We start from the raw sequence: 56148 nt of genomic DNA on the forward strand, positions 1-56148 counted from the left end.
GCCATGAACCAGTGGACAAACGCCAGGCTCTGTGACGTAGCCAACCTGATCCTTGGGGCAATTCTGTTCTTCTCCCCCTGGATCTTCACCTTTGCGGCAGGCCCGCAGACGCAGAACGCCCTCGGCAGCGGAATCTTGATTGTCGTGCTTTCGGTTGCCGCCCTCGCAGCATTTGCCGTGTGGGAAGAGTGGGTGAACCTGGTCGTCGGACTGTGGGTTCTCGCATCGCCCTGGGTGCTTGGATTCCAGGCGACCACGGCGATGACCGTGCATGTCGTGATCGGCATTCTGGTCGCCGTGCTGGCGGCGATCGAGCTCTGGATGATGTATCAGAACCCGCCGACCCAGTCCGCCGCCTAACAGGCGCAGCCAGCCAGCGCCCTTTTTTGGGCCTGACGGATCTATCGGTCGTCTGCCGGTCTCTCGGCAACAGCCGCCGGAGGCCGGGCAGGCGGCGTTTGTTTGGACGAGAATAGGAAGGATGGCGCATTATGGTCGGTCACAATCCGCGTTCGACGGCCAGGATTGCGGGACATCCTATTCATCCGATGCTCGTGCCATTTCCGATCGCCTGCTTCGCCGGCACCCTGCTGACGGATCTAGCCTATTGGCGAACAGCGGAGATGATGTGGGCTGACTTCTCCGCTTGGCTGGTTACCGTCGGCGTGATCATGGGCTGCCTAGCAGCGATCGCGGGGCTGATCGATTTCCTGGCCAATCCGCTGATAAGGGCACAGCCCCCCGCCTGGCCGCACGTGCTCGGCAATCTTCTGGCGCTGGCGTTATCCATCATCAACATGCTCGTGCACTCCCGCGATGCATGGACCTCCATCGTTCCTACCGGCTTGATCCTCTCGGCGGTTGTCGTGCTCATCCTCATCTTCACTGGTTGGCTGGGCTGGTCCATGGTGTACCGGCATCACGTCGGAGTGGCGGATTGATGCGCATAGCAAGCTCCATCGGTCAGACCAGGCGCATCGCGGTGTCCGTCCTCGTTTGCACTGCGGCGATCACTCTTGCAGCGTGCAGCGGCAACGACCCGGATCCCAGCAGTCAGATAGGGCCGAATCCAAACCTGCCGGAGCCGATCCAATATTTCTTCCCGCCCATGCACCTCGCTTCCGTGGTCGGATGGAAGAACGACGAAAAGCCGACCGTCGCGCAGGGGCTGCAGATCCAGGCTTATGCCCACGGCTTGCAGCATCCGCGGTCGCTTTACGTGCTGCCCAACGGCGACGTCCTGGTGGTCGAGTCCAAGGCGCCGGGTGGCGAACCGATCAAACGGCCCAAGGATTTGGTGATGGGCTGGATCGAATCCTGGGTTACCTCGGGCGGCGACAGCGGCCCAAGCAACCGCATTACGCTGCTGCGCGACACCGATGGCGATGGCAAGCCGGAGCTGACCAGCGTATTCCTCGACCACCTGAGCTCCCCCTTTGGCGTGGCGCTGGTGGGAAGCGATCTCTACGTCGCCAATACCGAATCCATCGTCCGCTATCCCTACAACACCGGTGACACAAAGATCACCGCGCCCGGGACGCCGCTAACCGCCCTGCCCGGCGGCCCGATCGACCACCATTGGACGAAGAGCCTGGTGGCAAGCCCCGACGGCTCGCTGCTCTATGTCGGCATCGGCTCGAACAGCAACGTCGCCGAAAACGGCATCGAGGCGGAGAAGAACCGCGCCGCCATCTGGCAGGTAGACAGGGCCACCGGCCGGTCGCGCATTTTCGCCAGCGGTTTGCGCAATCCAAACGGCCTGAGCTGGGAGCCGCAGACCGGGGCGCTCTGGGCAGTGATCAATGAGCGCGACGAGCTCGGCCCCAATCTCGTGCCGGATTATCTGACCTCGGTAAAGGATGGCGGCTTCTACGGATGGCCATACAGCTATTACGGCCAGCATCTCGATCCCCGCGTCATGCCCCAACGTCCGGACCTGGTCGCAAAAGCGATCGTTCCGGATTATGCACTGAGTTCCCACGTCGCCCCTCTGGGACTGGCCTTCTATACGGCAACCAGCCTTCCCGAGGCATATCGCGGCGGCGCCTTCGTTGGCGAGCATGGCAGCTGGAACCGCACGCGTTTTAATGGTTACAAGGTAGTGTTCGTACCATTCAGCGGCGGCCGTCCGAGCGGCGTCGCTACCGACGTGGTGACTGACTTCCTGGACAAGGACAACAAGGCGCGCGGCCGGCCTGTCGGCCTGGCTGTCGACAAAACCGGGGCCCTGCTCATCGCCGACGACGTCGGCAACACAGTTTGGCGGGTGACATCTGCCGGCCAATAAAGTGGCTCCACTCTCTTCGTCGAGCGTCGAGCAGGTGAACGGACACTGCTCGAAGCAATCGTGCTGACGTTCTTCGTCATGCTGCTGTTCCTGCAGAACCTGCGCGCGACGATCCCCGACGATCGCCGTTCCGGTGACTCTGCCGGGCACATTCGGCGTGCCCGCCCTTGCCGGTTACTCGACGCTGACGATGTTTGCCACGCGCTGCCGCTGATCATCGCCGAACCGAAGGACCGCCAGCGCCGAAATGGTATTTTTGCCCTTCCCACAGCCGGCTCTAGAATTTTCATCGCAAATCAAGTTATGATGCACTTGGTATTTCCCGGGGACGGCTTGCGCCGCTTGGAATACCGGGAGGAACCGGGACATGGCCGTTGCGCTTGTACTCGTTCTGATAGTCGTGGGCTCGGTGTTGTTCCACTTCCTGAGCCCATGGTGGTGGACGCCGATTGCCTCGAACTGGGACTATATCGACAACACCATCATCATAACTTTCTGGATCACCGGTGTCGTCTTCGCCGCCGTGGTTCTTTTCATGGCCTATTGCGTCTTCCGCTTCCGTCATCGGGAAGGCAATCAGGCGGCATATGAACCTGAGAACAGGCGGCTCGAATCCTGGCTGACGGTCGTCACCGCGGTTGGCGTCACCGCTTTGCTCGTTCCAGGCCTGTTCGTCTGGAGCCGGTTCGTTAACGTTCCAAGTGACGCAACCGAGGTCGAAGTCGTCGGCCAGCAGTGGCAATGGAGTTTCCGCCTCCCCGGCAAGGACGGCAAGCTCGGCACATCCGACACTCGCGACGTCAACGCTGAAAATCCACTCGGCGTCATCGCCACCGATGCCAACGGCCAGGACGATGTCGTAGTGGAAGCGGCCGACCTGCACCTCCCGGTAGGCAAACCGGTCAAGATGCTGCTCCGCTCGATCGATGTGCTGCACGATTTCTACGTGCCGGAATTCCGCGCCAAGATGGACATGATCCCGGGCTCGGTCACCTATTTCTGGTTCACTCCGACCAAGACCGGAACCTTCCAGGTCCTGTGTGCCGAACTCTGCGGCCAGGGACATCCGATGATGCATGGCGTGGTCATGGTCGATACTCAGGAAGACTATCTGGCGTGGCTTGGCCAGCAGCAGACTTTTGCGCAGCTGTCCGCCCCCCAGCAGATGGGCTCGGCAGAGTAGGAAACCGGAACGACGGCGCGCCGTCGGGATTGAAATTAGTGTGGCAAGCCCGAACTGTCGGGCTGGCCGAAAAGGGCACGGAGGTGTTCCTATGGTCGATATCACACCTGCAGATGCGGTACCGCCGGCCGAAGTCGCGGAAATGGAACTCTACCATCCGCACAGCTGGTGGACGAAATACGTTTTCTCGCAGGACGCCAAGGTCATCGCCATCCAGTATTCGGCGACGGCGACAGCGATCGGCATGGTCGCGCTGGTGCTATCCTGGCTGATGCGGCTGCAACTCGGCTTCCCCGGCACATTCGACTTCATCACCCCGGAAGCCTACTACCAGTTCATCACCATGCACGGCATGATCATGGTGATCTACCTGCTCACGGCACTCTTCCTGGGCGGCTTCGGCAACTATCTGATCCCGTTGATGGTTGGTGCTCGCGACATGGTCTTTCCCTATGTCAACATGCTGAGCTACTGGATCTATCTGCTTGCCGTGCTGGTCCTGGTGTCGAGCTTCTTTGCGCCCGGCGGACCGACGGGTGCCGGCTGGACGCTCTATCCGCCGCAGGCGATCATGACCGGTACGCCAGGCGGCCAGGACTGGGGCATCATCCTGATGCTTGTCTCGCTGATCCTATTCATCGTCGGCTTTACCATGGGCGGCTTGAACTATGTCGTGACGGTGCTGCAGGGGCGCACGCGCGGCATGACGCTGATGCGCCTTCCGCTTACTGTCTGGGGTATTTTCACCGCCACCATCATGGCGCTGCTCGCCTTCCCGGCGCTGTTCGTCGCCTGCGTGATGATGCTGCTCGACCGGGCGCTCGGCACCAGCTTCTTCATGCCGGCGATCGTCGAGATGGGCGAACAGTTGCAGCACGGCGGCGGCAGCCCGATCCTGTTCCAGCATCTGTTCTGGTTCTTCGGCCATCCGGAGGTCTACATCGTGGCGCTTCCGGCCTTCGGCATCGTATCCGACCTGATCAGCACCCATGCGCGCAAGAACATCTTCGGCTACCGCATGATGGTCTGGGCCATCGTCGGCATCGGCGCGCTGAGCTTCGTGGTCTGGGCGCACCACATGTATGTCAGTGGCATGCATCCCTATTTCGGCTTTTTCTTCGCCACAACGACATTGATCATCGCCGTCCCAACAGCCATCAAGGTCTACAATTGGGTGCTGACGCTGTGGCGCGGCGACATCCACCTCACGATTCCGATGCTTTTTGCCCTGGCCTTCATCGTCACCTTCGTCAATGGCGGGTTGACCGGCTTGTTCCTCGGCAATGTCGTCGTCGACGTTCCGCTGTCGGACACGATGTTCGTCGTCGCCCATTTCCACATGGTCATGGGGGTTGCCCCGATCATCGTAATCTTCGGCGCGATCTATCACTGGTATCCGAAGGTCACCGGCCGGATGCTGAACGAGACACTGGGCCGGTTCCATTTCTGGGTCACCTTCCTCGGCGCCTATCTGATCTTCTTTCCCATGCACTATCTCGGCTTGATGGGCGTGCCGCGGCGGTACAACGAATTGACCGACATGACGATCATGACGGAATCGGCTCACCACCTGAACTCGTTTATCAGCATCATGGCTTTTATAGTCGGTTTTGCTCAGATTGTGTTTCTGTTCAATCTCATCTGGAGCATCCGCCATGGCCGTGAGGCTGGCGGCAATCCGTGGCGGGCAACGACGCTCGAGTGGCAGACGCCCGAAACACCGCCCGCCCACGGCAATTTCGGCAAGGATCTGCCGATCGTCTATCGCTGGGCCTATGACTACAGCGTACCGGGAGCCAAGGAGGACTTCATACCGCAAAACGTTCCGGGCTCCTTCGCGCCCTCCAGGGAGCCGGCATGAGCGTAATCCTGGTCTTCCTGCTCGTGATCGCCGGTATTGCCGGGTGGTGGCTTTCCCATCAGCGGCTAATGACGAAACCGTGGCTCGAGCAAGGTATGATCGGGGATTTTGTCGCTCTGGACCGATCGGCGCTGCCGACCGCAAAGATCGGTCTCGGCGTCTTCCTTGCCGTCGTCGGCTGCCTGTTCGCGCTGTTCACCAGTGCTTACTTCATGCGCATGGCGCTGTCGGATTGGCGGCCGCTGCCCATCCCGCCCCTGCTCTGGCTTAACACCGGCGTACTGGTCTTGAGCAGCATTGCGATACAGTGCGCTTCGTTCGCGGCGCGCAAGGGTCAAGTGGACATGGTCAGGCTTGGCCTCGCCACCGCTGGACTCACGGCGCTCGTCTTCCTGATTGGACAGCTTGTGGCATGGCGGGAACTGAGTGCGGATGGCTATTTTCTGGCATCCAATCCGGCCAACAGCTTCTTCTACCTGCTAACGGGAATGCATGGCCTGCATATACTGGGAGGACTGGTCGGGCTGGGCAGAACGAGCGTCGGCGCCTGGAACGGAGCGCAGCCGCAGCGGCTTCGCCTCAGTGTCGAGCTGTGCGCCATGTACTGGCATTTCCTGCTTTTCGTCTGGCTCGCCATCTTTGCGCTTCTGGCCGGCTGGGCTTCGACTTTAATCGACATTTGCCGAGGGTTGCTGACCTAGGAGGAACGGGCGGATGGCAGAGACGACACTGGCCCACATCGGCCGAACAGAGCCGCGGCCCGCAGGCTGGCAAGGCATCGCCGCCGACTGGTCCTCGGATCAGCGGGCGTTCAAAAACGTGTCCTGGGGCAAGGCCATGATGTGGATCTTCCTGCTCAGCGACACGTTCATCTTCGGCTGCTTCCTGCTCTCCTACATGACCGCGCGTATCTCAACACGTGTGCCGTGGCCCAATCCGAGCGAGGTCTTCGCCCTGCGCATCGGTGGCTCCGACATTCCACTGATCCTTATCGCCATCATGACCTTCGTGCTGATCTCGAGCAGCGGAACGATGGCCATGGCGGTCAATTTCGGCTACCGCCGCGACCGCCGCAAGACGGCAGTGCTGATGCTCTTGACCGCAGCACTCGGCGCGACATTCGTCGGCATGCAGGCCTTCGAATGGACCAAGCTGATCACCGAGGGCGTGCGGCCTTGGGGCAATCCCTGGGGCGCTGCCCAGTTCGGCGCATCCTTTTTCATGATTACCGGCTTCCACGGCACGCACGTGACGATCGGGGTGATCTTCCTGATCATCGTGGCGCGAAAGGTCTGGCGCGGAGACTACGACGTCGGACGGCCCGGCTTCTTCACCAGCCGGAGGGGCCGCTACGAGAACGTCGAAATCATGGGGCTTTACTGGCATTTCGTCGACCTGGTCTGGGTGTTCATTTTCGCATTTTTCTATCTTTGGTGAGAGGCAGGACATGGCTGAAGCAACCGCAAACGGCCTGGGACAGCATGCGCTGGACAGCGCCCATACCCATGATGCGACGACGACCGGGTTTACCCCGGCGGAGGTTCATCAAGAGCACCCGATCAAGCTCTATCTGGTGGTCTGGGCGTGGTTGTTCATCCTCAGCACCTGCTCCTATCTGGTCGACTATTTCGGTCTCCACGGCTATCTCAGATGGTCGCTGATCCTGATCTTCATGATCCTCAAGGCAGGGCTGATCGTCGCCATCTTCATGCACATGGCCTGGGAACGGCTGGCGCTGGCATATGCAATTATCCTGCCGCCGGTGCTGGTGCTGGTGTTCGTGACGATGATGGTCTTCGAAGCGGACTACACGCTTCTCACCCGAATGGCGTTTTTCGGGGCCGGGCCCTGACATGCAATCCGGATCCAGGCCGTCCGGTCCTGGAGCCTTCGCCTTGAAACAATCCACGGCTGGTCCATTTCTGTTGGTATCGGAAACGACAGGCGATGCCGGCGTTTCCACATGCGTCGCGAACACCAGCAAGGGGCGCCCAAGATGACCATCGCAAACAGACTGAAGGACTTCATCGATAGGAAAGGAATTTCCTACGACACCGTCGAGCATCACCGCACGGCGACAAGCAGACAATCTGCCATTGCGGCACATGTGCCTGGCAGCATAATGGCCAAATCGGTGGTCGTTCACCACGACCGTGGCTACGCGCTCGCCGTGGTTCCAAGCACGCACAGGATAGAACTCGCGACATTGCAGGATGTCATGGACAAGCCTCTTGGACTTGCCTCCGAAGACGAGGTGGTCTCGTTGTTCGGCGATTGCGATGTCGGCGCTGTGCCGCCGATCGGCGCTGCCTATGATGTGCCAGTGGTCCTCGATGAAAGCCTCGGCGACGCTCCCGAAGTCTATTTCGAGGGCGGTGACCATAGGACGCTGGTGCATGTGAGCGGCAAGGATTTCCGCGACCTGACAAAGGACGCGCGCCAGGCCCGTTTCAGCCACCCGGCCTATTGAAAGCTCTGCCCCACCCTGCCCGCACCGGCACTTTCACCGGTGCGCGCAGGGCAGGTTTTTTTCAGCTCACGGTCTGGTGGCCGGCGACGATTCCACAACTTTCCGATAGACATGCCAGGTCGCATGACCAAGGATCGGCAGCACGACTGCCAACCCGGCGAACACTGGCAGCGAGCCGACGATCAGGGCGATGGCGACGATAAGGCCCCACACGGCCATCACGATCGGGTTGGCCAGGACAACGCGCACCGAGGTGTGGATGGCTTCGTAGGCGCCGACATCGCGGTCGAGCAACAACGGGAATGCGACGACCGTGGTGCACAACACAACCGCGGCGAACACGAAGCCGATGGCGTGACCCAGGATGATGAGCGTCCAGCCGCGTCCCGTGGCGAATATTTCACTGATGAAGCTGGACAGCGATTGCGGCGGCGCCGGGCCGAACAGGGTCTGGTAGAATATCTGGGCCGTCAAAAGCCAGGCGATGAAGATCGCAAGCAGCATGACGCCGACCGCTGCAATAGCCGGCAGTGCCGGAGAACTCCTGACCTCAAAGGCGTGCCTCCACGAGGCGTCGAGCCCGGCTTCCCGTCGCCGGCTGATCTCATAGAGGCCGATCGCCGCGAACGGACCAATCAGTGCAAAGCCGGATACAAGCGGAAACAGCAATGGCAGCGTGTTGTTACCTGATGTCCAGACAGCAAGCACGACTCCCGCAATCGGATAGATCAGGCAGAGAAAAACGATGTGCGACGGTTTGACCATGAAATCATCGACGCCACGCCTGAGCGCATCAAAAAGATCGGAGACACCGATTTTTCGAATTCTGGTGTGTTCCAGCGTCTCGCTGGCGCCTGCTATCACGTGAAAGCTTGCCATGACCATTCCTCCAGACCAGGTCCGGTAAGGTCGCGTTTTACGGTGCTGCCGTTCTGCATGATTGGCCCACGCAAACCGCGACCTGCACCATGATCAATATACTCTCATGCGGGGGACTTGTCGCGCTTTGTAGGAAGGCCCGGGAGCAGGAGGTCCCGGGTAGCCTGACTAGCTACGGACGCCGTTCTTCGATATGCTCTTCTAGTCGAAGGTGAAGGTCATGGACGGAAGGACAGTTCTCATACTCGGCCTTGGCGTCGTTATTCTGCTTTTGCTGGGATTTTGTGCTCTGCCAACGTGATGTTTTGAGCCGGGGTCAATAGTCGGCTGAAGCGATCACTCGCATTACAATGGTGTCGGCAAGCAACGCCGCAAATATTGCGAAAAGATAGACAATCGAATACGCAAACAGCGCCTTTGCCGGCTTCATCTCCTTGTCGGCGACGAGAACCTTCCAGGCCTGCCAAATGAAACCTGCACCCAACGCGGCTGAAGCAGTGCCGTAGTATCCGCTCGCGAAGCCGAAGCCCCAAGGGAGCACGCCGATTGGCGCCAAGAGCAGCGAATAGGCGAAGATTTGTTTTCTGGTCGAGTGCTGGCCGGCCACATTCGGCATCATCGGGACCCCCGCCGCGGCATAGTCACCGACCTTGAAAAGGGCCAGCGCCCAGAAATGAGGCGGCGTCCAGAGGAAAATGATCAGAAACAGGATGAGACTTTCAATGCCGATTGCGCCGGTTGCAGCAGCCCACCCGATCACCGGAGGAAGGGCGCCTGCCGCGCCGCCTATGACGATATTCTGTGGCGTCGAGCGCTTCAGCCACATCGTGTAGATGACGACATAGAAAAAGATGGTGAACGCCAACAACGATGCGGCGAGCCACCCCACCAGTACGCCGAGCGTCATGACCGACAGTGCGGAAAGCACCAGACCGAAGCTGAGAGCTTCGCCAGGCGTGACGCGACCGGACGGAATTGGTCGCTTGGACGTGCGAGACATCAAGACGTCTATGTCTGCGTCGTACCACATATTGAGCGCGCCGGCGGCTCCCGCTCCAACCGCGATTGCGCCGATGGCAATTACGGCGATAACTGGATTCATCACGCCGGGCGCCATCATCAGGCCGACGAAGGCAGTAAACACGGCAAGCGCCATGACGCGTGGTTTCAAAAGCGCAAAGAAATCACCCGCCGTCGCCTCCGAGAGGCGGATGCCGGTATCCTTGAGACGGCTTTCTTCAGTCGACATTCAGACGACCACCGATGGGAATGGCAGCCTAGCCGGCCAATGTCTTTTTTGCAACGAGCCGCCCTCCCCACCGACACTGCCGGCAGATTGCGGCCGAGGCTATGCCTCGACCTGCTTGCTATACCAAGATCCGGCGGAAGAGCCGGTCTATTTGGAGAATTGCTTCAGATAAGCAATGACATTGGCGACGTCCTCGTCCTTCTTGAGGCCGGGGAATGCCATCTTCGTTCCTTTGACCATCGCCTTGGGATCGTGAAGGTAGGTCGTCAGCGTGGCTTCGTCCCATCTAACGCCGGATTTTCCGGCCTCGGTCATAGCCTTGGAATAGCTGAACCCTGGATGCGTCCCGGCCGTTCGGCCGATAACGCCGTTCAAGGACGGACCCACCTTGTTCTGGTCCTTGTCTGCGACGTGGCAGACCTTGCATTTGGCGAAGACCTTCTCACCCGCCGCGGCATCCTGTGCCCGCGAGGGGCCGGCAATGACGGTGGCGACGGACATGATGATAAAAAACACAATGGCACGCATGGCATTTCCTCCCTGATCGCCAATTTGCCCTGGCTGACCTGCACAGGCCGACATTTAGTCCGCTGGCATGCGCTCTTGAATGGCAGAACGGATATCCACTGCCTGGGGTTGCGGCACCTACATACCACAGAACCCGGCCGGCAGGTAGAGTTCGGCCATGCAAAGGTTTACTGCGGACAATCTGCTCAAGGCAATTTGGTGTTGCAGCTGGCGGCGATCCGGCCGATCGCCTCTTCAACTCCGGTGAGGTCAAACTCGGCTTTGCCGCGCCCCGACAGCAGCCCGAACCGCCAGGAAAGCAGCAGCCGGTCCGCGGAAATCAGTCGCCTGATGCCGTCGGCACCGTCGCGGACCAGCATTCTGCTGCGCGGGCCGACCGACCAGCTTTCGTTGAGCTTGCCGGATTGGCCGACAGTCACCGACATGGCGATGGTTCGGCTGGCGGAAACGGTGTCGCTCAGCTGCAGCCATTCGCTCCAACGCGGTTCGCCGGCGGTCCGGCACGCGATCGTCAAAACCGGGCTGTAGCTCAATGCGCCGCCGCCGGTGATGAGCTTGTTGGTCGCGTAAAGCGAGGCGGTGACAAGGCCATCGCTGCTCTTGTCGAACCGCCAGTTGTCGAGAACCGTATCAGCCTGGGCAATGCCGCAGACCGACGCAAGCAGGAACGCCGCCGCCACGCTTCCGATACCGAAGAACTGTCTCAACGATGCCTCCAACAACCGCTGCGGTCAGCAACCCAGCGCAGATAATCATCAAAGCTTCATATCGCTACCTCGACCGCCAGATGCGTGAAATCCGTTGCGTCTGCGCCACAACGAAAAAGGCCGCCTCGAGAAGGCGGCCTTTCGGAATTCAGCAGGGACGTTATTCAGCGTCCTTGGCGGCCTTCTTCTTCGGCGCGGCCTTTTTCTTCGGCTCTTCAGCGTCGTCGTCGGCCTTCTTGGTGTCCGCTTTTTTCGCAGCCGCCTTCTTCGCCGGCTTGGCCTTGGTTGTCTCCGTATCCTCGTCGTCGGCCAGCAGCTCTTCCTTGCTGACCTTGACATCGGTGACCGAAATCTGGCCGAGCAGATGGTCGACCACCTTCTCTTCGAACATCGGCGCGCGCAACGTGTTCAGCGCTTCGGGATTGTTGCGATAGAATTCGAAGGCTTCCTGCTGCTGGTTGGCCGGATAGCGACGCACCTGCTCGAACAGGCCGCGCTGCAATTCCTCGTCCGTCACCGTGACGCCGGCCTTCTCGCCGATTTCGGCGAGAACCAGGCCGAGACGCACGCGGCGCTCGGCAAGCCGCATGTATTCTGCACGCGCTTCTTCTTCAGTCGTCTCTTCGTCGGCAAAGGTGCGCCCGGCAGCTTCGAGGTCGCGGTTGACCTGGTTCCAGATGTTGTTGAACTCGGCGTCAACGAGCTTGGACGGCGCCTCGAACGAGTAGGCAGCGTCGAGCTGGTCGAGCAACTGCCGCTTGACCTTCTGGCGCGTTATCGAGCCGAACTGGTTCTCGATCTGACCGCGCACCACCTCGCGCAGGCGCTCCAGCGATTCAACGCCGAGATTTTTGGCCATCTCGTCGTTGATCTCAAGCGCGCCGGGCTTCGACACTTCCTTGACCGTCACGTCAAAAGTGGCTTCCTTGCCGGCCAGATGCGCCGCCTGGTAGTTTTCCGGGAAGGTAACCGTGACCTGCTTCTCGTCGCCGGCCTTGCTGCCGACCAGCTGGTCCTCGAAGCCGGGGATGAATTCCTTCGAGCCGAGCACCAGCGGCTGATCGGTGCCGGCGCCGCCGTTGAAAGCTTCGCCGTCGATCTTGCCGACATAATCGATGGTCACGCGGTCGCCCTCGGCGGCCTTGCCGGTCTTCGGCTCGTAGATCCGAGCGGATTCGGCGACACGCTTGACCTGCTCGTCGATCTCTTCATCCGGCACGTCGAACACCTGGCGCGTCACCTTGATGTCGGAGAAATCCTTGATCTCGATCGGCGGAATGACCTCATAGTTCAGGCGGAACTCGAAATCGGCACCGCCTGCCAGGATCTTCTCGGCTTCCTTCTCGTCCTCGGTCATGATCACTTCGGGCTGCATGGCGGCCTTTTCGCCGCGCCCGGTGATGATCGAACGGGTCGAATCATTGAGAATCTCGTTGACCACTTCGGCCATGAATGATTTGCCGTAGACCTTGCGCAGATGCTGCACCGGCACCTTGCCGGGGCGGAAGCCGTTGATGCGGACCTTGTTCCTGGCATCGGAGAGCCGCGCCATCAGCTTGGCTTCCATGTCACCGGCCGGCACGGTGATCTTGATCTCGCGCTTGAGACCGGAGTTGAGCGTTTCGGTGACCTGCATCATAAAACCTTTGTTTCCACCAATGAGGCCGTCAAACGGCCCCTGCCGTTTACAGCCTGCCGGTATGATCTTGCCGGGAATGGCTTTTGGTGCGGGACTTGGCGATCTGTCCGCTCAACGCGGCACAAATCCTCCAGAAATACGCTCCAAAATGTGAATAAGTCTTTGTTTTTCCTACTTCTTATCACATTCTGCAGAAGCGGATCGTCGCGTCCCGTCACATTCGACACGCCTTTTGTCACAGGCGCGGCCGATTTTCAACCATCTTTGCATTCCGGCCAATGATGCCGATGTGGGCTCTGACATTGACAGAATGATGGCTACATGGGATTGGCCGGGCAATGCGGATGTGGCGGAATTGGTAGACGCCCTGGATTTAGGTTCCAGTGCCGAAAGGCGTGGGGGTTCGAGTCCCTTCATCCGCACCACCCTTCGCTATTCGAGCTTCGGGTGGCAGGCCACTCGAAGCTCCTCCAAAGCCTTGGCGAAGAAGGATCATTGCCAAGGCCGTAGCGCGATCTAGTAAAGCGGCTCCTCGAACAGTGTGTTGTCGCCGTCCACCAGCGCCTTGATCTGCGCCGTGCCGTTGGCCGCGATCGCCACGCGGATGCCGAACGGCCGCACCCGCATGTCGTTCTGGATCGCCATCCCCTCGCCTTCCGGCAGATAGAAGCGCTCGATGCCGTAATCCGGCGCGATCGTCGTTGCTCCCTGGCTGATATTCCAGCCCTCGGAGACGTGTCCGACGATATCGGCTTCGCCGGATGCTGCCGGCGCCGGCGCTTGCCCGAACCAAGCCGCGGTCGGCCCCCAATAGCCATCGGCGCCCTGCTTCAGCCTGACCACGATCGACGTTTCCTCGCTGGAAAACTTGCCGGCCGGAATGTTGCCGATCAGCTTCACCGGTATGCGCGAAATATCGTAGCCGAGCAGAATGTAGTCACCGCGCAAGAGATCGCGCGGATCGATCGGCTCGACCCTGAGCAGGACCTGCTTGCCATCGCGCAGGATCGCCGCGCGTCCGGCGATGATCCAGCTCAGAAAGCCGATCTGGACGAGCGCCAGGACCAGCGCCGAGATGATCAGTCTTTTGCCGGTCATCATGCCGCCGCTCCTGTCATGTTCGAGGCGTTCATGCGCTTTTCTATGCGGATGATAATGAACGCAAGAACGGCGAGAAGCACCGCCGCCGCAAGGAAGAAGCCTGCCGTGTCGAGCATTGATTGCAGCATCACCACATAGATGATGGCGAGTTCGAAGGCGAAGCCCGCATAGGCAACCCAGCGCAGTCCCCGGCTCTCGCGGCCGCCCAGCACGATCGCCGCGACGATGCCGGCCAGCGCAACAGCCGAGGCAAGGGCGAAGCCGCTATCGTAGCTGCTTTCATCCGCCAGTTCGAATTGGATCATCGCCAGGCCGGTGAGAAAGCCGATCAGTGCGTGCAAGGGCAACCTGCCGCCGAGTTGCAAAACCCTCTCGACCGGCCCGGCAGCAAAGATCGCAGCGGTAAAAAGCAGCACCGATGCGGCAACGAGCGGGATGGCGACTTGCAGCGTGTCGTATTCCATGGCCAACAGCACGAGGTAGAAAAGCACCGACAGGATGATCAGGTGGCGCGCCGCCTGGCTGCGCGTCCAGAACGAAACGGCGAACAGAATTAGCGCCATGACCACGAAGAGATGCGGAAATTCCGTGCGCCGGAAGTAGTCGAACCCTCTCAGGAACAGCCAGGCATCGGCGATGCCGACGGCAGCGACGGTCAGCGGGTTTGAGCGCAGCGCCACCGCCGCCAGCGCTGTGCCGGCGCCCCAGGTGATCAAGGCCGAGGCCTCGTCGCCCGACAAATGATACATCTGGCCGATCAGCGCGATCGATCCGCCGAACGCTGCCGCCGCGACGATCCACAGTGCTTCGCCGATCGCCGCATGGTCGCGCATCTTCAGCACCGCGCCGCCGACATAGCCGGCAAGGATAACGGCAAAAAGTGCCGCGACCCGCACCAGCCGCGGGATGACTTCCCAGTTGGCGGCGATAAAGATCAGGATAGCTGCGCCGAACAGCAGCGCCGCCATCATCGCCAGGATCGAGCCGAAACTCAGCGATTTGCGTTCGTTTGCCTCGACGTCGCGCGTTAGAGCCTCGGCTGTCGGCGCGTCGATCAGGCCAGCCTGCTGCCATCGCGCGATATCCGACCTGGCCCGTGACGAATAGCTCGCCATGCCCCTCCCCCTTTGCTTGGTTCTTTTAGCTCGTCCGGCCAAGCGTTTGACCTAACGGCGTTTTCCGATCTGGGCGGAAAACCGGACGCGCGTTAATGCTGCATTGCACAATTTGCATTGCTGCCATGCACCAATAGCGCTTTTAAATCGATATGACCCCACCTATTTTCACGGTGCACACAAAGACGGAATGATCCGAAAGAAAGACGAAACGAGACTACCATGAACCTGATCCGCAACTATCGCAACTGGCGCCGCTATAGGGACACCGTGTCCGAGCTGAACCGCCTGAGCACCCGTGAACTGACCGACCTCGGCATCAGCCGCAGCGACATTCACTACGTCGCCCGCAAGGCGGTCTAATCCTTCGGGCCGCAAATGGTCCGAACCAGTTTTGAAAAGAGAACGACAATGAACCTGATCCGCAACTATCGTAACTGGCGCGTCTACCGCGAGACGGTTACCGAGCTGGGTCGCCTGTCGAATCGCCAGCTCAACGATCTCGGCATCGTCCGCGACGAGATCAAGATGGTCGCTCGCAGGGCGATCTAACCACAAGAATTTCGCCAGGGTCGACCTCCTCCCCGACCCTGACGGATACGGTCAGCCTTCACCTCCTCCCGAGGGTTGACCACAAAAACGGCGCCCGCCGGACCTCCTCCCCCGGCGGGCGCTGTTTCAAAAAGGGTTTCGCACCCTTTCAAATGGCGAAAGGAATTTCGTCAAAGCCGACCTCCTCCCCGGCGATGACGAATACGGTCGATCTTCACCTCCTCCCGAGGATCGACCAACAAAACGACACCCGCCGGACCTCCTCCCCCGGCGGGTGTTGTTGTTTTGGGCAATATTCCGCAGCAGCCCACTTGCGGTGCGATCCCTGGCAATTGCAATCCTTGCGCCAAGCGACTATTTCGGCGCTCATGGACAAGAACCCCATTCACGTTATCGGCGGCGGTCTCGCCGGCTCCGAAGCCGCCTGGCAGGCGGCCGAAGCCGGCGTTCCCGTTGTCCTGCATGAAATGCGTCCCGTCCGCGGTACCGACGCGCATAAGACCGACGGGCTGGCCGAGCTCGTCTGTTCCAACTCCTTCCGCTCCGACGATGCGCAAACCAATGCCGTCGGCCTGCTGCACGCCGAAATGCGGCTGGCCGGTTCACTGATCATGAGCGCCGGCGATGCGCATCAGGTGCCGGCCGGCGGTGCGCTGGCCGTCGACCGCGACGGATTTTCCGAAGCGGTGACCAGAAAGCTCGAAGCGCACCCGCTCATCACCATTCGTCGCGAGGAGGTGCCCGGCCTGCCGTCGGCGGACTGGGACCAGGCGATCGTTGCCACCGGCCCGCTGACCGCGCCTTCGCTCGCCCAATCGATTGCGGAAGCAACCGGCGCCGACGCGCTCGCCTTTTTCGATGCCATCGCCCCGATCGTCCATTTCGACACGATCGACATGGATATCTGCTGGTTCCAGTCGCGCTACGACAAGGTCGGTCCCGGCGGCACCGGCAAGGATTACATCAACTGCCCGATGGATAAGGAGCAGTACCTTGCCTTCGTGCAGGCGCTGGTCGACGGCCAGAAAACCGAATTCAAGCAATGGGAAGGCACGCCCTATTTCGACGGCTGCCTGCCGATCGAGGTGATGGCCGAGCGCGGCGTCGAGACATTGCGCTACGGGCCGATGAAGCCGATGGGGCTGACCAATGCGCACAATCCGTCCGTAAAGGCCTATGCCGTCGTCCAGCTTCGCCAGGATAATGCGCTGGGCACGCTCTACAACATGGTCGGCTTCCAGACCAAGCTGAAGCACGCCGAGCAGGTGCGCATATTCCGCACCATTCCCGGGCTGGAAAACGCCGAATTTGCCCGCCTAGGCGGCCTGCACCGCAACACCTATATCAATTCGCCGACGCTGCTCGATGCGTCGCTGCAGTTGAAATCGCGACCCGGCTTGCGTTTTGCCGGCCAGATCACTGGCTGCGAAGGCTATGTCGAGAGTGCCGCCATCGGCCTGCTTGCCGGGCGCTTTGCCGCCGCCGAAAGGCTTGGCCACGCGCCGTCGCTGCCGCCCTTGACCAGCGCTTTCGGCGCGCTGCTCAACCACATCACTGGTGGCCATATTGTCTCCGACGACGAGCCGGGGAAGCGCTCCTTCCAGCCGATGAATGTCAATTTCGGCCTGTTCCCGCCCGTGGACGCGCCAAAGATCGAGGGCAAGCGGCTGCGTGGCAAGGACAAGACGGTCGCCAAGCGGCACGCGGTGACATCGCGCGCGCTCGCCGACTGCCGCGAATGGCTGGGGCTGCCTTTTCGGGCGGAAGCGGCGGAGTAGCTCCCTGCTTGCGGATTGCGCGGCGCAGAAGCAGGATAACATCCTACTTGTATCGCGAGGCCAAATTCCATGGAATCCGCTGAGAAACTGTCAATCACCGTAACGCCCGCCATGGCGCGTATGATCCGCGAAAAGGTTGAAGACGGCTCCTTCGGTTCGGCCAGCGAAGTCATCCGCGCAGCGCTTCGCGCCTTCCAACGCGAGGAGGAAGAACATGCCGAGCGCATGGCCTCGATCAGGGCGCGTGTAAAGGCGTCGATCGAGGATACGAGGCCTGGCTATACCGGACAAGAGGTGCGCGATCATCTCCGAGGACTGTTTGCTCAGTATTCAGGCCGCGCTGATGATTCAGCGGCTTGAGGTCGACTACCGTGAAACCGCCAGAAACGATTTGGCTGACATTTTCAAGCACATCATCGAGGCCGGCGGAAATCCGGACATAGGCGCTGAAATTCGTGCTTCGAATCGAAGATCGCTGCCGAAGCATCGGCAATGCACCGCGTGGCGGCCGGCCGCGCGATGACATTGCACCAGGGTTGCGAACTGTGCCGTTCGAGCACTCGGCTATTATCGCCTATGTTGTCAGCGACGATCTTGTTCGCATCGTCAACATCTTCTACGGCGGTCGCGATTATGAGACGCTGATGCGCGATGGCGGATCGAGTAATCCATCGTGATGAAAAACTACTCGGCCGGGGCGATGCTCGCCGCCTGCAGTCCAGGCGCGGCGGCCTCCCCGGACTTCCTCATTGGTCATCAGCCTTCATGCGGCCGGCCAGCCTCGCGTCGCTCGTCGGAACAAAAGCCAATGCCGGCGCAGGACAGAGAGCCGCGCCACCTCCTTGACAGGCGAGCGGCGGGCGCGCTCCATTTTGTCGAGATAGGCGCCCGAAAGAGCCAGCGGCAGAAACGCCGGGCGCAGCGAAACCGGCAGAGCGGACGCCCCCTGCTCGAAAGCGGAAAGATGCTCGCGTGCCAGCGCGATCATCGCGGCAACGGCGCGTTCCGCGCCCGGCCCGCCGTCGCCTGTAACGAACTCTTGCGGCGACGATCCCGCCGCCGCCAAAATATCGGCCGGGACAAAGCACTGTCCCCGCTTGCGATGCAGCGGCAGCAGAAGCAGGAGACCGGTCATCGCCTGCGCACAACCTGCCCTGCCGGCAAGTTCGGCAAAGCGTGGTGCTTGGACCGGATCGAGCACGATCGCCGCAAGCTGGATGAGCGCGGCGGCAGTCTCGCCGCAATAGCCTTCGAGGTCGGTGCGCGACGGCATCGGGTCGTCATAGAGATCGAAGATGCGCGCTTCGAGCATATTGTCGAAAGCAGCCTTGGGCAGGCGGTGAGTGGAAATAGTCGCCCTTAGCGCGTCCGCCACGGGATGGCCGACCTCAGCCCCATCCTCTTCGCCGGCGATGACATCGCGCCACCATTGCAGCCGCACCTCGCCCGGCAGCGCTTCGCGGATGCGATCGCGTATGCCGGCAATTTCGGCGTTGAAGGCATAGAGCGAAAACAGCACGTCCCGCTTGTCTTCGGGCGCGTAGAGCGCGGTCAGATAGCGGTCATGATCGGCGGCGCGCACCGTCTCCATGGCGACTTTGGTGTTTTCGGCCACGTCAGTCGACGGCGATGAGTGCTGCGGCCACGGCGCGGTTTTCCGCCAGCAGCACATTGTAGGTCCGCACAGCCGCCCCGGTCGACATCGGATCGGCGGAAATGCCCGCTTCTTTCAGTGCCGTGCGCAGCGCGGCGGGCAACGGCCTCAGATCCTTGCCGCTGCCGACCAGCAGGATCTCGACCTTGTCGGCCTCGTTGAACAGCTTGGCGAAATCCGCCGCCGTCAGCGCCAGCGGATCGGCCGGCTCCCAGCCATAGATGCCAGAAGGCAGGCACAGCAGCGAGCCGCGATGCGACATGTCGGCAAAGCGGAAACCGCCATTGCCGTAAGCCTCGATCGGTGCGCGGCCGGGGAAATGCGCCTCGCGGATGACGATGCCCTTGGCCACTTTTGAGGCAAGCCGTCAGGTGGCTATGGCTTTGCCGCCGCCCACCGGCTTTTCCTCATCGGACGCTGTGGCCTGCGGCCGCAGCTTGAACAGGATAAGCAGTGGCGCGGCGATAAAGATCGACGAATAGGTGCCGAACACGACGCCGAACAGCATGGCCATGGTGAACGAGCGGATCACCTCGCCGCCGAACAGCACCAGGGCCAGCAGCGCCAGGATCGTCGTCACCGAGGTCAGCGTCGTCCTCGACAGCGTCTCGTTGATGGCGTTGTTCAGCAATTGCGGCAGCGGCATTCGCTTGTATTTTCGCAGATCCTCGCGAACGCGGTCATAGACGACGATCGTATCGTTGAGCGAATAACCGATGATGGTAAGGATCGCCGCCAGCGACGATTGGTTGAATTCGAGGCCGGTGAGGACGAAGAAGCCGATCGTCATGACCACGTCGTGAACGGTCGCAACGATGGCGCCGACCGCGAACTGCCATTCGAAGCGGAACCAGACATAGATCAGGATGCCGAGCAGCGCGACCAGCATGGCAATGGTGCCTTGCTTGGCAAGCTCGCCCGAGACCGTCGGCCCGACCACTTCGACGCGGCGGAAATCATACTGGTCCTGCAGCTCGCCGCGCACCTTGTCGATGACGGTCTGCTCGGCATTCTCGCCGCCCTCCTGGGTACCGACGCGGATCAGAACGTCGTTCGGCTCGCCGAATTGTTGAACCTGCACCTCGCCGATATTGAGTTCCGTTAGCCTGCCGCGGATGTCGGCCAGATCGGCATTGCCGGCCTTGGACTGCACCTCGATCAGCGAGCCGCCCTTGAAATCGATGCCGTAATTGATGTCGATGGTCATGAAGCCGATGACCGACAGCACCGAAAGCACGCTCGAGAGCGTGAACGTCCAGCGGCGGATGCCCATGAACGGAATTTTCGTTCCCGGCGGAATGAAGGTCACCGGCGCGCGTGGCAACTCCTTCGGACGGGCGCGGCGAAGCCAGATCGACACCAGCAGGCGGGTGAAGGTGAAGGCGGTGAAGACCGTGGTCAGGATGCCGATGGCATAGGTGACGGCAAAACCCTTCACCGGCCCGGTGCCGAGGTAGAACAGCACCACGGTGGCAATCAGCGAAGTGACGTTGGAATCGACGATGGTCGCCAGCGCCTTGCTGAAGCCGGTATCGATCGCCTGGATCACCGAGCGGCCGGCACGTCGCTCCTCGCGAATACGCTCATAGATCAGCACGTTCGAATCGACCGCCATGCCGATGGTCAGCACGATACCGGCGATACCCGGCAAGGTCAGCGTCGCTCCAAGCAACGACAGCAGGCCGACGATCATCGCCACATGCACCGCCAGCGCGATGTTGGCGAGGAAGCCGAGGAAACCGTAGGCGACGAACATGAACGCCACCACTAGGATCGAGCCGATGATGCCGGCGACCTTGCCGGCATGGATGGAGTCCTGGCCGAGGCCAGGCCCCACGGTGCGCTCCTCGATCACGGTGAGCGTCGCCGGCAAGGCGCCGGCGCGCAGCAGCACGGCGAGATCGTTGGCGCTCTCGGCGGTGAAATTCCCCGATATCTGGCCGGAACCGCCAGGAATCGGTTCGTTGATCCGCGGCGCCGAAATCACCTGATTGTCGAGGATGATGGCAAACAGCTTGCCGACATTCTGCGCTGTCGCCTGGCCGAACCGCTGCGCCCCCTTGGAATCGAAGCGGAACGAAACCACCGGCTCATTGGTCTGCGAGTTGAACGTCGCCTGGGCATCGACGAGGTTTTCACCCGAAACAATGACGCGGTTCTCGATCAGATACGGAACCGGCGGGTCGTCCTGCGAATACAGCACCGAGGACCCCGGCGGCGGACGGCCGTTCAGCGCATCCTGCACCGGCATCGATTGGTCGACCATCTGGAAGGTCAGCTTGGCGGTCTGGCCGAGAATTTCCTTCAGCCGTTGCGGGTCCTGCAAACCAGGCACCTGCACAAGGATGCGGTCGTCCCCTTGCCGCTGCACGATCGGCTCGGTCGTTCCCAGTTCGTTGACACGACGGCTGACGACCTCGATCGACTGGGTCAGCGCCGTCGACGTACGGTATTTGATGCCGGCATCGGTGACGCTGAATTTAAGCAGGCCGGCCTCGGAATCATCCAGGGTCATCTCCTGGACGGAGCCGCCGCTGAACAGGCCGGCCGCGACCGGATTGGTCAACGGCTTCAATGCGTTCTTGGCGGCGTCGATCTGTGCGGGATCGGTGATGCGGACCTGCACCGTGCGCCCCGACCCGGCAAGGCCGGTATAGCCGATCTTGGCATCGCGCAGCAGCGTCCTGATTTCGTCGCGCGTCGTCTCCAGCCGATCCTTGATCAGATCGTTCGGATCCATCCTGAGCAGGATGTGCGAGCCGCCCTGCAGGTCGAGGCCGAGCGTCATCTGCCGCTTCGGCACCCAGTCGGGAAGCTTGGCCAGCGTGCTGGCGGAAAAAAGGTTGGGCGCAGCGAGGACCACTGTGGCGGCCACGGCCAGCCAGATCAGGATCATCTTGAAGCGCGAAAAATAAAGCATATGGCGTCGTCCGTCAGGGCGTACTGGCGGATCGTTCCGCCGACAATTCGGTTATTTCTTGGCGTTCTGGTTCGCCACCGGCTCGCCCTTGACGCGCACATCGGCAATCGTCGAGCGCAGCGCCGTCACCTTGGTGCCGCCGCCAAGGTCGATCTCGAGCTCGTTGTCGTCAATCACCTTGGTCACCTTACCGACCAAGCCGCCGCCGGTGACGACGGTATCGCCGCGGCGAACCGCCGCCAGCATCTCGCCGCGCTTCTTCAGCTGCGTGCGCTGCGGCCGGATGATCAGAAAATACATGATCACGAAAATCAGAGCAAACGGCACGATCTGGATAAACATTGCGGACGAGTCCCCGCCGATGCCTTGGGCGTATGCCGGTGTCACAAACATCGAGGTACTCCTGAATTTTAAAAACAGCCGCCAAACCGTTCCGGGAATTTGACGGCCCCGCCAAATTTGGCCGGAATATAGTCGGTAACGTTGCCAATGCAACTGCGCCGCCGGGCAAATCGGCTGCTTTTCCGGCCTGGTGAGCCGTGTTAGAGGGTGATCCCCAAAAGCGACGCTCGGTTTCCGCAAAAGATCATGCTCGAACAAATGCTTGGGACGAGTTTCGAAACCGCTGAAATCAGGTAGGTTGGCCTGCCGCACCGTCCTGAACGCGATGCAAACGCGAAACGAAAAGACCAGAGATGACCGACAGCACCATCGATATCCTGAGCCAGAAGCTCGACCGCCTGATCGAGGCGGTCGCCCGCCTCGCCCCGCCGCCGGTGCCGCAAACCGACCTCGGCGTGGCCGATTGCTTCGTCTGGCAGGCCGATCCCGGCTATCTGGAGCCGGTGCTCAAGGTCAACCGCGTCGACATCGGCCTGATCCGCGGCGTCGACCGCGTCCGCGACATATTGGTCGACAACACCGAGCGCTTCGCCTCAGGCTATGCTGCCAACAACGTGCTGTTGTGGGGCGCGCGCGGCATGGGCAAATCGTCGCTGGTCAAGGCAGTGCACGCCTCGGTCAACGCTTCGGCGAAGCTCGACCTGCCGCTCAAGCTGATCGAGATCCATCGCGAAGACATCGACACGCTGCCGAAGCTGATGGGCTTGTTGAAGGCAGCACCCTTCCGCTTCATCCTGTTTTGCGACGACCTGTCATTCGACCATGACGACACGTCCTACAAATCGCTGAAGGCAGCACTTGAAGGCGGCGTCGAGGGCCGCCCGGCCAATGTCATCTTCTATGCCACCTCGAACCGGCGACATCTGTTGCCGCGCGACATGATCGACAATGAGCGCTCGACCGCGATCAACCCGTCGGAAGCGGTCGAGGAAAAGGTTTCGCTGTCGGACCGCTTCGGTCTGTGGCTTGGCTTCCACAAATGCTCGCAGGACGAATATCTCGACATGATCGATGGTTATGTCCGCCATCACGATCTCGCCATCGATCCCGAGACGCTGCGCGCCGAGGCGCTGGAATGGGCGACGACGCGCGGCAGCCGTTCGGGCCGCGTCGCTTGGCAATTCACCCAGGATCTGGCAGGCCGGCTCGGCAAGTCGCTCAAGGACTAGACCATGATCCCGAACCGAAGGTCAGCGTAGCAAAAAAGGAGCCCGGTTTCGGACTAGATCATGGTCCAGAAAAGCAACAGAAGAAGCCCGCACCTTGCGGAGCGGACTTCTTCGGCGGGCTGAAGGTCAGGCGGCCCGCAAGTCGCTTTTTCTCTATTCGAGATAGCCTGACGGATCGACCGGCGCCGAGTTCTTGCGAACTTCGAAATGCAGTTTCGGCGAGTCGGTGGTGCCGCTCATGCCGGACAGGGCGATTTCCTGCCCGCGCTTGACCTTTTGGCCGCGCTGCACCTCGATCGAGCTGGCATGGCCGTAGACGGTGACCAGACCGTTTTCGTGACGCACCAGCACCGTGTTGCCGAATTCCTTGAGGCCGTCGCCGGCATAGATGACGACGCCATTTTCGGCTGCCTTGACCGGCGTCCCCTCAGGCACGGCGATGTCGACGCCGTCCTTGCCGCCGCCGAAGCTTGAAATCACGCGGCCGCGCACCGGCCAGCGCATCTTGCCGATGCCGGTTGCATCAGGCGCCACCGCATCGTCGTCCTCGGCCTGCTGGATGACTTTCGCATCCTTCTTTGGCGGCGTGTAGGAGGCGAGCGTCTGCGTCGGCGTTGTCTTGGCCGGTGGCTGAGTGGTGGCCGTCGTCACCGGATCGACCTTTGCCGGCTTCGCGCCGGCGACAACAGCGGTTCCGCCGGCCGGCACTTTCAGGGTCTGGCCGATCTTGAGCAGCCCGTCCTGCATGCCGTTCGCCTGTTTCAGCGCAACGACGCCGACGCCGGTCTTTCTGGCGATGGCGGACAGCGTATCGCCTTGCTGTACCGTGTAAGTGCCGCCGGCACCGGCCGGCTTGGCCATCGCCGAGGCTGTTTTGAGCGCAGTCTTTCCATCCTTCGGCTGGCTTGCGGCGGCCGAGGCATCCACCTGCGCGGCAGACTTGCCTTCCCTGAGCTTCGGCTGCTGCGGCAGCACGGCCACCTTCTCCGGCGCGTCGGCCGGCTGGTCGTGCCTGGTGCCGTTCGCGGGCTTGGCGTCGGCGACTTTCGGCGCGGCTCCGTTGCTCGAGTAAGCATAGGCCGGGATGACGAGCTTCTGGCCGGTCTTCAGCCCTTTGGTTGCGCTCAGCCCGTTGACTTTCATGATGGCATCCGCCGGCACGCCGTAGCGCCGCGACAGGCCGGAAATGGTCTCGCCATCCTTGACGATGATCTCGGTTGCATGCGGTGCGCCGGCGGCCGTCGCCATGCGCGGCGCGTCGGGCTCGGCGTTCTTGAACGGCCTTGCCGCCGGAGCAACGGTGCCGGTTGCCGTCCTGTCGACATGAGGAGCGGCAGGCGCCAGGGCCGGCGCGGCAGCGGTACGCACCGGGCGGGCGGGAGGGGCCAGGGCGGGAGCCGGCGGCGGCAGTTGCTGTGCCGTAACCGGTTCGAGGCTTGAGCGGCTGACCGACTGGGTGTGGCTGCCGTCGATCGGGGCGGCCGCAACATCGCCCGGATAAGGCTGGGCAGCATCCTGCTTGTCGATGATGGCGCGCTGGTTGTTGGTCGAGGCGGTGAACACGTCGTCGACGCTGTTGAACCGCGCCACTTGGGAACTACACCCCGTCGCAGCGCCTGCGATCATGAGGACGGCGCAGCCACGCGCCAGATTGCGTCCGTTTGCCTTCAAAACACTGAATTGCATCGCACTAACCCGCACAGACCCGGTACAACTGAGCGTGATTAAAGCGCGTTAATGTTACCGGTCGGTTAAACCTCTAGAGTCCGACGCAAATTTTCTTAAAATTTTTAAGTCAGATGACCGCGGCGACGCCGTGCAGGATCGGCTGCAGGCGCACCAGGCCGATATCCTCGCGTTCGAAGCGGCTGCCGACCTTGGTCAGCTTGGCCAGCACCTGCTCGCCTTCGTCGGGTCCGATCGGCGCGATGACGATGCCGCCGCTCGACAATTGGTCGAGCAGGAAGCGCGGCAGGCTGTCGAACGCCGCCCAGGCGACGATGCGGTCGAACGGCGCTTCATTGGCCAGCCCGTTCGAACCGTCCGCCTGGCGCACGATGACATTGCCGATGGCGAGTGCCTCGAGGCGCTGCCGGGCCTGTTCGGCCAGCGTCTTGTAACGGTCGATGGTGACGATCCGAGCGGCAAGCCGCGACATCACCGCCGCCGTGTAGCCGGACCCGGTGCCGATCTCGAGCACGCGATTGCCCGGCTCGATGGCAAGTGCAGCGATCACCGCCGCCTGCAGGTCGGCGCCTTCGATGGCCTCGCCGCATTCGATCGGCAGCATGCGGTCCGACCAGGCGATCGAATGGAAGTGGGCCGACAGAAAACCGCGCCGCGGCGTCGCCTCAAAGGCGGCGATCAGCGCCTTCGGCACCGTGCCCCTGCCGCGCAGGCGAAGCAGGAAGGCGGCAAAACCTTCGCGGTCGTCGACCGCTGGAGCGTGGTTCAAGTTCATGCGAGCGCCTTGGCCAGTTGATCGCGGATTTCATGCGCGGTGAGATCGAGCTGCAGCGGCGTCACCGACACCAACCGATTGCGCAAGGCATGGAGGTCGGTGCCTTGCTTGCCCTCGACCGGCTCGCGGCCGAAGCGCAGCCAATAGTAAGGCAGGCCGCGGCCGTCGCGGCGCTCGTCGACCCACAGGCTGTGGACGAGCTTGCCCTGCGAGGTAACGACCGTGCCGGCGATCTCTTCGGGTGGGCAATTCGGAAAGTTGACGTTGAGCAGCACGCCGTCCGGCAACGGCATGGCGACAAGTTTTTCGAGCAGCGCCGGCGCCAGCGCTTCGGTGGTCTCGTAGGGAACGACGCGATCCTCGCCGACATAGGAATAGGCCTGGCTGATGGCGATCGAGCGCACGCCGAGCAGCGCGCCTTCCATGGCACCGGCGACGGTGCCAGAATAGGTGACGTCGTCGGCAATGTTGGCGCCGGAGTTGACGCCGGACAGGATCAGGTCGGGTGCTTCAGGCAGGATCTTCTTCACGCCCATGATGACGCAGTCGGTCGGCGTGCCGCGCACGGCAAAGTGCTTTTCGCCGATTTTCCTGAGGCGCAGCGGCTCCGAGATCGACAGCGAATGCGCATAGCCGGACTGGTCCTGTTCCGGCGCCACCACCCAGACGTCGTCCGACAGCGTGCGGGCGATGCGTTCGAGCGATGCAAGACCCTCGGCATGGATGCCGTCGTCGTTGGTCAGGAGGATACGCATGAGACCGCCTTTGGATGTTCAGATTGACGGCAGTTCTGTACGGCGCCCCCCTCTGTCCTGCCGGACATCTCCCCCACTTGGGGGGAGATCGGCTGGCCGCCCCCTCGGCGCTTTCCCTGCACCACTGGCAATTGGCGAAGGTCGCTGCGATGTCCAATCTCCCCCCTTGAGGGGGAGATGTCCGGCAGGACAGCGGGGGGCGCGAAGGAACGCGGGGCCGACAATCTTGTCACTTCGATGATTCGATCTTTGCGAGGCCGCCCATGTAAGGCCGAAGCGCTTCAGGAATGGTTACGCTGCCATCCTCATTCTGGTAATTTTCGATGACTGCGATAAGAGCGCGGCCGACGGCAGTGCCGGAGCCGTTCAGCGTGTGGACGAAGCGATTGCCCTTGCCGTCCTTGTCCTTGTAGCGGGCGTCCATGCGCCGCGCCTGGAAATCGCCGCATACCGAGCACGACGAGATCTCGCGATAGGCATTCTGGCCGGGCAGCCAGACCTCGATGTCGTAGGTCTTGCGCGCGCCAAAGCCCATGTCGCCGGTGCACAGCGTCACGGTGCGGAACGGCAGGCCGAGCCGCTTCAGCACCTCCTCGGCGCATTCGGTCATCCGCTCGTGCTCGGCAAGCGACGATTCCTGGTCGGTGATCGACACCAGCTCGACCTTGTAGAACTGGTGCTGACGCAGCATGCCGCGCGTGTCGCGGCCGGCCGAGCCCGCTTCCGAACGGAAGCACGGCGTCAGCGCGGTATAGCGCAGCGGCAGTTTTTCGTGCGGCGTGATTTCCTCGCGCACGAGATTTGTCAGCGGCACTTCGGCCGTTGGGATGAGCCAAAGGCGTTGTATAGATGCCGAGACGAACGTCTCTTCCGGCTGCCCCACCAGAGCATCCACAATTCGTTGTCGCGCAGAGCGACCGTCGACATCTGGTGAGCCCGCGTCTTGTGCTGAAGCAAGCGCTCGTACAACCTTTTCAATCGAAGTCAGATTTCTTGCTGTAGCAAACAAATCGTCCTCAAATTTCGGCAATTGTCCGGTGCCGAACATTGCCTCGTCGCGCACCATCAGCGGCGGGACGATCTCCTCGTAGCCGTGCTCGGTCGTGTGCAGGTCGAGCATGAACTGGCCGAGCGCGCGCTCCATCCGCGCCAGCTGGTTCTTGAGCACCGTGAAGCGCGAACCCGAAAGCCTTGCGGCACGCTCGAAATCCATCATGCCGAGCGCTTCGCCGATCTCGAAATGCTCCTTCACCCAGTTCGGGCGGGTCGGCGCCTTGCCGACGACGCGCTTGACGACATTGTCGTGCTCGTCCTTGCCAACCGGTACGTCGTCGAACGGCACATTGGGCAGAACCGCCAGCGCATCGTTCAGCGCCTTGTCGACCTCGCGCTCGTGCGCCTCGCCATTCTGGATGAAGGCCTTGATCTCGCCGATCTCTGCCTTCAGCCTTTCGGCAAGGGCGGCATCGCCCGAACGCATGGCATTGCCGATCTCCTTCGACGCGGCATTGCGGCGTTCCTGCCTGATCTGCAGCTCGGTCAGATGCTCGCGCCGCGCCTCATCCGCGGCGATCAGGTCGTCGACCGTGGACTGCGCCTCCCCGGCCGACCACGAGCGCTTCTGGAGCGCTTCGACAAGGGCCTTCGGGTTGTCGCGAATCCATTTGATGTCAAGCATGGTCTGTTCGTCCTCGGCACGGCGGTTTCGGGGCAAGCAAATGCCCAAAACAAAGACCAGAGGGCGTAAACCGCATCGATACAAGACGTCAAGGCAGAGTTCCTTCGCGCCGACCTCAGGTAGGCAGCACGCGCAACGTTCGATCGAAAGAACCCTGGAAACAAAAACCCGCCTCGGGAGGCGGGTTTTTGGAGCCAATTGGCACCATACCCAAATTAATAGCATAGCTGCCGGCACAAAGCAAGAACAAAGTTGCTCCTTCAGCGAAGAATCGTGGCCTAATTCCAGCTTGGGTTCCTCGCCCCACGAAGTGGGGAGAGGTGGCTCGGCGAAGCCGAGACGGAGAGGGGAAACCGCGCCCTACGAAAGACCCCTCTCCGGCCGCGTCGCGGCCACCTCTCCCCCGCTTCGCGTGGGCGAGGAACCCAGGTCTTGAGAGGTCGAGCGCAAGACAGAGGGAGCGCTGTCCCGCGGATTTCGAAAGCTGCCCGCCTCAATCGCTACGTCGAAGACGCGTCCGCCGGCTTTTCGGCCACCTCTTCCGTGGCGTCCTGCTTTTCGCGGGCCACACGGTCGCGCTCCTTGCTGCGCTCGATCAGCCGGGCCGACCAGATCGAGACCTCGTAGAGAAGGATCGTCGGAATGGCGAGGCCGATCTGGCTCATTGGGTCGGGTGGCGTCAGCACCGCCGCCACCACAAAGGCGATGACGATCGCCCATTTGCGCTTCTCGGCCAGGCCCTGGGACGACAGCATACCGACCCGCGTCATCAGGCTGGTCACCACCGGCAACTGGAACACCAGGCCGAAGGAGAAGATCAGCGTCATGATCAGGCTGAGATATTCGGACACTTTCGGCAGCAGCGAAATCTGCACCTGGTCGTTGGTGCCGGTCTGCTGCATGGCGAGGAAGAACCACATCACCATCGGCGTGAAGAAGAAATAGACCAGCGACGCGCCCATCAGGAACAGGATCGGCGAGGCGATCAGGAACGGCAGGAAGGCATTGCGCTCGTTCTTGTAGAGGCCGGGCGCGATGAATTTGTAGATCTGCGTGGCGATCAGCGGAAAGGCGATGACCATGCCGCCAAACATGGCGAGCTTGACCTGGGTAAAGAAGAATTCCTGCGGTGCCGTATAGATCAGCTCGACCTTGTGCGGGTCGAGCCCGGCCCATTGCGTAGCCCATCTGAACGGAATGACCAGCAGGTTGAACAGCTTCTTGGCGAAGAAGAAGCACACAAGAAAAGCGACGAAGAAACCGCCGATCGACCACATCAGCCGCCGGCGCAACTCGATCAGATGCTCCATCAGCGGAGCCGACGATTTCTCGATTTCGTCCTTTTCCTTATCCGAAGTGCTCACTTTGCGGCTCCCGCCGTTTTCCTGGCGGCCGGCTTCTTCGTTGCTGCCGATTGAGCTTTCGGCTCAGCTTTCGTGGCGGCCTTTGGCGCAGCGGTCTTTGCCGGCTTGGCCGGCACGGCAGCCGCTGCTTTCGCAGACGCCGGCTTCTTCTTTGCCGCCGATGCTTTTTGCGGCACGGCCGCTGCAGTCGTTTGCGCCTGCACTGCCGGTGCCACGACGGACTCGTCCGTCATCGCCGGAAAGATCGGCGTGGCCGGCGTCGGCTCCGGCGGACTGACGCCCGGCATCGTCGTTGCGCCGTTCTTCAGCGGCTCGGCTGCCTGTTCTGTCGAAGTGGCGGGATCGACGACCGGCTTGGGTTTCATCACGGCATCGACGCCGGAACGGACGTCAGCGGCCGCCTGCTCGAATGGATTGAGCTGTTTCCTGATCTCGGCCGCCGGATTGAGGCTTCTCAGCGAATCGACCGACTTCTTGACGTCGTCGAGCTCGGCTTCCTTCAGTGCGTCGTTGAACTGCCGCTGGAAATCGGAGGCCATGGCGCGCAGCTTCGCCGTTGTGCGGCCGAAGGTGCGCAGCATGTTGGGCAAATCCTTGGGCCCGACGACCACGATCATGACGATCGCGATCACCAGCATCTCGGTCCAGCCGACTTCGAACATGGCTATACGTTCCGACTAAAGTGTTGGGGCTCAGCCTTTGCTGGCCTTTTCCTTCGGTACCGAAACGGTTTCGTCGGAACGGTGTTCGACGGTACGCTTGTCCTCAGCAGTGTCGTCGTCGGCCATGCCCTTCTTGAAGCTCTTGATGCCCTTGGCCATGTCGCCCATCAACTCAGGGATCTTGCCGCGGCCGAAGACCAGCAGCACGATCACCAGAACGATCATCCAGTGCCAAATCGAAAATGAACCCATAGCAAATCTCTCTCGAACGGTTTCCCAGACGCTGATCTATGCGCTTTCGGGTTCGGATTCAAACAGAACTGCGACAGAGTTCATGAATGAGTGGCAGATGTCACGCACTTTCGGCACAGCAGCCCGCTACCAATCGGCGCAGTTCCGCCCTGCCTATGGCTTTAAGATGGCGCTCGGGTCAATCTTCCGTGACGCGCGGGGTCAAAAGGCCGAGTTCCTCGAGGTCGATGTCGGTCAGCGGATCCTCGTCGTCGGTGAGCGCATCGGGGTCGGCCGGCGGCAGCGGCACCGAGAAATTCGACGGCATGCGGCCGGACAGCAGCCCGGCACCCTTCAATTCCTCCATGCCGGGGAGATCGCGGATCTCCTCCAGTGCGAAATGGTCGAGGAAAATGTCGGTCGTGCCGTAGGTGACGGGACGGCCGGGCGTGCGGCGCCGGCCGCGCATCCTCACCCATTCGGTCTCCATCAGCGTGTCGAGCGTTCCCTTTGACGTCTCGACGCCGCGGATGTCCTCGATCTCGGCGCGCGTTACCGGCTGGTGGTAGGCGATGATCGCCAGCACTTCGAGGGCAGCGCGGGACAGTTTGCGCTGCTGCACCGTGTCACGGCTCATCAGGAAGGCGAGGTCGCCGGCGGTGCGAAACGCCCAGGCATCGCCGACGCGCACCAGATTGACGCCGCGCCGCGCATAGATCTGCTGCAGTTCGGCCATTGCCGCGGCAATGTTGATGCCGTCGGGCAGTCGCGAAGTGAGCTGTTTTTCGCTGACCGGCTCGGCGCTGGCGAATACGATCGCCTCGGCCATCCGTACGGCCTCCGCCATATGCAGCCGCTCGCCAGGATTCCGCGACAAATTCTGCCCCTGATTTTGTGCCGGGTTTTCGGCGACCGCGCCTTGTTCGGCGTCGTCGTCGACCTTGAACGGAATGACCGAAGCGTTGGCGCGTTCGCTCATGGTGCTACCTCGACTATCTTGATGGCCTGGGCGCGGCCGCGCAGATAAAGCGGCGCGAACACCTGGTCCTGCCGCATCTCCATCTTGCCTTCGCGCACCAGTTCCAGCGTCGCCGCAAACGAGCTGGCAACCGCGGTGCGCCGCTCTTCCGGGCCGGCCAGATATTCGACCAGGAAACTGTCGAGCGCCGTCCAGTCGCGCAGCGACCCGATCAGCCTGGTCAGCACGTCGCGCGCATCCTTGAGCGACCACACGCCGCGCCTGGCGATCGTCACATTGGTGATCGCCTGCTTCTGGCGCTGCTGGGCATAGGCGGTCAACAGGTCGTAGAGCGAGGCCGAATAGGCATTGCGCTTCTCGACGATGACCATCTCCGGCATGCCGCGTGCAAACACGTCTCGTCCAAGCCGGTTGCGGTTGACCAGCCGTGCCGCCGCGTCGCGCATCGCCTCCAGCCGCTTCAGCCGGAACTGCAGCACCGCCGCCAGTTCCTCGCCGCTTTCGCCTTCGTCGCCGGGCTGCTTGGGGATCAGGAGCTTCGACTTGAGGAAGGCCAGCCATGCCGCCATCACCAGGTAGTCGGCGGCAAGCTCCAGCCTCAGCGCCCTCACCTTCTCGACGAACGCCAGATACTGTTCGGCCAGCGCCAGGATCGAGATGCGCGACAGGTCGACCTTCTGATTGCGGGCAAGATGCAGCAGAAGATCGAGAGGACCTTCGAAGCCGGCCACATCGACGACCAACGCCGGATCGCCGGTCAGCCGGGAATCGTCGTTCTCGGCCCACAAGCGGTCCATCGGTGCGGCCTTGCCGGCCTTCAGGTCCAATGTTTCCGCCACTTCGCTTCCTTTGATGCTAGGCCACCGCGTCGAAATAACTGGCAAATTCGGCCCGAATCTCGGTCTCGTCCGCCACGTCGCGGTTCCTGATATAGGTCAGCGCCCGCTCCGCGCGCTCAAACGACTTGCCTTCAAGCCCGGTCGTGCGCGATGCAATGCCGGCCATCTCCTCGAACACGCCGTTGCAGTGAAGGACCAGATCGCAGCCCGCCGCAAGGATCGCCGCCGCCTTTGACGGGAAATCCCCAGAAAGTGCCTTCATCGAGGTGTCGTCGCTCATCAACAGGCCGTCGAAGCCGATTTCGTCGCGGATGATCTCTTCGATGACCTTGCCGGACGTGGTGGCCGGGTTCTTCGGGTCGATCGCGCTATAGACGACATGCGCCGTCATCGCCATCGGCAAATGGTTGAGCTCCCTGAACGGGGCAAAATCATGCCGCTGCAAGTCGCCGATCGAGGCGTCGACGGTCGGCAGTTCGAAATGCGTATCGGCGAAGGCCCTTCCATGACCGGGAATATGCTTCATCACCGGCAGCACGCCGCCCGCCATCAGGCCTTCCGCCGCGGCGCGACCCAATTCGATGACGGCGCGCGGCTCCTTGCCATAGGCGCGCGCGCCGATGACGTCGCTGGCGCCCTCGATCGGCACATCGAGCACCGGCAGGCAATCCGCCGTGATGCCGTAGCGCAGCAGGTCGAAGGCATGCAGCCGCGCCATCAGCCATGCGGCACGGGTGCCGGCGTCATGGTCGTCGCGCCACAAGGCGCCGAGTGCACCGGCAGCCGGATAGTTCGGCGCCAGCGGCGGCCGCAGGCGCTGCACCCGGCCGCCCTCCTGGTCGATGAACACCGGCGCATCCGCACGCCCGACGCAGTCGCGCATCGCGGCGACCAGATCGCGGATCTGCTCGGTCTCGCCAATATTGCGCGCAAACAGGATGAAGCCCCACGGGCATTCGTTGCGATAGAAACGGATCTCGTCGCGGGTCAGTGATTTCCCGGCGCAGCCGAGGATCATGGATTTTGATTCGGTCATGCGGAACAGTTTAGAGCTTCGCGCCGACAAAGGGAATCGCCCGCAATTGCCTTCAGAGGTTTCCGTTCACGCAAAAAAGCCGGCGCGGACGCCGGCTTTTCGAGAGGTTTTGGTGCCTAGTGGGACACGAAGCAATTGCCGCCGGCAGCCTTGTAGCTGGTGCACAGTTTGATCGCCTCGTTGCGAGACTGCGCCGGAACGCGGACGCGGTAGAAGGTGCCCTTGCCGGCGATCTCGGCCTTGACGATGTTGGGTGTGCGGCCGGAAAGCACGCTGCCATAGCGGCGCTGCAGATCCTGGTAAGTCGCCTGGGCGCTTTCGACTGTCGGCTGCGAAGCGATCTGTATCGACCACGAACCAGCCCTGGCCGCGGCCGGATCGATGGAAGCGACCTGATCGGGCTTGACCTCGCCAACCACATCGACGGGTTGGTCGGACGGACGCTGCGGCGCCACCGGAACCGTGGCCGGGGTGCTGGCGGACTGCTTGCTGGCTGACGCCTGGGCCTTGGCTTCAGCCTTTGTGTCGGGCTTGGGCGCCGGCTGCAGCTTGGAGGTTTCGGCCTGATCGCCGCTCGCCTGGTCGCCACTCGGCTGGTTGCCAATCTTCGGATCACTTGTCATTTGGTCGATCAGGGGCACGGTGCCGGTCTGCGCCGCGGCGTCGGCCTGGGCCGACGGAGCCACGTGCTGCGGCGCCGGATCGGCCGGCTCGGCAGCAGCCATCTGCGGGGCGGCGGGCGCCGGATCCTCGCGCGCCACCAGCGAGCCGTCAGGTTTCACGACCATGGTCCGTACCTTGCGCGGCGCAACGGCGACGATCTCGGGGGTTGCACCCTTCTCGGCCTCCTGCAGAACCTGCGCGATGCGATCCTCGGACTTGGGCGCCGGTGCGGCGGCGGTTTCGGTAGCGCCAGCCGCACTGGCGCCAAGCGCGCTGGAGTCAGGCGCGTTAGTGCCGGGCGCATTGGTGCCAGACCCGTCGGTGTCGGACGCCACGGCGCCGGGCGCGTCGATATCGTCTGCGGCATCGGGGTCATTGGGCGAAAGATCGACGACGCGGCTCTCCGGTTCGTTGGCCTTCAGGTCCACGGGCTCTTCGGTGTTGGTGACCAGCTTCTGCTGAACCGGCTCGGCGGGCTTGGCGCCCTTGACCACAGCGTCATAGACCTTGTTGTCCTGGTTCGGCACTACGGTGCCGCCTGGATTTTCCGGCTTGATCTTGATCGGCCTGTTGTCGGCCTTGACGATAACCGGCGCATCGCCGCCGCCCTTGCCGCCGAGGGTCAACGCAAAGGCGCCAAGGCCGCCGGCGATCGCCACGGCGCCGACCACCGCTCCTATCAGCAGCCCGCGCCTGCGCGGCTGCCTTTCGGCTCCGCGTTCGGCAAGGCCCGGAACCGACATCTCCTCGTCCAGTTCGGGATCGTAGTCGAGCTCATCGAAGGTGAAATCGTCGGCTTGCGAAACCGGCTGGCCGCCAGGCGATGGGCCCAGATCGAAACCGTCCGCTGCATCGGCATAGGAAGCAGCCGCCGCGCTGACGGGGGCTTCCGCAGGCTTGGCGCCATAGGCGCGCGTCTCGCTACGATCTTGCTTATAGCCAGACACGAAGCCGGCATCGTATTCATCGTCATAGCCAGCACTGCGCACCGGGGCAGGCGCTATGTCAGTTGCATTCATTTCGGTGAGAAGGCTGGCAAAATCGGCATCGAGATCGTCGTAGGCGGGCGCCACCGGCTCGTCATCGTCGAAGTTGAGCTCCGGAATGTCGAGATCGTCCGCCAGCGCCACGACGCGCTCGGGCACGTCGACCGTCTCGACATCGGGCATCTCGTCATAGGCGGAAGGCTGTTGATGCGAGGTTGGTGCAGCTTCCGTGTAGGCGGGCCGATCTTCATAGGATGGCCTCTCTTCGACCGGTGCGGCCCGATAGGACGGCGTTGCGGCCGGCTGCGGCGGTGGTGCCGGACGCGCTGAAGCTACCGGCTGGCTTGCAAAAGCGGGCTGAGGCTGTGCGACCGGTGTCACGCGGCTCCACGAGCGGGCCGGCTCGGGCGGTGTGGCGCGTGTCGTCAGCCAGTTCAGCGCATCGAGCGGGTCTTCTTCGGCAGCAGCTGCCGCACTCTTGTCGGCCGAGTCATGATCCAGGCCGATATTCCTGGCGAAGTCGGCATCGAGCGCATCGCTGTCGAGATCATCCGCGGGGCCGGCAGCGACTTCAACACCGAAATCCTCGCCTTCAAGCTCATCGAGGAGGACACTGCCAAGATCGGCGTCATTGGCGGCACTGGACTGCTGCGGCTCAGCGGGCTCGTGCTCGTCGAGTTCCCAATCCAGCTCGTCGACAGCATGCACCGGCTCGTTGGCGACGTCTTTGACCGCCGCCATTGGCTGTTCAGCGGCCACTGCTGGCTTCTGAATTACCGGCGCGATAGGCTGCTGAACAGCCATCACGGGCTTCTGGGCAGTCTGCGGGCTTGTCTGAGGTTCGTTGACCACTTGTGCCGGCCGTGTGCTCATCGCACCGAGCAGCGCGTTCAGTTCGTCTTCCAGGCTGCGTTCCTCAGCCACTGGGGCCGTCGGGACGACAGCGGCCGGCGCCGCTGGTTCGGCCGCAACCTGCGCCACGGGCTCTTCGGCTTCCTCGGCAGGCGCATCGTCGAAGCTCAGATCGAAATCGTCGTCGAACGCCGCTTCAGCGGCCGTGCCGGAAAGCCGGGCGGCCTCTGGCTCTTCGATCGACTGCTCTTCGATAAATTCTGGTTCTTCGATTTCGGCAGGCTCGTTCGGGCGAACGTCGAAGTCCATGTCGACATCGGCCATGGCATCATCGAAATGGCCGGCAAGATCCTCATCGGCCGAAACCGCCTCAACCGGCGATGCCGGGGCGGCGACGTTTTCCGCCGGCTCATGCTCGTCGAACATCAGCTCGTCTTCGAGCGAACTTGCCACGGCATCGTCGAACTCGTCATCGAACGCAGGCGCGGCCGCTTGCGCGGCGGTTTCAACGGCGACGGTCTGCTCCATCGGCTCATGCTCTTCGAGCATCGGCTCGTCTTCGAGCGAACTTGCCACGGCGTTGTCGAACTCATCGTCGAAGGCGGGCGCGGCCGCTTGCGCGGCGGTTTCAACGGCGACGGTCTGCTCCATCGGCTCATGCTCTTCGAGCATCAGCTCGTCTTCGAGCGAACTTGCCACGGCGTTGTCGAACTCATCGTCGAAGGCGGGCTCGTCGACCGGCTCGATCGCCTCGGCTGCGGCCCTGGGTTCATCCTCGCCGGTCACCGCGATCTTGGCCGTCACATCGTCGTCGTGCCGAAAATCCTGGTCGAGCGAGGCGGCAAGTTCGTCGTCACTCGAAAGGTCGCCCTCGAACGGCGACACGTCTTCGAGCGAGCCGGCGACGGCGTTATCGAACTCGTCGTCGAGCTCCGGCTCGACAGCGGGAGCAAACGCCCTTTCGGGGGCGGAGGCAATTTCGTCGGCGGCAACAGGAGCGGCCGCAACAGGAGCAGCATCATCCGCCGCATTGTCCTCGAACGCGAAATCCTGTTCGAACGAGGCAGCAAGCGCGTCCTCCATTTCGTCGGCGGCGCCCGGTTCGGGTGTCGGCTCGCGAAGCTTGGCAGGGGAAGCATTGTCATTGGCGTCGGCGCCGAATTCGCCCATCAACTCCTTCTCGAGATCGATCTCGAAATCGCCCTCGTCCACCGACGGTTCGGCGGCAGCGGTTTTCGGCTGTGCCGGCGTTTGCGGTTTGACCGGCTGGCGCGGGTCGAACCCCATGATCCTGGTCAGTTCCGCGAACGGATCATCGTTGGCGATGTCGTTGTGGTCGGCTGCTCTCAGCTGGGTTCTGTCTGCCATTATTGTTCCCGAACTCGCACTCATTCGGACGCCATGGACGTCGCGTAGGGTTGGCCCTTACCAGCGCAATGTGGGCAAAAGGTGACAGGTTTTTTACTCAAACCTAACGCATTTCGGTGGGCGCATTGGCTCCGATCAGCGTCAGGCCGGACGTCAAAACGTCCGAAACAGCCTGCACCAGCCCTAGTCTGGCATGCGTCAATTGTCGGTCGTTAACCTTAACAAAACGTAAGTCGGGACTATCGGTGCCCCGGTTCCAGTGTCCGTGGAAGCTGGAAGCGAGTTCGTAGAGGTAAAATGCCAGCCGGTGGGGCTCGAGCGCGAGCGCCGCGGCTTCGATCAGCCGAGGATATTCGGCGAGCTTCCTGATCAGGCCGATCTCCCCCTCATCGGTCAGCAAAGCCACTTCGGCGGCCAGCTGGTTGCGGTCGAACATGGCCTCGCCCAATTGCTCGCTCGCCTGCCGGAATACCGAATGGCAGCGCGCCGAGGCATACTGCACGTAGAACACCGGATTGTCCTTCGACTGCTCGGTTACCTTGGCGAAGTCGAAGTCGAGCGGCGCGTCGTTCTTGCGGTAGAGCATCATGAAGCGGATCGGGTCGCGGCCGACCTCCTCCACCACTTCGCGCAAGGTCACGAACTCGCCCGACCGCTTCGACATACGTACCGGCTCGCCGGCGCGAAACAGCCTCACCAGCTGGCAAAGCAGCACGGTAAGCTTGACCTCGTCGCCGGCAATCGCCCGGGCAAGCGCTTCCAGCCGCTTCACGTAGCCGCCATGATCGGCGCCAAGCACATAGATCAGATCGACGAAGCCGCGATCGACCTTGTCCTTGAGGTAGGCGACATCGGCGGCGAAATAGGTGAAGGTGCCGTCCGACTTGACCAGCGCCCGGTCCATGTCATCGCCGACCGCGGTCGAACGGAACAGCGTCTGCTCGCGGTCCTCCCAGTCGTCCGGCTTCTCGCCCTTGGGCGGCGGCAGCTTGCCCTTGTAGATGTGGCCCTTCAGCGTCAGGTCGCTGATCGCCGAGCGTATCTTGCGGGCGTTGTTCGCATGCAGCGTCCGCTCGGAGAAGAAGACGTCGTGATGCACGTTGAGCAGCGCCAGATCCTCACGGATCATCGCCATCATCGCATCGATCGTCCTGTCCTTGACGATGGCAAGCGCCTCCTCGTCCGGCATCTGCAGCAGGGAGCGGCCGAATTCGCTGGCCAGCGCCTGACCAACGGGGATCAGATAGTCGCCTGGATAAAGCCCGGCCGGAATGTCGCCGATCTCATCGCCGAGCGCTTCGCGGTAGCGCAGCATGACTGAGCGTCCGAGCACGTCGATCTGCGAACCGGCATCGTTGATGACGTATTCCTTGGTCACGTCGTAACCGGCGAAGGCCATCAGATTGGCCAGCGCGTCGCCGACCACAGCACCCCGGCAATGGCCGACATGCATCGGGCCGGTCGGGTTGGCCGAGACATATTCGACATTGGTTTTCTTGCCGCCGCCGATAGTCGAGCGGCCGTAATTGCGGCCTTCGCCGAGCAGCGCCGTCAGATGCGCCTGCCAGAAGCCGTCCTTGAGCCTGAGATTGACGAAGCCCGGGCCGGCGATCTCGGCGGCCGCGATATCCTCGTCGGCGCGCAGCGCCTCGGCCAGCCTTTCGGCCAGCGCACGCGGGTTCTGGCCGGTCGGCTTGGCCAACACCATGGCTGCGTTGGTCGCGAGATCGCCATGGCTGGCATCGCGCGGCGGCTCGACGGCGATGCGCGACAGGTCCGGCGACACGCCATCCTTGTCTTTCAAATCAAGCGCTTCGACGGCCTTTATGATTCGCGCGTTGAAATCGGCGAAGATGTTCATTGCTGTGGCTCTGACGGTTTTGCAGGGATCCGGCTCGTTGGCCGGCAAAATCGCGCCCGCCCTAGCTCAAATCCGGCGTATGGTCAAACAAACGCCTGTGTTCCTTGAGTGCATAAGTGTCCGTCATGCCGGCCAGGAAATCGGCAACACTGCGCGCCTTGACGCGGTCCTCTGCCCGGTCGAGCCCTTCGCGCCAGCCATCCGGCATGGCGCGCGGATCGGCGAAATAGACGTCGAACAGGTCCCTGACGATCTGGTCGGCATCGGCGCGCACCCGCATGACCTCCGCGTGCCGGTAGAGGTGCTTGTAGAGAAAGGCCTTCAGCTCCTTTTCCAATACGGCCGTCTCGGCGGAGAAGCTCACCATCGGCTCGCCGGCCGCCCTTACCGCTTCGGCGCTGCCGGGCTTGATGCGCGCCAGATTGGCTGTCGTCGAGACGATCACGTCCTCGACCATGATGGTGATCTGCCGGCGCATCAGCTCGTGGCCGGTGCGTACGTCATCGAGCGCCGGATAGCGCTGACGCACGCCCTTGAGGATCGACCCCGGCAGCGAGACGCCCTCCAGCATATCCAGCCTCAACAGCCCTGCCCTCAAGCCGTCATCGATGTCGTGGGTGTTGTAGGCGATGTCGTCGGCAATCGCCGCACACTGCGCCTCGATACCAGCGAAGCGATCGAGCTCGAGGTCGTGCAGTTCGGAATAGTCGCGGATAGCCTGCGGCACCGGCCCCTTCAGCCCTTTCCCCTTGGCATCGGTCAGCGGGCCATTGTGCTTGACCAGCCCCTCCAGCGTTTCCCAGGTGAGGTTCAGCCCGTCGAACTCGGCATAGCGCCGCTCCAGCCGCGTCACCACACGCAGTGACTGCGCATTGTGGTCGAAGCCGCCCCAGGCGGCCATCTTTTCATTCAGCGCGTCCTCGCCGGTATGGCCAAAGGGCGTGTGGCCGAAGTCGTGCACCAGGGCCACCGCCTCGGCCAGGTCCTCGTCGCCGCGCAGCGCCCGCGCCAGAGCGCGTGCGATTTGCGCGACCTCGATCGAATGCGTCAGCCTCGTGCGGTAATGGTCGCCTTCGTGTGCGACGAACACTTGCGTCTTGTGCTTCAGCCGGCGGAACGCCGTCGAATGGATGATGCGGTCGCGGTCGCGCTGAAACGGCGTGCGCGTCAGGCTTTCCACCTCGTCGAACAGCCGCCCGCGCGACTTCGCCGGCTCGCTGGCATAGGCCGCGCGCGGCCGATAGCCGAATCCGATGTCGCCCAACTCGTTGGTCATAGCGTATGCCGCAGTTGACTTGCCCCGTCGCGCTTCATACCTATCATACGAAACCGAAAGCAAGGTGACGCCCATGGGCGCTGATGCCAAGACCGCCATGAAAGTCGAGATGACCGACGCCGCCGCCAGGCGGATCGCCAAGATTGTGGCGAGCGAAGCCGGCAAGACGGCCGTGCGCGTTTCGGTCGAGGGCGGCGGCTGTTCCGGCTTCTCCTACAAGTTCGATCTGGTCGACAGGCGCAATGACGACGACGTCGCCATCGAAAAGGACGGCGCCACCGTGCTGATCGACGACCTGTCACTGGTCTATATGGGCGGCTCGGTGATCGATTTCGTCGACGATCTGATGGGCCAGTCGTTCCAGATCAGAAACCCCAATGCGGTCGCCTCCTGCGGCTGCGGCACCAGCTTCTCGATCTAGAAATGCCCGACATCGGCGCGGTCCGTCAGGTCGCGCTTTCCGCCGGGCGCGACCTCGATGCGACGCTGGCGTTCTGGCGCGAGGTGCTCGGCATGAACCTGCATGCGCGTTTCGATCCGCCGGGCATCGCCTTTATCATGGCCGGTGACGTGCGCCTGCTTTTCACCGACGGCCTGCCCGCCGGCACCGTCTATCTCGACATATCGGGCCTCGACGAGTTCCACGCTTCGGCAAGGGCCGCCGGTGTTCCCTTCACCGCGCCGCCGGCGCTCGTCCATCGCGACACCGAAGGCCTGTTCGGCCAGGCGGGGGAAAGCGAATGGATGGCCTTCCTAAAGGATCCGGCAGGCAATACGATCGGCCTTGTCGAACGTCATCCACCGGATAGCTAGTCTCCGGATCACCAGCCTATCGAGGCCGCCATGAAAATCGTCACCTGGAACATCAACGGCGTTCGCGCCCGCATCGGCAATTTGACCCATTGGCTGACGGAAAGCGCGCCCGACATCGCCTGCCTGCAGGAGATCAAGACGGTCGACGAGCAGTTTCCCCGCGCCGAGATCGAGGCGCTCGGCTACAATGTCGAGACTTACGGCCAAAAAGGCTTCAACGGCGTCGCCATCCTGTCGAAGCTGCGTTTCGACGAGGTCAATCGCGGCTTGCCGGGCGACGATGCCGACGAGCAGGCGCGTTTCATCGAGGGCGTGTTCTCGACCGACAAGGGCGCCTTGCGCGTTGCCTCGATCTATCTGCCGAACGGCAACCCGATCGACGACGAGAAAAAGTTCTCCTACAAGCTTTCCTGGATGGCGCGACTTGAGCGCTGGGCCGAGGAGCGGCTTGCTCTGGAAGAGCCGTTGGTCCTGGCCGGCGACTACAATGTCATTCCCGAGCCGATCGACGCGAAGTATCCGGAAAACTGGCTAAGCGATGCACTGTTCCAGCCCGCGACGCGGCAGGCGTTCCGGCGGCTGAAGAATCTCGGCTTCACCGAAGCCGTGCGTGCCGTCACCGACGCCCCGGACATTTTTACGTTCTGGGACTATCAGGCCGGCGCCTGGCAGAAGAACAACGGCATTCGCATCGACCATTTGCTTCTGTCGCCCGAAGCCGCCAACTGGTTTTCCTCGGCTTCGATCGAAAAGCAGGTGCGCGCCTGGGAAAAGCCCTCCGACCACGTGCCGGTGGCGATCGATCTGGCGCTGCAGCCGGCCTGACCGGAGCTGCTGTCCGGCGGCACATTGATAAGTTGACCTCTTATCGCCACAAATCGCGTGCTTGATGAGAAATCATCATGGTGGCTGGGGTTCCCATGACTACTCGATTTGCACTTTGCCCGATCGGCTGCGCGCTTGCGATGGCGGTGGCGACGCCGGCCTTTGCCGATGCAGAGTGCCTGGCTAACGGCAAATCATTCCAGATCGGCCGGGTCGCTTGCCTGACGCTTGCCGGCCAAAGCTACCTCGCCCGTTGCGAGATGGTGCTCAACAACACGTCCTGGACAAAGCAGCGGGATGGCTGCCCGGAGAACACGCTGGCCCCACATCTGCAGGGCACGCCGATCTCAACACCGGCGCCCAGCGGCATGCCGGCGGAACCGACCGACAATTGATCTAAAAACGGAAATTCTGCCGACCTATTGGTCGCCGCCACCCTTGGTGAGGATGTCGTCGGCCAGCGAGATCGCGGTGCGGCGGTCGGCTTCGCCGGCGGCCGCAAACGCTTCTTCCTGCATGCCGCGGATCCATGGCTGGTCGGCGGGTGAGGCCCGTTCGAGCGCCGCGGTCATCATCGCCAGCCCCCGCACGATCTTGCCGCTTTGGAAGAGCAGGTTGCCGAGCGTCGCCTGCGCGCCCGCATGGCCCTTTTCGGCCGCCAGCTGGAACCAGCGTCCGGCCTGCTTGACGCTGGCCTTGACGCCGCCCTCACCCTTGAGGAACATCTGGCCCATCTCGAACTGGGCGTTCGGATTGCGGTAGTTGGCAGCGGCACGCATGTAATATTCCTGGGCCGCCACCTCGTTCTCCTCGACGGGGCTGCCGGGAATGCCCTTCCTCAGATAGTCGCCAAGCGCCACCAGCGCGTCCGAAACATAGCTTTCCTCGGGCGAACCGGGCTCGACATCCTGGTCGACGATCTCGCTGAAGAACTTGAACGCCGCGTAGTCGTCTCGCGCCACGCCATCGCCTTCGGCATACATGCGCGCAAGCTTCCAGGTGGCGCCGATCTGGCCGTTCTCGGCGGCATATTTATAGGCTTCCGCGGCCTGCTCCTTATGGCCGTTCTTGTAGGCGGAAAAGCCAAACTGGAACACCGCCCACGGGCTCGACTGCGGCTTCACGCCGGTCTTGTCGTCGAACACCTTGTCGTCGAAGGCCATGGCCTGGCCGACGGCGCCCAAGGTCGCGCCAAACGTGGCGAGCGCAACCAGTGCCGAAAGGACAGACGACCTCAACAACTCAGATGTCCGCATAGCAGTGTGTTTCTTTGGCACCGCCGGGATGGGTGACTGCGCCGTCGCGGGCAGATCCGACCGTCTGTGCGTATTTCCAGATCGCGCCCGACTGATAGTCGGTCGTGCGCGCCTTCCATGCTTTTGCCCTCGCTGCCAGTTCGGCTTTGGACAATGCAACCTCGATCGTGCCGTTCACCGCATCGATCGAGATCAAGTCGCCATCCCTAAGCAGCCCGATCGGGCCGCCGACAGCCGCTTCCGGCCCGACATGGCCGATGCAGAAACCGCGCGTCGCGCCCGAAAAACGCCCGTCGGTGATGAGCGCCACCTTGCCGCCCATGCCCTGGCCGTAGAGAGCCGCCGTCGTCGACAGCATTTCGCGCATGCCCGGGCCGCCGCGCGGACCCTCGTAACGGATGACGAGAACCTCGCCTTCGCTATAGTTGCGATGCGTAACAGCCTCGAAACATTCCTCTTCCGAATCGAAGCAGCGTGCCGGACCCGAGAATTTGAGCTCCGCCATACCAGCGACCTTCACGATCGCGCCTTCGGGGGCAAGGTTACCCTTCAAGCCCACGACCCCGCCGGTCTGGGTAATCGGCCTGTTGGCGGGACGGACCACATCCTGGCTGTCATTCCAGGAAACATGTTCCATATTTTCGGCCAAAGTGCGGCCGGTCACCGTCAGGCAATCGCGATGAAGATAGCCATGGTCGAGCAGCGTCTTCATCAAGAGCGGAATGCCGCCAGCCTCGAACATGTCCTTGGCGACGTATTTGCCGCCCGGCTTGAGGTCGGCGATGTAGGGTGTTTTCTCGAATATCTTGGCCACGTCGAAAAGATCGAACTTTATCCCGGCCTCGTGCGCGATCGCCGGCAGATGCAGCGCCGCGTTGGTCGAGCCGCCGGTGGCTGAGACCACGGTCGCGGCATTTTCCAACGCTTCTATAGTAACGATGTCGCGCGGGCGGATGTTCCTTGCGATCAGCTCCATGATCTTTTCGCCGGAAGCGAAATTGAAGCGGTCGCGCATCTCGTAGGGTGCCGGCGCGCCGCAGGAATAGGGCAGCGCCAGGCCGATCGCCTCAGCGACGGTGGCCATGGTATTGGCGGTGAACTGGGCGCCGCAGGAGCCGGCCGACGGACAGGCGGCTTGTTCGATCTCGAGCAGCTCGGCGTCGCCGATCGTGCCGACCGAATGCTGGCCGACCGCCTCGAACACGTCCTGCACGGTGATCTGCCGGCCACGGTAGCTGCCGGGCAGTATCGAGCCGCCATAGATGAAGATCGACGGTACGTTGAGGCGCACCATGGCCATCATCATGCCAGGCAGCGACTTGTCGCAACCGGCCAATCCAACCAGCGCATCGTAGCAATGGCCGCGCATTGTGAGCTCGACCGAGTCGGCGATGACCTCGCGCGACACCAGCGACGACTTCATGCCCTGATGACCCATGGCGATGCCGTCGGTGACGGTGATGGTGCAGAATTCGCGTGGCGTGCCGTTGGCGGCCGCCACGCCCTTCTTGACCACTTGCGCCTGGCGCATCAGTGAGATGTTGCAGGGCGCGGCCTCGTTCCAGCAGCTGGCGACACCGACCAGAGGCTGCGCGATCTCGGCCGCCGACAGCCCCATAGCATAAAGGTAGGAGCGATGCGGCGCCCGCTCGGGACCAACGGTCACGTGGCGGCTCGGCAGCTTGGCCTTGGAGATCCCTCTGGCGTCCATACTCGTCCTTGCCGCGGGCGGTGCGGCCTGCCTCTTCGCCTAGCCTTTTGGCGCATGTCCCGAGACAGGTTCGAGGTGCGCCGGGTTTATGGCGGGAAATAGGCAATGTTCCCGGGCGGCCGGGCGACGCGAGGGTTGTTCAGAAACTGTTGCCAAAACGTCACAATTATCGGAGCGAACATCATGGGGGCAATTTGTTGCATTGGCCGAATGCCGGATGACGCACCGAACAAAACGGCCGGGCAACGCCCGGCCGTTTTGTCGTTTAAAATTTAATAGTTAGAACTTGATCTTGACGGAAGCCGAACCAGCGAGAAGCAGGTCGTTGCCGTAGGTATAGGTAACGGCATTTGCCACGTCGCCGACACCGCTGAAAGTCGATGACCCGCTCGTCAGCACACCGATCGAGCCGCCGAGCCTGATCTCGATCTGGTCGTTCGGCGAATAGGAAACGCCGCTGGCAACGGCCCAGGTATCCGACTGATAGCCGGAGGTCGTCGAGGTGCCGCGATCCCAGGTCAGCGAAACCACGCCCGACAATTGATCGGTGAACTTGTGCCCGATACCGCCCGTGACCGTCCAGCCGTCGCGATAAAGCAGGTCGAATGAAACGGGCGAGGGCAAACCGGTTACCGGACTGCGCACGCCATTGATGGCAATGACGCCAAGCTTGCTCCACTCCTGCCAGCGGATGGAACCAAAGGCCAGCCAGCCAGGAGCTATACCGCTCTGCAGCTTGAATTCCAGAGCCTGAGGTATCTCAGCCGACGCCGAGACTGGGTACACGCCGGTAGAGCCGGGAATCAGATCCGCTGGAAAGGCGCCCCTGAAGCCGGTCGTGTCGACGGTTCCCGACAGCCCGTCATATTTGTAGCTCGAAGAGTACATCAGGCTGGCGCGCAGAGCGATCTCGGGGATCTCATAGGCTGCGCCCGCACGCCAACCCCATGCCTCGTCGGATAGCTTGAATACGCCGAGGCCGGTATTGCCGAAGGCGAGCAGTGTCTGACGGGAAAGAAACGCGTCTACCTGCTGGTAGGAGACACCGCCGATGAATCGTATGGCGCCCTTGCCGACGTTCACCTTATAGGAGCAGGTGAGACCGAAATCGTCTGTGTCGACGGCGTATTTGACCGCTGTCGGCGAATAGGCGTTGTTCATGCCGAAATTCGCGTCCGCACCATACGGTCTCGTATAGGTGGCAAGACAGTCTACGGGCTCAAAGATGTTGGCCTTGATGCCGACATGCGGCACCGCATAATCGCCACCAACGTCCACCGCCGATGTCGACAAACCCGAGCCATCGAGACGCTGCACGTTCTTGAGTTTGCGCTGTGGCGAAACATAGGTGACGCCTGCGTCGAACGAATATGGCGCCGCGTCGAACAGCTGGTCGATATTGACGCCGCCCCGGTCAAAGCCCCCGGCTTGCACCGTCCCAGCCAAAGCCAGCGAAAAAGCCCCCGCGCCCAGCAGCACTTTCAGACGCGAATAACACATGAATCTCCTCCCCGAAATATCCTTGCATCAAGCTAGAACCAATTCAGGTTAACGGCGCAACAACGAATTCGCCGTGCGTACATGTACAGCTTGGCTGAACGCATTTCCGACAAGGTGTCGGCCTTCTTACCGAGGTGGGAAAATGGCCGCCATAATACAGATCGACGAGAAAACTCGGGAAAAACCCCTAAATCACTACAAAACAGGGCATTTTGCGTGCCCAGTCAGCCATTGTTACATTACGGCAACAATGGGGCAAAAACATTCAGTTTGCCTCAAGATTTACGCTGCGGAATGCCCGTTTTCGTGGCAGGCGGCCTGTCTGGAAGGCAGATTCGTGACCGGCGAATCTATTGCGGCCAACAGGCCCAATCTGTTCGATCAACTGGCATCGCGCACCCGCGCCAATGCCACCGAAAGCTTCTCTTGCGCCTCGCGATATTCGGCGAGTTTTTCACGCTCGGCCTCCACCACCTCTTCCGGCGCGTTGGCGACGAATTTCTCGTTGGACAGCTTCTTGTAGAGCCGCGCTATTTCCTCGGTCACCTTCGCAAGCTCCTTGTGCAGGCGCGCTGCCTCGGCGGCAAGGTCGATCAGGCTGCCGAGCGGCAGGCAGATCGTCGCCTCGTTGACCACGATCTGGGCGGATCCCCTCGGTGGCGCCTCGGCGAGCGAGATGTCGCCGACCCGCGCCAGACGCTTGATAGCCGAGCCCTGACGCTCGAGCCTTTCGTGTGTCGCGTCGTTGGCGCCGATCACCACGAGCGGTGCGATAGCCGCCGGCGGCACGTTCATCTCCGAACGCACCGAGCGGATGCCGGAGACAAGGTCGACCAGCCAGTTGATGTCGGCGGCGGCCGCCTCGTCCTCGAAGTCGGGCGACGGCCATGCCGCATGACAAAGCAGCGATTGCCGTTGCCTGCCCTCGCCGGCGGTTTCGGCCCACAGTTCCTCGGTCATGAACGGCATCATCGGATGCAGCAGCTTATAGATCTCGTCGAGTACGAAGGCGACGCATGCCCTGCTCTCGGCCTTGGCGGCCTCGTCGGTGCCCATGAACACCGGCTTCAGCAGTTCCAGGTACCAGTCGCAGAACTGGTTCCAGACGAACCGGTAGGCGGCACCCGCCGCCTCGTTGAAACGGTATGAGGTGATACCGTCCGTTATGTCCCGCGCGGCTCGCGTCAGCTCCGTCAAGATCCAGCGGTTGACCGCCAGCTTGGCGTCCTGCAGCCAGAAATCGTCGTCGCGCGCCACTTCGTTCATCTCGGCGAAGCGCGTCGCGTTCCACAGCTTGGTGCCGAAATTGCGATAACCGGCAATGCGGGCCGGATCGAGCTTAACGTCGCGCCCTTGCGCTGCCATCACAGTCAAGGTGAAGCGCAGCGCATCGGCGCCGTATTCGTCGATGAGCTCGAGCGGATCGATGACGTTGCCTTTCGACTTCGACATCTTCTGCCCGTTCTTGTCGCGAACCAGAGCATGGACATAGACGGTATGAAACGGCTCCTGATCCATGAAATGCAGGCCCATCATCATCATGCGGGCGACCCAGAAGAAGATGATGTCGAAACCGGTCACCAGCACGTCGGTCGGGTAATAGGTCTTCAGCTCCCGCGTCTGGTCCGGCCAGCCAAGCGTCGAGAACGGCCACAGCGCCGACGAGAACCATGTGTCGAGCACGTCCTCGTCGCGGGTCAGGATCTCGCCAGGCTGGAAATTCTCAAGCTTGTCCTCGACCCAGGCCTTCCACGGCCCTTCCAGCGCCAGATAATATTCGACGGCGGCACCGAGCGCCTCTTCCTCGGTCTTTTCGACAAAGACATGCCCGTCCGGCCCGTACCAGGCAGGGATCTGGTGACCCCACCAGAGCTGGCGCGAAATGCACCAGGGCTGGATGTTTTCCATCCAGTCGAAATAGGTCTTTTCCCAGTTTTTGGGCACGAAATTGGTACGGCCCTCGCGCACCGAGGCGATCGCAGGCTTGGCCAGTTCCGCCGCATTGACATACCACTGGTCGGTCAGAAACGGCTCGATCGGCACGCCGCCGCGGTCGCCGTGCGGCACCGTGTGGCGATGCGGCTCGACCTTTTCGAGAAAGCCGCCCGCCTGCATCAACTCGACGATCTTCTTGCGCGCGTCGAAACGGTCGAGGCCGTCGAGGCTGTCCCATACGGCCTGGCGCTCCGGCGTCACTTCCAGTCCGGCGAGAAAGTCCTCATTGTCCTTGAGGCTCACCGCCGCATTGACGGTGAGGATGTTGACCGCCGGCAGCCGGTGGCGCTTGCCGACCTCGAAGTCGTTGAAGTCATGCGCCGGCGTGATCTTGACCGCACCACTGCCTTTTTCGGGATCGGAATACTCGTCCGCCACCACCGGAATCCTGCGGCCGACGATCGGCAGGATGAGGTTCTTGCCGACGAGATGCCGGAAACGTTCGTCGTCGGGGTGGACGGCGACAGCCGTATCACCCAGCATCGTCTCCGGGCGGGTCGTCGCAACGGTGATGAAGGTCTTCGGATTTTCCGGATCGAAGGTCATGCCTTCGACTGGATAGCGGAAGTGCCAGAGGTTGCCGTTGACTTCCTGCTGCTCGACCTCGAGATCCGAGATGGCGGTCAACAGCTTTGGGTCCCAGTTCACAAGGCGCTTGTCCTTGTAGATCAGCCCTTCCTTGTAGAGCGTCACGAACACTTCGAGCACGGCCTTGGACAGGCCCTCGTCCATGGTGAAGCGCTCCCGGCTCCAGTCGGCCGAGGCCCCGAGCCGCTTCAGCTGGTTGAGGATGGCGCCGCCGGATTCTGCCTTCCATTCCCACACCTTGTCGATGAACTCATCGCGCGTCAGGTCGCGGCGGTGGATCTGATTTTGCATCAGCTGGCGCTCGACCACCATCTGCGTGGCGATGCCGGCATGGTCCATCCCCGGCTGCCACAGCACGTTCTTGCCGCGCATGCGCTCGAAGCGCACCAGAATGTCCTGCAGCGTGTTGTTGAGCGCATGACCCATATGCAGCGAGCCGGTGACATTCGGCGGCGGGATGACGATGGTGAAGGCTTCAGCCCCCTCCTCGGCCCCGGCACCGGCCCGAAAGGCGTCGGCCTCTTCCCAGATCCTGGCAATCTTCGGCTCGACGGCTTTGGCGTCGTAGGTCTTTTCGAGCATGGGAAAACGGTCCGCGCTGTCCGGAATTTGTGGTCCGGTGTAAATCGGAAGGTTGTTGCCAAGTCAACCGCAAGGGCGGCGGGTTTGTTCCACCTAGCTGCCCTGATGAGTTCTTTACTTGGCGGCAAGCCCATGCCCGCATTCGGCACAGAATTTCGCCCTTGGCGTGCGGTATGGTTTTCCGCAGGCCGGGCAATCGGGGCCATAGTCGGAACGGCGGACGTGCAGAAGCCAGTACGTGTGGCCAAGCGTGACCCCGGTGCGTTCGCGATAGCGATCGGCAGCCGGATGTTTCATTTCCTTCCAGAAGCCATTCTTGGAAATGAATCTCTTGGTTTGAAAGTAAAGCGCCGCAGGGTCTCCGACGATCTCTCGATACTCCTCGTCGGTAAGCATGGGCACCCAAGATCGCAATCGATAGCTGTAGGTCTGTTTGCGGTTCATCGATCGACGATAGCAGGCGGGCTGCTCCGGCGAAATGCGTGGCGCGCAACTCGCCCTCGCGCGGACGCTTAATGCAATTCGGCCGTTTCAGGACATCGGCTGTGCGAAACTAGGCCCGCAAGCCGGAAAGCTGCTACTGCGCGCCGCGCGCGACGCGCTCGATTTCCTCGCGCACCAGCCGCTCGACCAGCGTCGGAAGGTTGTTGTCCAGCCAGTCCTGCAGCATGGGCCGCAGCATCTCCTCGGCCATCTCGTCGAAAGTCTTCTTGCTGCGGCTGGCAAACGCGTCGGAAAGCTCGCCGAAGGCGGCGGCAACCTGCCGGCCCGTATGCTCCGAAAGGATTGCCGGACGTGCGGGCGGCGCCTCGCTGGCCGCCGGACGCGCCAATCCGATTTTCGACGATTCCGGGCCGATTTTCGAAGATTCCGGGCCGCTTTCCGAAAGCTCCGGCCCAATTTCCGAAGGCTCCGGCACAGGTCCAGCAGTCGCCTCGTTCTCGAAAACCTCGGCTTTCGGCTCGGCGTCCGGCGTCCGGAGTGGCTCGGCGCGCTCCGGCTTGGCCATCGCGTCGCCGACCGCGGCGATCTCGCGCCGCCAATCGGCGATGATGGTGTCGGTCGTCTCGGCAGCCTTGGCTGTCGCAGGCCGATCCGGCTTTGCGGGCGGTTCGGGAGCGGCGTTCACCTCAGCCAGCGTCACCGCTGCTTGTATCGGGCCGGGACGCAGCGGCGTTTCCTGGCGCTCAATGACCGGCGCGGCCGCTGGCTGCACCTCGGCGCGCGTGGCAGGCTTGGCGATCTCCAGTCCGCCGCGCAGTTCGGAGCGGAACGCATCCCCCTCCGCTGCTGCCGGCGCCGGTTGCAGATCCTGGCGCAGCTCGTCCGCGTCGCCCGGCTGCTTGCGGCCGGTATCGCTGTCCTCGATGATCCTTCTGATGGAAGCCAGTATTTCTTCCATGGAAGGTTCGCGCTGTACGCTGCTTGCCGTCGCCATCGTCACATCCGCCGCCCTTGTGACTCGTTCTCAGATTTCCTGTCCGGCAATGCCGGATTCGAATCATGGCAACAGCGTAACCGACGGAACGGCTTGCGAGAATCCCCAATCTGGCGACATCTCGGATTTCAACAGATTAGGGTCGGAAGTTGAAAGCCCGCGCGTCGTTCGAGCGCGGGCTGAAAACACGGCTTGGCGATCAGCGGCCGTCCGGCGTGCGCAGGCCGATCCACTTGTCCTTGACGGCGTTGTAATGCTCTTCGGGCCTGTACTTCGTCACGTTGAGCGCAAGGCGGTCTGCCGACAAATGGCCAACCGCCGAGAGGATGGCATAGCTCGCCACCACCACGTCACGTTCGGCGCTGACAAGATTGATCTTGGCGGTGATGAGGGTCGCCTGCGCGTTGAGCACGTCGAGCGTGGTGCGCTGGCCGACATTGCGCTCTTCGATGACGCCGTTCAGGGCAAGCTGCGCGGCGGCGACCACCTGCCGGTTGGCCGTGACGCTTTGCTGCGCGGCGGTGTATTGCGACCATGCCGAGGTCACCGCCTGGCGCACGGTGTCGCGGCTGACATCGACCTCGATACGGGCCTGGCTAAGTGATTCCTTTGATTGGCGAACCAATGCCGAGGTCCGGCCGCCGGAATAGATCGGTATCGTCAATGTCGCGCCGATGTTCGCCGAATTGGTTACGCCATCCTGTGTCGAGGAGAGCGAGCCGGGCGCGGTGCCGCGATAGGCGCTCGAAACACCCGCCGACGCCGAGAGTTGCGGCAGCAACGCGCCCTCTGCCGACTTCACCGAAAACCCCGCCGCGTCGACCAGATGCGCGGTGGCGAGGATGGCCGGATGCTCGGCCGATGCGATCGCGATCGCTGCATCGAGGCTCGACGGCAACAGCTTCGACACCGGCGAAGCCGGCCTGAGCCTGCCCGGCTCGTCGCCGACGATCTGGCGATAGGTCGCAGCGCTTGCCAGCGCCGTCGCGCGGGCGGCGCTCAACTGCGCCACCGCGGAGGCACGTTGGGCGTCGGCTTGCGCGACGTCGGTGCGCGTACCTTCGCCGACCTCGAAGCGCGAACGCGCCGCACGCGCCTGCTCGGTCAGGAATTGCAGATTCTGTTCGGTCAGCACGGCGACCTGGCGGTCGCGGATAACGTCCATATAGGCGCTTGCCGCGTTGAAAAGAGTGTTTTCTTCGGCGTTGCGCAGGCTTTCGAACGAAGCGCGGACCCGCGATTCGGCGGCCGCCACATTGTTCCTGGTCTGAAAACCGTCAAACAGCGTCTGGTCGATCTCGACGCCGAAGTTGCCGGTGGTCAACGAGATGTTTCGGTGCAACCGGTTGCTGTGGCTGGCGGTATAATCGATGCTCGCGGAACCGGTGATGGTCGGGCGCCAGCCCGACTTGGCGATGGCGACGCCCTCGTCGGTGACACGAACGCCGGCGCGTGAAGAATTGAGCGAGGAATTGTTTTGGTAGGCCTTTGAAAGGGCCCCGATGATCGTTTCGGCCGAGGCGGCCATTGGAGACAGCGCTGTCGCCGAAACGAGGACAGCGGTAAAAAGCAACTTGCGTACAGACGGCACGTTATATTCCCTCATTCGTTTTGCACGGGAACTGCGCCACGCTGGCTTCTCCTTCTGATCAGCCGGCGCCGCGTTTTTTATCGTTCCCCCGCTGAAAGCCCCCAGAAACGCCCGGTTATGCAGATCAGCAACGATTGTTCAAACGCAAGCGATCATGACAGCGCCTTCGCTGCAAGGCAAAATCACTCAGAATTCGAAGGCGGGAATGCGTTCGAATCCCGGTAGTGGCTTAATTGCCGCATTAAATGCGCGTCTTCCCGTTACAACCCCTCCAGTCTTAAAAAAAAGCCGGGCTACGCCCGAATTGCCCTGCCCCTCCACGGCGACGAGTCGGCCGCCTTCGGCAAGCTGGTCGAACAGCGCCGCCGACACCTCCCCGACGCTGCCGCCGATCAGGATCACGTCGTAAGGTGCCTTGGCGGCATGGCCTTGCGGCAGCGGCCCGTGGACCACGGTGACATTGCCGCAACCCAGCGCCGCAAGCGTCGAAGTGGCGGTCTCGGCCAGCGCCGGATCGCTTTCCAGCGCCACCACGGACCTTGCCAGCCGCGACAGGATCGCCGCCGCATAGCCGGTGCCGCAGCCGACATCGAGTGCCGAATCGCTTGGGCCGATATCGGCCAGTTGCATCAGCTTGGCCAATGGCGACGGCTCCATCAGATAGCGCGGGCCATCGGCCGTGTCGGCGATGCGGATGTCCTCATCGATATAGGCAAGATCGCGCTGGCCGGCGCCGACAAAGGCCTCGCGCGGCACGACAAGCATCGCCTCGAGCAGCGGTGCGCTGGTCACGTCGGTGGTGCGGATCTGGCCGTCGACCATCTTCACCCGGCGTTCGGCAAAATCAGCGCTCATGTTCCAACCATCCGCTTGCCGCGCAAAGGCCGCGGCTGTTTCGACCGGAACTGAAGCCCCCTGGCGCTGACGCGCGGGAGCTCGGGCATTGGAGGCCTCGCCCGGAATCGAACCGGGGTGCAAGGATTTGCAGTCCTCTGCGTAACCACTCCGCCACGAGGCCTCATTGCTCCCGGCGTTCCACCCGGCTCCAATAGGTTGCGGCGAAAATGCCGTCAAGCGGCCACCATGCATTCCCAACGGTTCCTCGACATTCCATGCCCTGCCTTATCAACGCAATGCCCATCTTAGCAATAACATATTAGCTTATCGTTAAGCATGATTCTGGGCGACGGGAACCCGAAACCGGCGGCCACGTTGGGCAAAGAGGAGGCTCCGCCATGCGTCGAGCAGCTACGAAGGACGGCACGTCGCGCGGATTGTCGCAGTCTGCAGAGCTTGTGCGCTATGCCATCGACCGCCTCAGCATAGAAGGCGCAAACACCCTGCCGCCGCGCGACCGGGCGCGGCTGGCATCGGCTACCGCCGTTCTCAAGGAGCTTTGCGAACGTCTGGAGAGCTGCTTCGACCAACCTCGGTAAACGTATGGGCGGACGACGCCGCTCGCCGACATATGGCAGGCTGGCGGCCGTCAGCGGGGCAATCTCAGTCAGGCCGGCGCCGTCGCTCCCACCAGACGACGAAGCGGCGCCGATGACGACGCACCAGGGCAAATTCGTAGGAGAGCACCAGCAGTCCGATCGGTACCATCCAGAAACCCAGGATCGGCAGGAAGCCGAGAATGCCGCCGATGATCAGCACAACGCCGATCGCAATCCTGAGGCCGCGCGAGCGCGGCATGGTGAACTGGCGGCCGAAGACCGAGATTTTCCGGGCCGGTGGCTGTTCGTCGCTCATTGCCGTCATGTGAAATGTCGATCCGTTTGCATCAGTAGCACCATCAGCCGGAGAAAGCCGCAACGGCCTTTTCTGTTCCGTGACAGGCGAGAGACAGCTCATATGAGGGCGCTCGCCGGCCATTGCCAGCAAGCCCTGCGCCAAAAAGCACCGAAAAAATGCGAAATGCTTCTTTGCAAAGCCGAAACGGGTTTGCTATAGGCTGCCCCACTCACATGAGAGCCTCTGTTCCCCGGTAGCTCAGTGGTAGAGCAACCGGCTGTTAACCGGTTGGTCGCTGGTTCGAATCCGGCCCGGGGAGCCATTTAACGCCTCAAAGCCTTATATCCCAACAGTTGCAAGGGTTTGCGCTTCCCCCGAGGTACACCTTCAGGTACACCGAAGGGTACACGGGAATGATGATTTTAGTGCAATATCTCCAGAAGCGCGGCAAAGCCGGATGGCGTTATCGGCGTAAAGTACGTTTCTCGGTCGAGGTGAGATCGTTGTGCCGCTCGGGAAAACCGAGGCCGAAGCATTGGCGCGATACAAGAAAGTCCATGGCGAAGCTGAGCAGCAACTGAAAAACGCCGCACTAGGGCTCAAAGCGCCTCAGGCCGATTCATCCGGGGTTGCAGACACGGCCTTGGACCTGTTCCAACGCGCCGACAGAAAAATCAGGCGATGGAAACTTGATCCCGATTGGAGCGGCAGCGGCAGCGATTTCAACCAAGAGGTAGTCGCGAGGGAGATAATTGCCGAGAGCATCGCCAAGAAGTACCCGGTAGGAGATGATGGATATCCCATTGGCGTCTCTCCCAACGATACCGCATCCCTTCGGGCATTGATGTTAGGCAGCCGGGAAGTGCAGCCCCACCCCACCCTCGAAGACGCCCGGAAGCTCTATCTCGAAGAGAGGGTCGGGGACGACAAGACGAAGCAGATGGAACTCGATCGGATTTTCAAGCTGGTCAGAGAGGGGCTCGGAAGGGACCGGAAACTCAGCAGCTTGAAGCGGCAAGATGCTAAGGAGGTCCGCGCTCATATGATTGACGGCCGGAAGGCCTCATCCGTGGACCGTTACCTCAACGTGGTGCGCGCTGCTATCAATCACGCCATTCGCGAATATGACCTCAAGGTCACAAACCCCTTCATGTACCTGGAGGCGGCTCCCAAGGACAAGGCCGAGCCCGACAAGGACAAACGTCGCCCGTTCACCCTGGACGAAGCCGCAGCGATACGCGCCCGAATCATGTCAACGGCCAAGGAAGACCTTCAGCACATCTGGAGGCTCCTGGATGGCACGGGCAGCCGCCTTGCAGAAACCTCCGGGCTCAGAGTGTCTGACATACACCTCGATCATGCATCCCCGCATATGACGGTCGAATGGCACGCTGACCGCCGCATTAAGAACAAGGTGTCTCGCAGGAACGTCCCTTTGATCGGTGATGCCCTGGAGGCAGCACGCGCGGCCGTTAAGGCGGCTGGCAACGCGACGATGCTTTTTCCTGCCTATGGGAGGCCGCGAGGTCCGGCGTCAGCATCCGCTGCCCTTGGCAAGCATGTTCGGGCTTGTGTCTCTGACCCCAAGGCCACCACCCATTCACTTCGCC

The 56148-nt window shown here is 62.1% G+C and carries 54 protein-coding genes, 3 tRNA genes and 1 pseudogene (1 of these 58 cut by a window edge); 24 read left to right on the forward strand and 34 right to left on the reverse strand.

Annotated elements, in window-relative coordinates; all coding sequences use genetic code 11:
• The first annotated feature begins 3 nt into the window (after window positions 1-3).
• From NKJ55_RS19975 to NKJ55_RS20020, 10 genes and pseudogenes are all read left to right on the forward strand, one after another.
• Window positions 4-360 carry an SPW repeat protein gene (locus NKJ55_RS19975; RefSeq protein WP_352451366.1) on the forward strand — a complete coding sequence of 119 codons (357 nt, stop codon included), beginning with the start codon at window positions 4-6 and terminating at the stop codon, window positions 358-360.
• A 131-nt stretch (window positions 361-491) separates the two neighbouring features.
• The gene (locus NKJ55_RS19980; RefSeq protein ID WP_352451367.1) at window positions 492-941 is read left to right on the forward strand and encodes a DUF2231 domain-containing protein; all 450 of its coding nucleotides are present in this window, start codon (window positions 492-494) and stop codon (window positions 939-941) included.
• Window positions 941-2287 (forward strand): PQQ-dependent sugar dehydrogenase, encoded by a 1347-nt coding sequence (locus NKJ55_RS19985; protein WP_352451368.1) that lies wholly within the window; start codon window positions 941-943, stop codon window positions 2285-2287. Before NKJ55_RS19980 ends, NKJ55_RS19985 begins: the two co-directional genes overlap by 1 nt.
• A 42-nt stretch (window positions 2288-2329) precedes the next feature.
• Window positions 2330-2486 (forward strand): annotated as a pseudogene (locus NKJ55_RS19990) (efflux RND transporter permease subunit); the annotation flags it as partial.
• Between the two features lie 168 nt (window positions 2487-2654).
• Window positions 2655-3470 carry a cytochrome c oxidase subunit II gene (gene coxB / locus NKJ55_RS19995; protein WP_254818347.1) on the forward strand — a complete coding sequence of 272 codons (816 nt, stop codon included), beginning with the start codon at window positions 2655-2657 and terminating at the stop codon, window positions 3468-3470.
• 91 nt (window positions 3471-3561) lie between these two features.
• Window positions 3562-5331: a cytochrome c oxidase subunit I gene (ctaD, locus tag NKJ55_RS20000; protein ID WP_023678901.1), complete on the forward strand. Its 1770-nt coding sequence runs from the start codon at window positions 3562-3564 to the stop codon at window positions 5329-5331.
• Window positions 5328-6032, forward strand: coding sequence for a cytochrome c oxidase subunit 3 (locus NKJ55_RS20005; RefSeq protein ID WP_352451369.1), 705 nt, complete (start codon window positions 5328-5330; stop codon window positions 6030-6032). The genes ctaD and NKJ55_RS20005 overlap by 4 nt, the downstream gene beginning before the upstream one ends.
• A gap of 13 nt (window positions 6033-6045) precedes the next feature.
• Window positions 6046-6768: a heme-copper oxidase subunit III family protein gene (locus NKJ55_RS20010; RefSeq protein WP_023678903.1), complete on the forward strand. Its 723-nt coding sequence runs from the start codon at window positions 6046-6048 to the stop codon at window positions 6766-6768.
• Between the two features lie 10 nt (window positions 6769-6778).
• The gene (locus NKJ55_RS20015; protein WP_352451370.1) at window positions 6779-7183 is read left to right on the forward strand and encodes a cytochrome C oxidase subunit IV family protein; all 405 of its coding nucleotides are present in this window, start codon (window positions 6779-6781) and stop codon (window positions 7181-7183) included.
• Window positions 7184-7327: 144 nt separating this feature from the next.
• Complete coding sequence (locus NKJ55_RS20020; RefSeq protein WP_023678905.1) at window positions 7328-7801, forward strand: aminoacyl-tRNA deacylase; 474 nt, start codon at window positions 7328-7330, stop codon at window positions 7799-7801.
• Window positions 7802-7867: 66 nt separating this feature from the next.
• Here the strand turns inward: NKJ55_RS20020 and NKJ55_RS20025 are convergent, their stop codons facing one another.
• The 5 genes from NKJ55_RS20025 to tig form a co-directional block, all read right to left on the reverse strand.
• Window positions 7868-8680 carry a DUF2189 domain-containing protein gene (locus NKJ55_RS20025; protein WP_352451371.1) on the reverse strand — a complete coding sequence of 271 codons (813 nt, stop codon included), beginning with the start codon at window positions 8678-8680 and terminating at the stop codon, window positions 7868-7870.
• Between the two features lie 316 nt (window positions 8681-8996).
• The gene (locus tag NKJ55_RS20030) at window positions 8997-9929 is read right to left on the reverse strand and encodes a heme o synthase (protein ID WP_352451372.1); all 933 of its coding nucleotides are present in this window, start codon (window positions 9927-9929) and stop codon (window positions 8997-8999) included.
• 147 nt (window positions 9930-10076) lie between these two features.
• Window positions 10077-10430 carry a c-type cytochrome gene (locus NKJ55_RS20035; protein WP_502904497.1) on the reverse strand — a complete coding sequence of 118 codons (354 nt, stop codon included), beginning with the start codon at window positions 10428-10430 and terminating at the stop codon, window positions 10077-10079.
• A gap of 212 nt (window positions 10431-10642) precedes the next feature.
• Window positions 10643-11164 carry a hypothetical protein gene (locus NKJ55_RS20040; protein ID WP_023678909.1) on the reverse strand — a complete coding sequence of 174 codons (522 nt, stop codon included), beginning with the start codon at window positions 11162-11164 and terminating at the stop codon, window positions 10643-10645.
• Window positions 11165-11324: 160 nt separating this feature from the next.
• Window positions 11325-12800, reverse strand: a complete 1476-nt coding sequence (tig, locus tag NKJ55_RS20045) for a trigger factor (protein ID WP_352451415.1) — start codon at window positions 12798-12800, stop codon at window positions 11325-11327.
• Between the two features lie 343 nt (window positions 12801-13143).
• Here tig and NKJ55_RS20050 point away from each other — a divergent pair.
• Window positions 13144-13228: transfer RNA gene (locus NKJ55_RS20050), tRNA-Leu, on the forward strand.
• Window positions 13229-13319: 91 nt separating this feature from the next.
• Here NKJ55_RS20050 and NKJ55_RS20055 read toward each other — a convergent pair.
• Window positions 13320-13904, reverse strand: a complete 585-nt coding sequence (locus tag NKJ55_RS20055; protein ID WP_352451374.1) for a GDYXXLXY domain-containing protein — start codon at window positions 13902-13904, stop codon at window positions 13320-13322.
• A complete protein-coding gene (locus NKJ55_RS20060) occupies window positions 13901-15019 on the reverse strand; it encodes a DUF2157 domain-containing protein (protein WP_352451375.1) in 1119 nt (372 codons plus the stop codon). Before NKJ55_RS20060 ends, NKJ55_RS20055 begins: the two co-directional genes overlap by 4 nt.
• Before the next feature lie 222 nt (window positions 15020-15241).
• Here NKJ55_RS20060 and NKJ55_RS20065 point away from each other — a divergent pair, with 222 nt between their 5' ends.
• From NKJ55_RS20065 to NKJ55_RS20085, 5 genes are all read left to right on the forward strand, one after another.
• Entirely contained in the window at window positions 15242-15382 is a 141-nt protein-coding gene (locus NKJ55_RS20065) for a DUF1127 domain-containing protein (protein WP_023678913.1), read from the forward strand.
• Window positions 15383-15430: 48 nt separating this feature from the next.
• The gene (locus tag NKJ55_RS20070) at window positions 15431-15571 is read left to right on the forward strand and encodes a DUF1127 domain-containing protein (protein WP_023678914.1); all 141 of its coding nucleotides are present in this window, start codon (window positions 15431-15433) and stop codon (window positions 15569-15571) included.
• A 368-nt stretch (window positions 15572-15939) separates the two neighbouring features.
• Complete coding sequence (gene trmFO, locus NKJ55_RS20075; RefSeq protein ID WP_352451376.1) at window positions 15940-17349, forward strand: methylenetetrahydrofolate--tRNA-(uracil(54)-C(5))-methyltransferase (FADH(2)-oxidizing) TrmFO; 1410 nt, start codon at window positions 15940-15942, stop codon at window positions 17347-17349.
• A 69-nt stretch (window positions 17350-17418) separates the two neighbouring features.
• Complete coding sequence (locus NKJ55_RS20080; protein WP_352451377.1) at window positions 17419-17709, forward strand: type II toxin-antitoxin system ParD family antitoxin; 291 nt, start codon at window positions 17419-17421, stop codon at window positions 17707-17709.
• Window positions 17710-17804: 95 nt separating this feature from the next.
• Window positions 17805-18026, forward strand: coding sequence for a type II toxin-antitoxin system RelE/ParE family toxin (locus NKJ55_RS20085; protein ID WP_352451378.1), 222 nt, complete (start codon window positions 17805-17807; stop codon window positions 18024-18026).
• An 86-nt stretch (window positions 18027-18112) separates the two neighbouring features.
• On the opposite strand, the gene NKJ55_RS20090 is transcribed toward NKJ55_RS20085, so the two are convergent.
• From NKJ55_RS20090 to yajC, 4 genes are read right to left on the reverse strand one after another with little or no spacing between them, the layout of a single operon-like run.
• Window positions 18113-18940 carry a phytoene/squalene synthase family protein gene (locus NKJ55_RS20090; protein ID WP_502904498.1) on the reverse strand — a complete coding sequence of 276 codons (828 nt, stop codon included), beginning with the start codon at window positions 18938-18940 and terminating at the stop codon, window positions 18113-18115.
• A 25-nt stretch (window positions 18941-18965) separates the two neighbouring features.
• Window positions 18966-19355 carry an Mth938-like domain-containing protein gene (locus NKJ55_RS20095; RefSeq protein ID WP_023678919.1) on the reverse strand — a complete coding sequence of 130 codons (390 nt, stop codon included), beginning with the start codon at window positions 19353-19355 and terminating at the stop codon, window positions 18966-18968.
• Between the two features lie 15 nt (window positions 19356-19370).
• Window positions 19371-21923 carry a protein translocase subunit SecDF gene (secDF, locus tag NKJ55_RS20100; RefSeq protein ID WP_352451380.1) on the reverse strand — a complete coding sequence of 851 codons (2553 nt, stop codon included), beginning with the start codon at window positions 21921-21923 and terminating at the stop codon, window positions 19371-19373.
• 51 nt (window positions 21924-21974) lie between these two features.
• Window positions 21975-22316 (reverse strand): preprotein translocase subunit YajC, encoded by a 342-nt coding sequence (gene yajC / locus NKJ55_RS20105; protein WP_352451381.1) that lies wholly within the window; start codon window positions 22314-22316, stop codon window positions 21975-21977.
• Window positions 22317-22618: 302 nt separating this feature from the next.
• On the opposite strand from yajC, the gene NKJ55_RS20110 reads away from it, so the two are divergent.
• Window positions 22619-23494, forward strand: coding sequence for an ATP-binding protein (locus tag NKJ55_RS20110; RefSeq protein ID WP_352451382.1), 876 nt, complete (start codon window positions 22619-22621; stop codon window positions 23492-23494).
• A 153-nt stretch (window positions 23495-23647) separates the two neighbouring features.
• On the opposite strand, the gene NKJ55_RS20115 is transcribed toward NKJ55_RS20110, so the two are convergent.
• The 13 genes from NKJ55_RS20115 to NKJ55_RS20180 form a co-directional block, all read right to left on the reverse strand.
• Window positions 23648-25180, reverse strand: a complete 1533-nt coding sequence (locus NKJ55_RS20115) for a peptidoglycan DD-metalloendopeptidase family protein (RefSeq protein WP_352451383.1) — start codon at window positions 25178-25180, stop codon at window positions 23648-23650.
• Window positions 25181-25289: 109 nt separating this feature from the next.
• Window positions 25290-25955, reverse strand: a complete 666-nt coding sequence (locus NKJ55_RS20120) for a protein-L-isoaspartate(D-aspartate) O-methyltransferase (RefSeq protein ID WP_352451384.1) — start codon at window positions 25953-25955, stop codon at window positions 25290-25292.
• Window positions 25952-26710: a 5'/3'-nucleotidase SurE gene (gene surE / locus NKJ55_RS20125; RefSeq protein ID WP_352451385.1), complete on the reverse strand. Its 759-nt coding sequence runs from the start codon at window positions 26708-26710 to the stop codon at window positions 25952-25954. The genes NKJ55_RS20120 and surE overlap by 4 nt, the downstream gene beginning before the upstream one ends.
• 229 nt (window positions 26711-26939) lie before the next feature.
• Window positions 26940-28388, reverse strand: coding sequence for a serine--tRNA ligase (gene serS / locus NKJ55_RS35655; protein WP_502904496.1), 1449 nt, complete (start codon window positions 28386-28388; stop codon window positions 26940-26942).
• A gap of 500 nt (window positions 28389-28888) precedes the next feature.
• On the reverse strand, window positions 28889-29752 hold the full coding sequence (tatC, locus tag NKJ55_RS20140) for a twin-arginine translocase subunit TatC (RefSeq protein WP_352451386.1): 864 nt from the start codon (window positions 29750-29752) through the stop codon (window positions 28889-28891).
• Window positions 29749-30414 carry a Sec-independent protein translocase protein TatB gene (gene tatB / locus NKJ55_RS20145; RefSeq protein WP_352451387.1) on the reverse strand — a complete coding sequence of 222 codons (666 nt, stop codon included), beginning with the start codon at window positions 30412-30414 and terminating at the stop codon, window positions 29749-29751. The genes tatC and tatB overlap by 4 nt, the downstream gene beginning before the upstream one ends.
• A gap of 30 nt (window positions 30415-30444) precedes the next feature.
• Entirely contained in the window at window positions 30445-30666 is a 222-nt protein-coding gene (locus NKJ55_RS20150) for a twin-arginine translocase TatA/TatE family subunit (protein WP_352451388.1), read from the reverse strand.
• A gap of 178 nt (window positions 30667-30844) precedes the next feature.
• The gene (gene scpB / locus NKJ55_RS20155) at window positions 30845-31624 is read right to left on the reverse strand and encodes an SMC-Scp complex subunit ScpB (protein WP_352451389.1); all 780 of its coding nucleotides are present in this window, start codon (window positions 31622-31624) and stop codon (window positions 30845-30847) included.
• On the reverse strand, window positions 31621-32421 hold the full coding sequence (locus tag NKJ55_RS20160) for a segregation and condensation protein A (RefSeq protein ID WP_352451416.1): 801 nt from the start codon (window positions 32419-32421) through the stop codon (window positions 31621-31623). Before NKJ55_RS20160 ends, scpB begins: the two co-directional genes overlap by 4 nt.
• A gap of 58 nt (window positions 32422-32479) precedes the next feature.
• Complete coding sequence (gene nagZ / locus NKJ55_RS20165) at window positions 32480-33499, reverse strand: beta-N-acetylhexosaminidase (protein ID WP_352451390.1); 1020 nt, start codon at window positions 33497-33499, stop codon at window positions 32480-32482.
• A 116-nt stretch (window positions 33500-33615) separates the two neighbouring features.
• A complete protein-coding gene (locus tag NKJ55_RS20170) occupies window positions 33616-37368 on the reverse strand; it encodes an SPOR domain-containing protein (RefSeq protein ID WP_352451391.1) in 3753 nt (1250 codons plus the stop codon).
• Between the two features lie 103 nt (window positions 37369-37471).
• Window positions 37472-39229, reverse strand: coding sequence for an arginine--tRNA ligase (gene argS, locus NKJ55_RS20175; protein ID WP_352451392.1), 1758 nt, complete (start codon window positions 39227-39229; stop codon window positions 37472-37474).
• Between the two features lie 61 nt (window positions 39230-39290).
• On the reverse strand, window positions 39291-40505 hold the full coding sequence (locus NKJ55_RS20180) for a deoxyguanosinetriphosphate triphosphohydrolase (RefSeq protein WP_352451393.1): 1215 nt from the start codon (window positions 40503-40505) through the stop codon (window positions 39291-39293).
• Between the two features lie 73 nt (window positions 40506-40578).
• Between NKJ55_RS20180 and erpA the strand changes: the two genes are divergently transcribed.
• The 4 genes from erpA to NKJ55_RS20200 all read left to right on the forward strand — a co-directional run bounded on the left by erpA (window position 40579) and on the right by NKJ55_RS20200 (window position 42538).
• A complete protein-coding gene (gene erpA / locus NKJ55_RS20185) occupies window positions 40579-40926 on the forward strand; it encodes an iron-sulfur cluster insertion protein ErpA (RefSeq protein ID WP_031212336.1) in 348 nt (115 codons plus the stop codon).
• A gap of 2 nt (window positions 40927-40928) precedes the next feature.
• Entirely contained in the window at window positions 40929-41318 is a 390-nt protein-coding gene (locus NKJ55_RS20190; protein ID WP_352451394.1) for a VOC family protein, read from the forward strand.
• 30 nt (window positions 41319-41348) lie between these two features.
• On the forward strand, window positions 41349-42143 hold the full coding sequence (gene xth, locus NKJ55_RS20195) for an exodeoxyribonuclease III (RefSeq protein ID WP_023678937.1): 795 nt from the start codon (window positions 41349-41351) through the stop codon (window positions 42141-42143).
• Window positions 42144-42220: 77 nt separating this feature from the next.
• The gene (locus tag NKJ55_RS20200) at window positions 42221-42538 is read left to right on the forward strand and encodes a hypothetical protein (RefSeq protein ID WP_023678938.1); all 318 of its coding nucleotides are present in this window, start codon (window positions 42221-42223) and stop codon (window positions 42536-42538) included.
• 24 nt (window positions 42539-42562) lie between these two features.
• Here NKJ55_RS20200 and NKJ55_RS20205 read toward each other — a convergent pair whose 3' ends face one another.
• From NKJ55_RS20205 to NKJ55_RS20245, 9 genes are all read right to left on the reverse strand, one after another.
• Window positions 42563-43399 carry a tetratricopeptide repeat protein gene (locus NKJ55_RS20205; protein ID WP_023678939.1) on the reverse strand — a complete coding sequence of 279 codons (837 nt, stop codon included), beginning with the start codon at window positions 43397-43399 and terminating at the stop codon, window positions 42563-42565.
• Window positions 43386-45110, reverse strand: coding sequence for a dihydroxy-acid dehydratase (gene ilvD / locus NKJ55_RS20210; RefSeq protein WP_352451395.1), 1725 nt, complete (start codon window positions 45108-45110; stop codon window positions 43386-43388). Before ilvD ends, NKJ55_RS20205 begins: the two co-directional genes overlap by 14 nt.
• Before the next feature lie 279 nt (window positions 45111-45389).
• Window positions 45390-46610, reverse strand: a complete 1221-nt coding sequence (locus NKJ55_RS20215) for an OmpP1/FadL family transporter (protein ID WP_352451396.1) — start codon at window positions 46608-46610, stop codon at window positions 45390-45392.
• Window positions 46611-46991: 381 nt separating this feature from the next.
• Window positions 46992-49775, reverse strand: a complete 2784-nt coding sequence (locus NKJ55_RS20220) for a valine--tRNA ligase (RefSeq protein ID WP_352451397.1) — start codon at window positions 49773-49775, stop codon at window positions 46992-46994.
• A gap of 114 nt (window positions 49776-49889) precedes the next feature.
• Window positions 49890-50219: a zinc ribbon domain-containing protein gene (locus NKJ55_RS20225; protein WP_352451398.1), complete on the reverse strand. Its 330-nt coding sequence runs from the start codon at window positions 50217-50219 to the stop codon at window positions 49890-49892.
• Between the two features lie 133 nt (window positions 50220-50352).
• Window positions 50353-51213: a DUF2497 domain-containing protein gene (locus tag NKJ55_RS20230; RefSeq protein WP_352451399.1), complete on the reverse strand. Its 861-nt coding sequence runs from the start codon at window positions 51211-51213 to the stop codon at window positions 50353-50355.
• 199 nt (window positions 51214-51412) lie between these two features.
• Window positions 51413-52804 carry a TolC family outer membrane protein gene (locus tag NKJ55_RS20235; protein WP_352451400.1) on the reverse strand — a complete coding sequence of 464 codons (1392 nt, stop codon included), beginning with the start codon at window positions 52802-52804 and terminating at the stop codon, window positions 51413-51415.
• Window positions 52805-52990: 186 nt separating this feature from the next.
• On the reverse strand, window positions 52991-53659 hold the full coding sequence (locus NKJ55_RS20240) for a protein-L-isoaspartate O-methyltransferase family protein (protein ID WP_352451401.1): 669 nt from the start codon (window positions 53657-53659) through the stop codon (window positions 52991-52993).
• A gap of 89 nt (window positions 53660-53748) precedes the next feature.
• Window positions 53749-53822, reverse strand: a tRNA-Cys gene (locus NKJ55_RS20245).
• Between the two features lie 217 nt (window positions 53823-54039).
• Here NKJ55_RS20245 and NKJ55_RS20250 point away from each other — a divergent pair.
• The gene (locus tag NKJ55_RS20250; RefSeq protein WP_352451402.1) at window positions 54040-54240 is read left to right on the forward strand and encodes a hypothetical protein; all 201 of its coding nucleotides are present in this window, start codon (window positions 54040-54042) and stop codon (window positions 54238-54240) included.
• A 64-nt stretch (window positions 54241-54304) separates the two neighbouring features.
• Here the strand turns inward: NKJ55_RS20250 and NKJ55_RS20255 are convergent, their stop codons facing one another.
• Window positions 54305-54565, reverse strand: a complete 261-nt coding sequence (locus tag NKJ55_RS20255; protein ID WP_023676401.1) for a hypothetical protein — start codon at window positions 54563-54565, stop codon at window positions 54305-54307.
• 220 nt (window positions 54566-54785) lie between these two features.
• Between NKJ55_RS20255 and NKJ55_RS20260 the strand changes: the two genes are divergently transcribed.
• Window positions 54786-54860 (forward strand) — tRNA-Asn (locus NKJ55_RS20260).
• A 183-nt stretch (window positions 54861-55043) separates the two neighbouring features.
• A protein-coding gene (locus NKJ55_RS20265) for a tyrosine-type recombinase/integrase (protein WP_352451403.1) crosses the window boundary here: on the forward strand, window positions 55044-56148 show its 5' portion. Its footprint extends 164 nt past the window's final position; the window shows 1105 of its 1269 coding nt (coding positions 1-1105); it begins with the start codon at window positions 55044-55046; its stop codon lies off the right edge, out of view.

This window comes from Mesorhizobium sp. M0106 (assembly GCF_040322715.1).
GTDB lineage: Bacteria > Pseudomonadota > Alphaproteobacteria > Rhizobiales > Rhizobiaceae > Mesorhizobium.

Coding starts and splice junctions, on each gene's coding strand:
- NKJ55_RS20110 (WP_352451382.1), top strand. CDS start 22,619: ATGACCGACAGCACCATCGATATCCTGAGCCAGAAGCTCGACCGCCTG.
- yajC (WP_352451381.1), bottom strand. CDS start 22,316: ATGTTTGTGACACCGGCATACGCCCAAGGCATCGGCGGGGACTCGTCC.
- NKJ55_RS20215 (WP_352451396.1), bottom strand. CDS start 46,610: ATGTGTTATTCGCGTCTGAAAGTGCTGCTGGGCGCGGGGGCTTTTTCG.
- NKJ55_RS20170 (WP_352451391.1), bottom strand. CDS start 37,368: ATGGCAGACAGAACCCAGCTGAGAGCAGCCGACCACAACGACATCGCC.
- tatB (WP_352451387.1), bottom strand. CDS start 30,414: ATGTTCGAAGTCGGCTGGACCGAGATGCTGGTGATCGCGATCGTCATG.
- NKJ55_RS20205 (WP_023678939.1), bottom strand. CDS start 43,399: ATGCGGACATCTGAGTTGTTGAGGTCGTCTGTCCTTTCGGCACTGGTT.
- NKJ55_RS20160 (WP_352451416.1), bottom strand. CDS start 32,421: ATGGACCGCTTGTGGGCCGAGAACGACGATTCCCGGCTGACCGGCGAT.
- NKJ55_RS20005 (WP_352451369.1), top strand. CDS start 5,328: ATGAGCGTAATCCTGGTCTTCCTGCTCGTGATCGCCGGTATTGCCGGG.
- NKJ55_RS20035 (WP_502904497.1), bottom strand. CDS start 10,430: ATGTCCGTCGCCACCGTCATTGCCGGCCCCTCGCGGGCACAGGATGCC.
- NKJ55_RS20010 (WP_023678903.1), top strand. CDS start 6,046: ATGGCAGAGACGACACTGGCCCACATCGGCCGAACAGAGCCGCGGCCC.
- NKJ55_RS20090 (WP_502904498.1), bottom strand. CDS start 18,940: ATGGAGACGGTGCGCGCCGCCGATCATGACCGCTATCTGACCGCGCTC.
- serS (WP_502904496.1), bottom strand. CDS start 28,388: ATGCTTGACATCAAATGGATTCGCGACAACCCGAAGGCCCTTGTCGAA.
- NKJ55_RS20030 (WP_352451372.1), bottom strand. CDS start 9,929: ATGTCGACTGAAGAAAGCCGTCTCAAGGATACCGGCATCCGCCTCTCG.
- nagZ (WP_352451390.1), bottom strand. CDS start 33,499: ATGACCGAATCAAAATCCATGATCCTCGGCTGCGCCGGGAAATCACTG.
- scpB (WP_352451389.1), bottom strand. CDS start 31,624: ATGAGCGAACGCGCCAACGCTTCGGTCATTCCGTTCAAGGTCGACGAC.
- NKJ55_RS20180 (WP_352451393.1), bottom strand. CDS start 40,505: ATGACCAACGAGTTGGGCGACATCGGATTCGGCTATCGGCCGCGCGCG.
- NKJ55_RS20190 (WP_352451394.1), top strand. CDS start 40,929: ATGCCCGACATCGGCGCGGTCCGTCAGGTCGCGCTTTCCGCCGGGCGC.
- NKJ55_RS20025 (WP_352451371.1), bottom strand. CDS start 8,680: ATGGCAAGCTTTCACGTGATAGCAGGCGCCAGCGAGACGCTGGAACAC.
- NKJ55_RS20230 (WP_352451399.1), bottom strand. CDS start 51,213: ATGGCGACGGCAAGCAGCGTACAGCGCGAACCTTCCATGGAAGAAATA.
- trmFO (WP_352451376.1), top strand. CDS start 15,940: ATGGACAAGAACCCCATTCACGTTATCGGCGGCGGTCTCGCCGGCTCC.
- NKJ55_RS19980 (WP_352451367.1), top strand. CDS start 492: ATGGTCGGTCACAATCCGCGTTCGACGGCCAGGATTGCGGGACATCCT.
- tig (WP_352451415.1), bottom strand. CDS start 12,800: ATGCAGGTCACCGAAACGCTCAACTCCGGTCTCAAGCGCGAGATCAAG.
- erpA (WP_031212336.1), top strand. CDS start 40,579: ATGGGCGCTGATGCCAAGACCGCCATGAAAGTCGAGATGACCGACGCC.
- NKJ55_RS20065 (WP_023678913.1), top strand. CDS start 15,242: ATGAACCTGATCCGCAACTATCGCAACTGGCGCCGCTATAGGGACACC.
- NKJ55_RS20250 (WP_352451402.1), top strand. CDS start 54,040: ATGCGTCGAGCAGCTACGAAGGACGGCACGTCGCGCGGATTGTCGCAG.
- NKJ55_RS20220 (WP_352451397.1), bottom strand. CDS start 49,775: ATGCTCGAAAAGACCTACGACGCCAAAGCCGTCGAGCCGAAGATTGCC.
- NKJ55_RS20120 (WP_352451384.1), bottom strand. CDS start 25,955: ATGAACTTGAACCACGCTCCAGCGGTCGACGACCGCGAAGGTTTTGCC.
- NKJ55_RS20150 (WP_352451388.1), bottom strand. CDS start 30,666: ATGGGTTCATTTTCGATTTGGCACTGGATGATCGTTCTGGTGATCGTG.
- ilvD (WP_352451395.1), bottom strand. CDS start 45,110: ATGGACGCCAGAGGGATCTCCAAGGCCAAGCTGCCGAGCCGCCACGTG.
- secDF (WP_352451380.1), bottom strand. CDS start 21,923: ATGCTTTATTTTTCGCGCTTCAAGATGATCCTGATCTGGCTGGCCGTG.
- xth (WP_023678937.1), top strand. CDS start 41,349: ATGAAAATCGTCACCTGGAACATCAACGGCGTTCGCGCCCGCATCGGC.
- argS (WP_352451392.1), bottom strand. CDS start 39,229: ATGAACATCTTCGCCGATTTCAACGCGCGAATCATAAAGGCCGTCGAA.
- NKJ55_RS20055 (WP_352451374.1), bottom strand. CDS start 13,904: ATGATGACCGGCAAAAGACTGATCATCTCGGCGCTGGTCCTGGCGCTC.
- NKJ55_RS19975 (WP_352451366.1), top strand. CDS start 4: ATGAACCAGTGGACAAACGCCAGGCTCTGTGACGTAGCCAACCTGATC.
- NKJ55_RS20015 (WP_352451370.1), top strand. CDS start 6,779: ATGGCTGAAGCAACCGCAAACGGCCTGGGACAGCATGCGCTGGACAGC.
- ctaD (WP_023678901.1), top strand. CDS start 3,562: ATGGTCGATATCACACCTGCAGATGCGGTACCGCCGGCCGAAGTCGCG.
- surE (WP_352451385.1), bottom strand. CDS start 26,710: ATGCGTATCCTCCTGACCAACGACGACGGCATCCATGCCGAGGGTCTT.
- NKJ55_RS20070 (WP_023678914.1), top strand. CDS start 15,431: ATGAACCTGATCCGCAACTATCGTAACTGGCGCGTCTACCGCGAGACG.
- NKJ55_RS20020 (WP_023678905.1), top strand. CDS start 7,328: ATGACCATCGCAAACAGACTGAAGGACTTCATCGATAGGAAAGGAATT.
- NKJ55_RS20080 (WP_352451377.1), top strand. CDS start 17,419: ATGGAATCCGCTGAGAAACTGTCAATCACCGTAACGCCCGCCATGGCG.
- NKJ55_RS20115 (WP_352451383.1), bottom strand. CDS start 25,180: ATGCAATTCAGTGTTTTGAAGGCAAACGGACGCAATCTGGCGCGTGGC.
- NKJ55_RS20200 (WP_023678938.1), top strand. CDS start 42,221: ATGGTGGCTGGGGTTCCCATGACTACTCGATTTGCACTTTGCCCGATC.
- NKJ55_RS19985 (WP_352451368.1), top strand. CDS start 941: ATGCGCATAGCAAGCTCCATCGGTCAGACCAGGCGCATCGCGGTGTCC.
- NKJ55_RS20255 (WP_023676401.1), bottom strand. CDS start 54,565: ATGACGGCAATGAGCGACGAACAGCCACCGGCCCGGAAAATCTCGGTC.
- NKJ55_RS20240 (WP_352451401.1), bottom strand. CDS start 53,659: ATGAGCGCTGATTTTGCCGAACGCCGGGTGAAGATGGTCGACGGCCAG.
- NKJ55_RS20060 (WP_352451375.1), bottom strand. CDS start 15,019: ATGGCGAGCTATTCGTCACGGGCCAGGTCGGATATCGCGCGATGGCAG.
- NKJ55_RS20225 (WP_352451398.1), bottom strand. CDS start 50,219: ATGAACCGCAAACAGACCTACAGCTATCGATTGCGATCTTGGGTGCCC.
- coxB (WP_254818347.1), top strand. CDS start 2,655: ATGGCCGTTGCGCTTGTACTCGTTCTGATAGTCGTGGGCTCGGTGTTG.